This window comes from Kribbella turkmenica, assembly GCF_004348725.1.
Lineage (GTDB): Bacteria > Actinomycetota > Actinomycetes > Propionibacteriales > Kribbellaceae > Kribbella > Kribbella turkmenica.
Genome location: NZ_SMKR01000029.1, coordinates 1 through 52897 on the forward strand (window position 1 = coordinate 1; position 52897 = coordinate 52897).

The window sequence follows — 52897 nt, forward strand, 5'->3', positions numbered from 1 at the left end:
CCACCGAAACGCGAGAAGGCCGTCAGTCCTCCGCACCGCGGAACAACGGTCAATCCCCCGCAGCGCGGGGAGGGGGCAGTCGTCTGGGGTGCGAGGAGGCGGTCGGTCCTCCGAGAAGAGGCGGATCCTCGAGCTCAACGAGTCGTTGTCGATGCTGCTGGAGTCGCTGCGGTTCACCCTCGACGACAAGCGTTGAGCAGATCCGCGAACGCCGGGCTACGGTGGCGGGACGTCGCGCGTTCGAGGGAGCTGTTGATGAACCTGGTCGAGGAAGCCACCGCCGTCGCACCCGGACTGGTCGAGCTGCGGCGGGAGCTGCACCGGATCCCCGAGGTGGGGCTCGACTTGCCGAAGACCCAGGCGCTCGTCCTGGACGCGCTGGCCGGACTGCCGTTGAAGATCACCACCGGCAAGGAGCTGACGTCGGTGGTCGGCGTACTGCGTGGTGGACAGCCGGGGCCGACGGTGTTGCTCCGTGGTGACATGGATGCGTTGCCGGTGGTCGAGGAGACCGAGCTCGAGTACGCGGCCACCAACGGGAACATGCATGCCTGCGGCCACGATCTGCACACGGCCGGGCTGGTCGGTGCGGCCCGGTTGCTGAGCGCACATCGCGAGGAACTGCGGGGCAACGTGCTCTTCATGTTCCAGCCCGGCGAGGAAGGCCTGGGCGGCGCGGGCTACATGCTCCGCGAGGGTCTGTTGCAGGCGACGGGTGACAAGCCGATCGCGGCGTACGCGATCCACGTCTGGTCGATGGCCGCGAAGGGACTGTTCCAGACCCGGCCCGGAACGGTGATGGCAGGCTCGAACCAGCTGCACGTCACGGTGCATGGCAGGGGCGGGCACGGCTCGTCGCCGCACATGACGGTCGACCCCGTGCCGGTGGTCGCCGAGCTGGTGCTGGCGTTGCAGACGTATGCGACCCGCAGGGTGAATGTCTTCGACCCGGTCGTGATCACGGTGACCCAACTCCAGGCCGGCATCGCGGTCAACGTCATCCCGAACACCGCGCGGCTCGGCGCGACAGTGCGCACTCTGTCGAACGGCACCTTCGACCAACTGTCAGGCGACCTGCCGGCGCTGGCGCAGGGGATCGCGGCCGCGCACGGTTGCACGGTTGACGCGACCTTCACCAAGCAGTATCCGGTGACGATCAACGACCCGGCACGTACGGCGGGGACCACGGCCCGACTGGGTGAGTTGTTCGGCGCGGACCGGGTGCCGCCCTTGAACGACCCGCTCATGGGGTCCGAGGACTTCTCCATGGTGCTGGCCGAGGTGCCCGGGACGTTCGTGATGCTCGGTGCGCGTCCGGACGACGTCGGCGAGGACGGTCCGTCGAACCACTCGAGCGTGGTGCGCTTCGACGACGCCGTACTGAGCGATCAGGCCGCTGCACTCGCCCACCTGGCCGCCCAGCACCTGATGTGACAGGGCTGCGGCTGGCCGGCCCGGCAGAGGCCGCCGGCCGCAGGGATCAGGACGGCGCGACGACCAGGCTGTGCGCCCCGCGGCCGCCGTAGGTGGAGTAGCCCGTCAGCGCGGGCTCGCGGTAGAACAGCCGGCTGTCGGCGTCCAGCCAGGCGGTCTCGTCGGTGGCCATCCAGGCGGTTCGGAGCGCCGGGCCGCCGAACACGACAGCACCGGAGCAGGCGAGCGGACCGGCGCGGCGGAAGGTGCTGTGCAACGGAATCTCCTCACAGGTCCCCCCACCAGGAGGCCCGGGGCCGTCGATCTCGGTGGGAACGACGGCCCCGGGCAGTTCAGGTGTGTCAGCTGACGCGGACCGTGTAGCCGCCGCGACTGCCGTAGGTGGAGTAGCCGGTGTTCAGCGGATTGCCGTAGCCGGTGTTCTCGACCCGCAGGTAGTACCGGCCGGCGGTGACCTGACGACTGAGGCTCGCGCTCAGACCGGTCGGGGTGGCCGAGTTCGACTGGCCGGCGGCCGGGTCGGCAGTGGCCAGGACCGTGCCGGCGGAGTTCAGCAGCTGGAGCTTGATGTCCAGGTCGGCGCCGGACAGGGCCGCGTTGGCGGCAAAGGTGAAGGTGCCGGCCGACAGGTCGATCCGGAACATGTCGACGTCGGAGTCACTGGCGTAGACACCGCTCACGCTGGTGCCGAGGGAGAGCGCGGTGGCGTTGCTCGTGGTGTTGCCGTGTTCGTCGGCCCGCAGCGTCAGACCGTTCTGGCCGGCCACCGCGAAGTCGTCTTCTTTGTTGTTGGCACCGGAGTACTCGCCCTTGCTCCACTGGCTGATCGCCTTGGAGTAGCCGACGCCCATGATCGGCGCCCAGGCGCCGTGACCCTGGTAGTACCCGACGGACCCCGTACCGTCGTGGCTGAGGCCGATGTTGTGACCGGCCTCGTGCGACGCGGCCTCGGCGATGTTCTTCGCGCCGGTCCCGACACCCTTGGTGAAGACCAGGGCGGGCTGGTAGTACGAGTGGTTGCTGGTGTTGTCGTACACACCGACGTACGCGACGCCGCCGCAGCCACAGCCGGACTGGTACCAGGTGGTCGGGTCGATCAGGACTCGCGTGCCGTACTGCTGGTCGGACGCCCCGGACCGGGTGATCGCGGCCGCGGCCGGCTCTTGAGTGGTGACGTCCACGTCGAACGGCGCGTAGTCCTCGGCCACCCGGGCCCAGACGTCACGGACCACGTCCTGCTCGGCGGTGCTCCACGTGCTCGGGTTGCCGTTCGTGTCGTACGGCGTGACGTTCACGGTGGCCGGTTTGCCGTTGGTGTTCCACGCCGTACCGGTGATCGTGTGGCCGGTGAAGTCCAGGTAGATGACCCGGTTGGATCCCGGCTTGCTGTGCAGCTCGAACGCCGGTCCGGTAGCGGCGGCGACCGCATCCTTGGCCCACCGCGGGGACGGCGCCGCGACCTGCTTCGTGCCGGAGACCGGCTCGCGGTAGAAGAGCTTGCCGTCCTTGTCCAGCCAGCTGGTCTCGTCCGTGGCCAGGATCTGCTGCAGCTTTGCGGCGGGGATGCCGTTGCGCTCGGACAGCTCGGCGAGTCGGGACTGGACGCGGCCGAGCGCGCTCTTACCCTGGAGCTCCTGACCGAGGAGCTGGTCGATCGGGGTGGGGACGGGTTGCTGGGCGTCGGCCTGGTTGCCGGCCACGACGGCCAGCGCACCGAAAATGACGGCACCGGCGCCGGCAAGGGCACCGGTGCGGCGGATACGGGTGTGCATTAGGGGGTCCTCCTCAGGGACTCCTACGCCTCACTTGTGATGTGCCTCACGTGCGGTGGGCGGTTCCGCACTGTGCGTAGCCTGCCCGATGGTTGCCCGGGTGGGAATAGCTTTCCGCCGAATTAACAGTCGTCTGCGCCGCGACCACCGACCCGTCGGCGGGACATGATGGGGCCGACGCGACGAGGGGAGAACCGATGCGGTTCATGATGATGTTCATGGCCAGCGACAAGTCCGAGGCCGGGGAGAATCCGAGCGAGAAGAGCCTGGACGAGATGACCCGGGTGATGGCCGAGATGGCCGAGAAGGGCGTCCTGCTCGCGGGCGAGGGACTGCTGCCGAGCTCGGCCGGTTTCCGGCTGGAGCTGTCCGGGGGCAAGCAGCGCGTCGTCGACGGCCCGTTCGCCGAGAGCAAGGAACTGATCGCCGGGTTCTGCCTGATCGAGGTCGCCTCCCGCGAGGAGGCGATGGAGTGGGGCTGGCGCTGCCTGGCCGCCGACGACGGCAACACCGGCCGGCTGGAGATCCGGCAGGTCGCGACCGAGGACGACTTCGGCGACGAGTTCACGGCCGAGGCGCGGGCCCGCGAGGCGGCGACCGCCAAGCTGCTGGCCGACCGTCAGAGCACCAGCACCTGACGGATCGACGTACCGCCGGCGAGCCGGTCGAACGCCTCGTTGAGATCGTCCAGCCCGACGGTGGAGGTCAGCAGTCGGTCGACCGGCAGGCGACCGGCCCGGTACAGCGCGATGTAGCGCGGGATGTCCCGGCTGGGGACCGACGAGCCGAGGTACGAGCCCTTCACCGTGCGCTCCTCGGCGACCAGGCTGACCGCGGGCACGCTGAACGTCTGCGCGGGATGCGGCAGGCCGACGGTCACGGTGGTGCCGCCGCGGCGGGTGGCGGCGTACGCCTGCTCCAGCACCTTCGCACTGCCGACGGTCTCGAAGGCGTAGTCGGCCCCGCCTGAGGTCGCTGCTCTGATCTCCTCCACCGCCTCGCTGCCGGCGTCGACGGTGTGGGTGGCTCCCAGGGCCCGAGCCAGTTCGAGCTTCTCCGGGACGAGGTCGACCGCGATGACTGGATGCGCTCCGACCAGGACAGCACCGAGGAGCGCGGACAGCCCGACACCGCCGAGGCCGAAGATCACCGCGCTCCGCCCGGCCCGGACCTGGGCTGTGTTCACCACCGCGCCGACGCCGGTCAGCACCGCACACCCGAACAACGCCGCGATCTCCGGCGGCAGCTCCCGGTCGATCCTGACCGCCGACCGTGCGGACACCACCGCGTGGTCGGCGAACCCCGACACGCCGAGATGGTGATGCACCCCGTCAAGCCGTCGTACGCCGTTCAGCAACGTGCCGGCGGTGTTGGCGGCGGCGCCCGGCTCACACAGAGCGGCCCGGCCCTCGGCACACGGGCCGCACTCCCCGCACGCCGGCACGAAGGCGAACGCCACCGTGTCGCCGGGCGCGAACCCGGGCGCTTCCGAAGTGACGACCTCGCCGGTGGCCTCGTGCCCGAGCAGCATCGGCATCACGCGCGGACGGGAGCCGTCGACCACGGACAGGTCGGAGTGACACAGCCCCGCGGCCCGGATCCGGACCAGCAGCTCGCCCGGTCCGGGCGGCGCCAGCTCGATCTCCTCGATCCGCAGCGGACGCGATTCGGCGTACGGGGCGGGCAGGCCCGTCTCCCGCAGTACGGCGCCACGCACGATCATCCGGTGATCCCTTCGAGTGCCTCGCGGATCCGGTCCGGGACCGGTACCGGGCGGCGGTCCTCCCGGCCGACGAACACGTGCACGAACCGGCCGGTCGCGGCGGGCTGGTCCGAGCCCTCGCGGAACAGGCCGATCTCGTAGCGGACGCTCGAGCTCCCCACCCGGCCGGCCCGCAGCCCCGCGTCGACGGTGCCCGGGAACTCCAGCGACTGCTCGAACGTGCACTGCGAGTCGACGCAGAGCCCGATCACTTCGCCGCGGTAAATGTCCAGCCCGCCGACCCGGATCAGGAAGTCGTTGATCACGGTGTCGAAGAAGCTGTAGTACTCCACGTTGTTCACGTGCCCGTAGACGTCGTTGTCCTTCCACCGCAGTGTGATCCCCAGGAAGTGCGGGAAGGAGCTCCTGTCCATCGGCCCACCATAAGGTGATCGGCATGAGATTCGTCCTGATCCCGGGCGCGGGGTGCACGTCGTGGCACTGGCATCCGGTCACCGGCGAACTGGTCCGCCGCGGCCACGACGTGATCGCGGTCGACCTGCCGTGCGACGACCCGTCGGCGGGGCTTCCGGAGTACGTCGACGCCGTGCTGAGCGCCGTACCCGACGGCGGCGAGGTCGTGGTGGTGGCGCACTCGATGGGTGGGTTCACCGGTGCGATGGTGTGTCAGCGGCTGCCGGTCCGGGAGTTCGTGCTGGTCGCGGGCATGGTGCCGGCGGCCGGGGAGCGGATCGAGGACTGGTGGGCGAACACCGGCTACGACTGGGTCGAGGACGGCACCGACACGTTCTTCCACGATCTGCCGGAAGACGTCGCGACCGAGGCCCGGAGGCACCTGTGGGAGCAGGAGGACAGGCCGATGGCCGAACCGTGCGCGATCGATCGGTGGCCGGACGTCCCGACCCGGGCGGTGATCGGGCTGGACGACAAACTGTTCCCGGCAGCCTTCATGCGCCGGATGACACGTGAACGGCTGGGCTTCGCGCCCGACGAGCTGCCGGGCGCACACTTCCCGATGCTCGGTCACCCGAAGGTCCCGGCCAGCTATCTGACGAGCTGACACCCGGGGCGCCGCATCGCTTACCCGAGTATCGGCGTCCCGGCCTCGACATCCCCCAACCTACGGTGCCGTAACCTACGGTGCCGTAGGGTGGGTGGAATCGCCGACGAAGGAGATTCTGGTGACCGACAAGCTGGTGACGAATCTGCTGCACGAACTGGAGCCTGTGGTCGAGCGGAATCTCGAACGACACCTCGCCATCACCCAGGACTGGAATCCGCACGACTACGTGCCGTGGAGCGAGGGCCGCGACTTCGCCTTCCTCGGCGGTGACGACTGGTCGCCGGAGCAGTCCCGGCTCGACCCGGTGGCCAAGGTCGCGATGATCACCAACCTGCTGACCGAGGACAACCTGCCCTCGTACCACCGGGAGATCGCGACCCAGTTCGGACTCGGCGGCGCGTGGGGTACCTGGGTCGGCCGTTGGACCGCCGAGGAGGGCAGGCACGGGATCGCCCTGCGTGACTACCTCGTCGTGACTCGCGGTGTCGACCCGGTCGAGTTGGAGACCGCCAGGATGGCTCACATGACGGCCGGCCACGAGGTCGACAAGAACATGCTGGAAGCGATCGCCTACGTCAGCTTCCAGGAACTGGCCACGCGAGTCTCACACCGCAACACCGGGAAGGCGACCGGCTGCCCGATCGCGGACCAGTTGCTGGCCCGGATCGCCACCGACGAGAACCTGCACATGATCTTCTACCGGAACCTGGTCGCCGCGGCCTTCGAGACGGCGCCGAACGAGACCATGCGAGCGGTCACCAACGAGGTGACGAGCTTCTCGATGCCGGGCGCCACGATGGAGGGCTTCGCCCGCAACTCGGTGACGATCGCCAAGGCCGGCATCTACGACCTGCGCCTGCACCACGACGAGGTGGTCGCGCCGATCCTGCGGATGTGGAAGGTCTTCGACCGCGAGGATCTCTCCGGCGACGGCGCCCGGGCACGCGACGAGCTTGCCGGGTTCATGACCGGACTCGACACCCAGGCAACCCGCTTCGTCGAGCAACGCGACCGCTTGCGAGCCCGCCAGGCCGCCCGCACGACCGCCTGACGACGTCAACCCCCTACTCAGGTCCTGACGGTTAGGCTGCGGACGTGCGGTTCATCCGGGATCTGGCGACGCTGCTGCGGCGGGGAGATTTCCGGCGGTTGTTCGCGGTCCGGCTGACGTCGCAGTTCGGCGACGGGGTGTTCCAGGTCGCGCTGGCGTCGTACGTGCTGTTCTCCCCGGAGCGGGCGCCGGACGCGGCCGCGATCGCGGGGTTGTTCGCGGTGGCACTGCTGCCGTACTCCGTCCTCGGCCCGTTCACCGGCGTCCTGCTGGACCGGTGGTCACGGCGGCAGATCCTGTTCGGGGCCAACCTCACCCGGGCGGCGCTGGTCGTCGGAATCGGCGCGATCGTTGCGATCGGCAACGCGGGAGTGCCGTTCTACCTCGCCGTACTGCTGACCCTCGGAGTCAACCGGTTCCTGCTGTCGGGCCTGTCCGCGGGCCTCCCGCACGTGGTCGACCGCGACGAGCTGGTGATGGCGAACGCGGTCACGCCGACCTCGGGTACGGCGTCCTTCCTCGTCGGCGGCGGAATCGGTGCCGGGGTCAAGCTGATCGTCGACTCCGACCTGGCCGTCCTCGGGCTCACGGTCCTCGTGTACACCGCCGCGGCCCTGCTCGCCCTCCGGCTCGGTCGACACCGACTCGGCCCCGACCTGAACGGTGAGGAGCCCGGCTTCCTCGAGGCGATCCGGACGATCGCGAAGGGCCTGGCCGACGGCGGCCGCCACTTGCGGGAGCGCAGGCAGGCCGCCCTCGGACTCGCCGCGATCGGCTCGCTGCGGTTCTTCTTCGGGCTCGTCACGGTCGCGATGATCCTGCTGTACCGGAACTACCTCTACGGCCCCGACCGTCTGGACGATGCCTTCGGCGCGCTCGCCGTCGCGACCGGCGCGGTCGGCGCGGGCCTGTTCCTGGCCGCGCTCGTGACCCCGTGGGCGACCCGAGTGATGACATTGCGGCAGTGGATCACGGCGTTGTTCGTCGCGGCCGCGGCGGTGACCGCGATGCCCGGCGGGCTCTACACGCAGCCCGCGCTGATCGCGGCCGGGTTTCTTACCGGCTTCTGCGCGCAGGGCGTGAAGATCAGCGTCGACACCCTCGTTCAGACGGGTGTCGACGACGTCTACCGCGGCCGGGTGTTCTCCCTCTACGACATGATCTTCAACGTCGGGCAGGTCTCCGCGGCCGCGCTCGGCGCGGTGGTCCTGCCCGACGACGGGAAGTCGTACCCGGTGCTGGCCTTCATCGTGCTCGGCTTCCTCCTCACCGCGGTCGTGTACGCGCGGCTCAGCCGGGACGGGTCAGGTACCGCGGAGCGCGGTGATGGGCTGAATGGCGGAGGCTTTCCACGCGGGGTACGTGCCGGCGACCAGGCCGATGAACGCACCCAGCAGGGGTGACCCGAACGCGAGCCGGTTGTCCAGGATCGGGGTCCAGTCCCGCACCCACGACACTCCCACGGTGAGCAGTACGCCGACCGCCGTGCCGAGCAGACCGCCGAGGAACCCGACGATCACGCTCTCCACCAGGAACTGGATCGCGACATGTCTTCGGGCCGCGCCGAGCGCCCGGCGGAGGCCGATCTCGGAGATGCGTTCGAGCACCGACAGCAGGGTCACGTTCGCGATGCCGAGGCCGCCGACGAGCAGGGCGACCGCACCGAGGAGGAGGAACAGCGCGTTCAGGTCGGACTCGACCCCCTTGCGGACGGCGCCCTGCTTCGGCGGGGCGTCGACGTTCAGGGTGCTCGGGTCGTTCGGCTGGATCGCGATCGGGGCCTGACCGGCGATCAGCTGGGCCGCGCCGACCTGGGTGCGGATCTCGACGGCGTCCGGTGACTCCAGGTCGTACGCCGTCTTCGCCGTACCGTTCGGCATGATCACCGCGTCGTTCAGCTCGGCCCGGCCGGAGACGGAGTCGAGGATGCCGATCACCGTGTACGGCTCGTCGCCGATGAACACCGCGGGCTGGGAGTCGACCCGGTTGACGCCGAGCCGGCTCGCCGCGTGCTTGCCGAGGACAACCACCTTGTCGGCGCGCCGGTCGTGGCCGGCGTCGAAGAACCGGCCGGTCCGCAGTACCGCGCGCACCGCGTCGAACAGCCCGGCCGAGCCCGCCATCACCTTCAGCGCGTGCCCGTCCTTCTGGCCGTCCAGCGCCGCGACACTGCGGACCAGGTCGTCGCCGACGTCCAGCGTGCTCACGGTGCCGGCGGCGTCGACGCCGTTCAGCCGCTGGATCCGGTCGGGCGCGTCCCAGGGGAGCTGGGTCGCCGCCTCGCCTTCCTGACCACCCTTCTCCTCCGGCTGGACGACGACCCGCGTCGCCGCCGCCAGGTCGAACCGCTGGGTGATCTGCCCCGACGCCGTCTGCCCGAGCCCCACCGTCGCCACCAGCGCGGCGATTCCGAGCACGGTCCCCAGCGTGGTCAGGATCAGCCGCGTCGGACGAGCCGCCACACCAGCCAGCGCCTCGTCCAGCAGGTCTCGTGCTGCCGGTCTGCTTCTGAGGCGCCGGCGGGCGCGGCGTGAGGTGGACGGCCCGCCGGCGGGATCCGGGGGGCCTGCTTCGGTCACCACTGGAGGGTTCCGTCGACGATGCGGACCTGGCGCTGGGCCCGGCTGCTCACGTGGTCGTCGTGGGTGATGACGGCCAGCGTCATCCCCTCGTGGTGCAACTCGTCGAACACTTCGAGGATCGCCTCCGCGTTGGCACTGTCCAGGTTGCCGGTCGGTTCGTCCGCGAGCAGCAGGCTCGGCTCGGCGACCAGCGCCCGCGCGATCGCGACCCGTTGCCGCTCACCGCCGGAGAGCGTGGTCGGCGCGAAGTCCATCCGGTGCGCGAGCCCCACCCGCTGCAACGCCACCCGTGCCCGCGCCATCCGCTCACGCCGCGGCACTCCGACGTACACCATCGAGAGCGCGACGTTCTCCAGAACGGTCCGGTGGTCGAGCAGGTGGAACGACTGGAACACGAACCCGATCCGCTCACCCCGCAGTACGGCGCGACGCCGCTCGCGCAGACTCATCGTGTCCACCCCGTCGAGCCGGTAGACCCCGCCGGTCGGGTTGTCCAGCAGCCCGAGCAGATGCAGCAGCGTGGACTTCCCCGAGCCCGACGGCCCGACGATCGAGAGGTACTCCCCCTGCCCGATGGTCAGGTCGACCTCCCGGATCGCCTGTACTTCGGGCGGCCCGGGAAAGAACCGCCGTACGCCGATCATCTCCACCACCGGAGCCGGCAGGGCAACGGCGGTCTCGCTCATCCACGTTTCGCTTCGCTCGCTCATGTCCCGACCACCACCTGGTCGCCCTCGGACAGCTTGGCGTCGCCGCTCGGCGTGACCTGGGCGAATCCGTCGGCCGACAGCCCGACCGTGACCGGGATCAGCTCGACCTTGCCGTCCCGCAGGACCTCGACCCGCGAGCCACCGTCCGGTCCGGACGACAATGCGGCCACCGGTACGGCGAGCACCTTGCCGGCCGTGCTCTTGACCGGGATCGTCACCCGGACATTCGCGTCGCGGAACAGCGCGAGTTGCTTCGCCGTCAGCGTGTTCGGGGCGACCACGACGTCGTACTGGTCGCCGTTCCGGGTGATCCGGCGGACCTTGCCGGCCACCGCGGTCCCCTCACCGAGGTCGAGGGTCGCGGCCATGCCGGCCTTCAGTCGCTCGGCTGTCTGCGCGTCGACCTTCACCGTGACGACGAGTGCGGCCCCGCTGGCGGACATGACCACGCCGTTCACGGTCCCGCCGCGCTCGACCTTCACGTCGTCGACCCGGCGCGGAAGCGTCTTCACGTAGACGACCTCCGACACCGGCAGCGGCGTACCGGCCTTGAACTCGGCCTCGTACAGCGCTTCCTGCGCGTCGGCCAGGTTCTCCTCGGCGTCGTCGACGGCGCCCTGCTGCACGGAGGTGTCCTTCGCCTTCGCGTCCTTGGCCTGCTTCAACTGGGCCTTCGCCTGCCGGAGAGCGTTCTTCATCTGGTCGACGGTCTTGTCCGCCTGGTCGACGGCCTGGCGGAGTGGCTCCGACGGCTCCGGCGCGTCGTACCCGGCCTTCTCGTAGAGCCGCTCGACCGCCCGCGAGGTGTCGGTGTCGTACTCGTCGTCGACCTCGCCCGGGTCCAGGCCGAGCCGGTCCAGCGTCTGCTCGAGCTGGAGTACGTCGGGCCCCTGGCTGCCCGGCGACAGCGTCCGATACATCGGCAGTACGCCGGCCAGCCCGATGACCGGCCGACCGGTGATCTCGAGCAGCGCCTTGCCCTCGGTGATGGTCGAGCCGACCGTCGGGACCTTGCCCGTCACGATCGCCGGCGTGTTCAGGCCGCTGGTCTCCACCCGGAGGTTCACCGCGCCGTCGAACGAGGCGTCGCCCCGGCCGACGACCTTGCTGGACAGTGCCTTCTTCTCCACCGGCACGGTGATCTGGGACGCCTTCGGGGCCGCGGTCTTCGCGGCCGCGTCCTCCGGCGAGGTGATCCGGGTGCCGGCGGCCACGCCCACTCCGAGCGAGACCGCGGCGACCGCGGAGACGCCGACCAGCACCCGGCGGCGGGACCTGGGCGAAGCGGTCACCGGTTCGCCATTCCGTCGCGGTACGCCTCGAGCTCGGCCTTGTGCTGCTCGACGAACTCCTTCTCCTGCTCCCACTGCACCGTCTTGTACGGCTCGTCGTACACCTTGGCCCGGCACTTCTGGTCGGCCACCGCCAGATCGATCTCGAACTTCCGCAGCTCGGCCAGCTTGGCCGCGTCGACCTTGTCGAACGACGGCGGGCCCTTCACGGTCTTGCCCGGGCCGCTGCTGTTCGGCTGGTTCCCGGTCAGCTCGTCGAGCTTCTGGCTGACCTTCTCCCGCGGCTCGTCGATCTTCTTGTAGCCGGCCTGGCCGGCCTCGGCCAGGCAGTCGGCCCACGCGGTGGTCGCGTCGACCACCCGCTGGTCGTCCTCGATCCGCTTCGCGAGCGCCTCGATGTCCTTGAACAGGTTGTCGTACTTCTTGAACTCGGCCTCGCGGTCCTCGCCCTTGCCGTAGACCTCCTGGACGGCCTTGCCCCGGCAGCCGAGGTCCATCTGGCCGCTGTTCTTCGGGCCCGTCCCCTCCTTGGGGGCGATCACCACCGCGCCGTTCGCGGTCGCGTTCGGTCCGTTGAGGGCCTTGTCGTACGCCTTCTGCGCGGCCGGCGAGAGCGCGTTGCGGATCTTCGTGTTCGGGTTGTCGCCGTCGTCGGCGCCGGCCTTGGACCAGTCGATCGTGCTGATGCCGTAGCCGTACTGCTCGGCGAACTTGTCCGGCGGCAGGTTGAAGGCCTCGTCGAACTTGCCCTTCGGCTGCGACTCCGGCGGGACCGGGACGTACTCGAACCCGGCGGCCTTCATGCAGGCCGCGGTCCCGTCCTCGACCTTGCGCTGCTTGGCGAGCTCCTCCTCCGACGACCCGTCCCCGCCGCCGACCCGGACCGCCATCCGCATCCCGCCACCGGACGAGTTGACGAACCCCTCACCCATGTACTCCGCGAGCGGGCTCTTGTCACTTTTCTGATCACCGGCCGCCGCGTCCGGGTCATTCGAGTTTCCACAGCCGGCCAGCGCGAGCACGGCGACGACGGCGAGTGCTGTTCGTGAGGTTCTCATGGCTGTGGAGCGTGCCGCCGGAGCGGTGAAGAACCTGTGAAGGAGCCGTTTGCACCCGATGCTCTCAGCCGATCTTCATCGGATTCTCAAGATCTTCGGCGACATTGATCGGTATGCCAGCCCGGATTCTTGTCGCGGAAGACGATCTGAAGCAGGCGGAGCTGATCCGGCGGTATCTCGAGCGGGAGGGCCATCTGACCGTCGTCGTGCACGACGGGCGGGCCGCGATCGACGAGGCCCGCCGGCGCAGCCCGGACCTGCTGGTGCTCGACGTGATGATGCCCAAGGTCGACGGCCTGGACGTGTGCCGGGTGCTGCGGGCCGATGGTGAGGTGCCGATCATCATGCTGACCGCCCGGTCCACCGAGGACGACCTGCTGCTCGGCCTCGACCTGGGCGCGGACGACTACCTGACCAAGCCGTACAACCCGCGGGAGCTGGTCGCCCGGGTCCGGACCGTGCTGCGGCGTACCCGCAGCCGGGCCGAGGGCCAGGTGTACCGGGTCGGCGAGCTGGAGATCGACCCGATCCGGCACGAGGTCCGGCTGGCCGGCCGCCTGGTCGAGGTGACGCCGGCGGAGTTCAAGATCCTGGCCTGCCTGGCGGCCTCCCCCGGGCGGGCGTTCTCCCGGCAGCAGCTGCTCGAGCACGCGTTCGGGTTCGACCACTACGTGTTCGACCGGACGATCGACGTCCACGTGATGAACCTCCGGAAGAAGATCGAGCCGTCCCCGGGCACGCCGGCGTACCTGAAGACCGTGTACGGCGTGGGCTACAAGCTCGCCGACGCGACCACGGTGGTGGCCTCCGATGCGCCGTAGCGTGCTCGTCCGGTTCCTCGGACTGTCCCTCGCGGTCGCGCTCGGTGCGGTGATCGCGACCGCGGTGATCGCGACCTACAGCACCTCGGAGCAGTTGCAAGGCGAGATCGACGCGAACACGGGCCAACTGCAGGTCGACGGCCGGATCTACGCCGCGCTGGCGGAGTACGCCGCGGATCACCCGACCTGGAGTGAAGTCGACAAACTGGTCAACGAGCTGGCCGACGACCTGGGCCGCCGGGTCGCGCTGACCGAGCCGGACGGCAGCGTCATCGCCGACTCGGCCCGGGTGTTCGGCGCCGGCCCCGAACTCCCGTCGGTACCGGCGGCGACGATCGACGCGAGCAGCGATGGGATGGGGAAATTCGCCGGGTCCGTCAGCGTGGTCTCCGGTCGCAAGGCAGCAGCTGCCGGGAAGGCGAACGATCCCGTGATGACGGCCGCGGTGGCACCGCCGTACCCGAACTACCTCGAGTGGGGCTTCACCGACGAGGAGCTCGAGGAGCGGCAGCGACTGGCCGAGAAGGCGGCCACGTGCTACCGCGCGCAGGGCAAGGTCGCCACCGTGTCCAGCGGCGGCCGGAACACCCCCCAGGTCGTGGTGGAGAACGGCAAGACCGTCAACGGCACAACGGTGATGGAGATCTCCAAGCCGATCCTGGACAAGTGCACGCCGCCCGAGCTGAGAGCGCCGAGCGCCAAGGCGAAGGTCGTGAACGACGACGAGATCCGGCGCGCGACCGCCTGCCTCGACGCCGCCGGGGAGAAGTACGGCATCACCGAGGTCGACGGGCTGAAGTATGTCGAACCGCCGAAGGACGAGCTGATGAGCGAGACGCTCGCCCGCTGCACGTCCGAGGCGCGGTCGCAGGCGCTGGCGCCGTACGTCGCTCCGGCGGCCAAGCTCTACCTGGGTGAGAAGAGCACGTTCAACGTGTTCTCCGGTGAGGGCATGCTGCGGACCGCGGCCACAGCGCTCGGGGTGCTGCTGATCGCGGCGCTGGTAATGGTGTTCGCCGGGCGGCGCCTGGTCCGGCCGATCGTCGCACTGACCGGGGCGGCGCAGCGGATGCGGAACGGCGACCACGCGGCCCGGGTGCCGGTGACCGGCAAGGACGAGGTGTCCCGGCTCGGGCACGCGTTCAATGCGATGGCGGAGTCGATCCAGCGGCACGACCACCAGCGGAAGGCGATGGTGAGCGACGTCGCGCACGAGTTGCGGACCCCACTGGCCAACATCAAGGGGTACCTGGTCGCGTCCGAGGACGGCGTCGTACCGCTGGATCGTGAACTTGTGAGTTCGCTGCTGGAGGAGACGGGGCTGCTGGAGCACCTCGTCGCCGACCTGCAGGACCTGGCGCTGGCCGACGCCGGCATGCTCCGGATGCATCCGGCGCCGCGCGATCTGTCCGAGCTGGCGCAGCAGGTGGTGTCCGCGCACCGGCCGGCGGCTGAGTCGGCCGGGGTTTCCCTGACGGCCGAGGTCCACGGGCCGGCAACGGCGTCCGTCGACAGCGCCCGGATCCGCCAGGCGCTCGGCAACCTGGTGTCGAACGCGATCCGCTTCACGCCGTCCGGTGGTCGTGTGGTTCTCGGCGTACGAGGGATTGCCGACGGCTACAACCTGACCGTCACGGACAACGGCACCGGCATCGCCGACGAGCATCTCCCGCATCTGTTCGACCGCTTCTACCGCGCCGAGCAGTCCCGCAGCCGGACGACGGGCGGCAGCGGACTCGGCCTGGCCATCACCAAGCATCTGGCCGAGGCCCACGGCGGCCGGATCACGGTCAGCAGCCGGCTCGGTTCCGGGTCCGCCTTCACGATCTGGATCCCGGCTGGCTAACCTCGCGGTTGTGGCTGCCCGGAAGGCGCGCGTCGCCGACGTGCACGAGATCGCACGGTCGATGCCGCACGTCACCGTCTGGGAGCGGGACGACGGGACGAACCGGCCTGTCTACCAGGTCGGCGGGAAGTCGTTCGTGTTCTTCCGGACCGCGCGGCCGGACGCCTTCGACCCGGACACCGGCGAGCGGTACGACGACGTGATCATGATCTGGGTCGAGTCCGAGGAGGAGAAGCTCGCGCTGGTGTCGGACGAGTCGAACCCGTTCTTCACCACCCCGCACTTCGACGGCCACCCGTCGGTCCTCGTCCGCGCCAGCGAGCTCGGCGGCCTCAGCAGGCAGGAGCTCACCGAAATCATCCAGGACGCCTGGCTCTCCCGCGCCTCGAACCGCCGCGCCACGACATGGCTCGAGGAACACCGCCTCGGCTGACCTTCCGCTGTCACACTGAGCGCTGTGAGCTACCCACCGCCCGGTCCGCAGGATCAGCGTCCGCAGGACCGGACCCACGGCTACGTCCCGGGCTCGGCCGCGCCCGACTACGGCCGGCCGCCCCGGAAGAACCGCGCCGGGCTGATCATCACCCTGCTGCTGGTCCTACTGGTCGCCGTCCTCGGCGTCGGCGGCGTCGTCGCCTATCGCCTGATCTCGGACAAGACCTCGTCGGCCCCTGACCCCTTCCGCACGTCGGCCGCACCGGCGTCGACCCCCGACCCGACGGTCCCGCCGTCGCAGCCGCCCAAGACCTCTCGACCGTCGGCCACCAAGCGACCTGTCACGCCCCGGCCGGTCGCCACTCCACCCGTTACCGGGTCACGCCCGAACGCCACCGAGCACGCCCGCCGCTTCGTTGCCCAGCTCAACGCGAACAACCCCACCGCGGCGGCCGCCCTCGCCTGCCAGAGCTCGAGACAACTGATCCGCACCCTCATGCGAACCCACCTTCAGCCGCCGACCAGCCTCACCACCGGCACCCCGATCGGTCAGCAGACCACCTTCGTGATCCCGCTCTCCGGCACCACCAGAGGCGCCACCGTCTCAGGCGTCGTCATCATCCACGACCTCGACGCCGAGCCACTCTGCGTCCGAGTCTTCAACCTCACCCCCCGCTGAGCCGCGCACGAGCGGATCTGCTCATCCACCCCGGCGTTCTGTGATCGCGTGCCCCCAGTCCCTCCGCATGCGCCCACCACCGATGCCGACCGGACAGGCCGACCGCCGCCTCAGGCGGGCCCGAGGGCGCGGGCGGTGTCGTGGAGGTCCGACCCGGTCGGGAGGGTGGCGATGATGGGGGTGTCCAGGCCGTTGTCGAGGTAGCGGTTGATGTGGGCGCGGCACTCGGACGGCGTGCCGTGGACGATGAGGTCGTCGATGACTTCGGTCGGTACGGCGGCCATCGCGGCGTTGCGATCGCCGGCGGCCCAGGCTTCGCGCAGTTCCTTCATCGCCTCGCCGCGCCCCAGCCAGTCGTGGAAGGCGGCGTACCCGGGGACCGTCAGGTACGTCGCGATCAGGAAGCGGCCGATGTTGCGGGCCATCTCCGCGTCCTCGGTGACGCAGACGAAGATCCGGGCCGCCAGTTCCCTGTCCGGTCCGAGCTCGGCGCGGACCTGCCGGACGTCGTCCGCCGAGAGCCAGTTCGTGATCGCGCCGTCGGCCTCCCGGGCCGCGAGCCGCAGCATCTGCGGCCGGAGTGCGGCGAGCATGATCGCCGGCGGCACGTCCGGTGGCTTCTCCAGCCGGAACCGCCGGATGGTGAAGCTGTCGAACTCGCCGTCAACCCTCTCCCCGGCGAACGCCTGCCGGAGGAACCGCAGGACGTCCCGGGTCCGGGCCAGCGGCGGGTCGTACGCGATCCCGTTCCACCCGGTCACGATCGTCTCCGACGACGCCCCGATCCCGAGCACGAACCGTCCCGGCGCGAGGTCCGCCAGCGTCGCCGCACTCATCGCCAACGCAGCGGGCCCCCGCGTGTGCACCGGTACGACGGCCGTCCCCAACCGGAGCCGCTCGTCCCACTCGGACGCGAGCACCAACGGGCTGAACGCGTCCGTGCCGGCCACCTCCGCCGACCACAGATCCGTGTACCCCAACGCGGCCAACTCGGCGATCAGCGCCCGGTGCTCGCGCAGCGGCACCCCGGTCAGCGGAACGGTCAGTCCCCACCGCATCAGATCATCCTCTTCAGCAACGGCAGCGGCGCGAACTTCATCACCCGCGCCAGCGGCACCCACGGCCACGGCGGCACGTACGCCGTCGCCTTCTCGGCCTCGATCGCGGCGACGATCGCCCGTACGCCGGGAACGGTGTCCACGATCAGCGGCGTGTTCGCGACGTGGTCGTTCATCTCGGACCGGATGTAGCCGGGATAGATCGTGCTGACCTTGATCGGCGTGCCGAGCAACTCCAGCCGCAGTCCTTCGGCCAGCGACGCCAGCCCCGCCTTCGTCGCGGCGTACGTGGTCACCGTCCTCGGCAGGCCGCGGAGCGCGGAGACGGAGGCGATGAAGGCCAGGTGGCCGGCGTTCCGGGCGCGGAACAGTCCGAGCGCGGCCTCGGCCTGGGCGAGCGCGCCGACGAAGTTCGTCATCGCGGTCTGCAGGTTGGCGTCGAACCGTCCGGTTCCGAGCGGCGCGCCCTTGCCGAGACCGGCGTTCACCACGATCCGGTCCAGCGTCAGCTCGGCGTCGGCCTTCCGGAACACCTCGAAGACCTGCTCGTGGTCGTTCACGTCGAGGGTGTGGACGACCACCGTCAGCCCCGGATGCCGTTCGGTCAGCTCGGCGCGCAACGCCTCCAGCCGGTCCTTCCGCCGCGCGGTCAGCACCAGGCTGCGGCCCTTCGCGGCGAACTGCCGGGCCATCTCCTCACCCAGCCCGGAGCTCGCTCCGGTGATCAGGACGTTGCGTCGCATCACTGTTCCTATCTATAGGAGAGCAATTCGGTGCCGTCGAGGTGGGCGTGCTCGTTGTAGCTCACCACGGTCAGGTCGCTGCGACCCGACACGACCTTGGTGATCGCCGTGTTGATCGTGACCGGGTTCAGACTCGGCCACAGGTCGTCGCCACCGGACAGCAGCCGGCTCACGACCGCCGCGATCGGTCCGCCGGACGTGAACACGACCGCGGTCTCACCTTTTCCGAGTCGCTCCGCGGTACGCCGTATTGCCGCCTCCGAGCGTTCACAGAAGTCCGCGAAGCTCTCGGTGTAGCCGTCGCCACCCCGGACCCATCGCTCGGTCGCAGCCGTGAACATCTCCTGGAAGTACGCCGGTTTGTGGGCGACGATGATCTCCTCGTGGTCGAACTCGTCGAAGCCCCGGTCGATCTCGGGCGCGAACCCCGCGAGCGCCGCGGTCTGCGCGTGCCGCCGCATCGAGCCGGACACCACCACCGCCGGCGAGACTCCGCGAGCGACCAGAGTCTTGCCGAGCAGGGCCGCCTGCCGCTCGCCCATCGGCGACAGCCGGTCGTAGTCACTCTTGCCGAACGACGCCTGCGCGTGCCGGATCAGGTAGACGGTCGGCATTCAGCCCCTCATGATCCGGCGACAGCGCCGCTCGAGCAGGTTGACCGGGAGCCAGAGGCTCTTGAACCGCGGATTCCGGGTCTGCTTGTGGTGGTAGCGGTAGTAGATCTGCTGCGCGATCACGGCCAGCCGGAACAGCCCGAACACCTCGTAGAAGGCCCAGTTCTCCGGTGTCAGTCCGGAGCGGTCCGCGTAGTACCGCACGATCTCGTCGCGCGACGGCATGCCGGGCGCGTCCGACGGCTGCAGCCGGAAGCGGCGGAACGCCCAGTCGTCGTCGGCCTGCACCCAGTACGCGAGCGCACTGCCGAGATCCAGCCACGGGTCGCCGAGCGTCGCGAGTTCCCAGTCGAGAACGCCGACCACCGTCAACGGGTCGTCCGGCGCGAGCACGATGTTGTCGAGCCGGAAGTCGTTGTGGATCACGCAGGTGCCGCTGTCCGCCGGCTGGTTGGCGGCGAGCCAGGCCATCACGCGCTCGTAGCTGGGCACGTTCCAGGTCTTGGCCTTGCGGTAGCGGGCCGTCCACCCGGTGACCTGGCGTTCGACGTACCCGTCGCCGCGGCCGAGATCGGTGAGACCGGCCTGGCCGGCGTCCACCTGGTGGAGGTCGACCAGGATGTCGATCATCGTGAAGCAGAGCTGCCGGGTCTGCTCCGGCGTCAGCTCCACGCCGAGCTCCTGCCGGCGCGGGATGGTGCCCTCGACCCGCTCCATCACGTAGAACTCGGAGCCGATCACCTCGGTGTCATTGCAGTGGGCAACCATCTCGGGCACGTACGGGAACACCGGTTTCAGGGCTGCCTGGATGCGGTACTCCCGGGCCATGTCGTGCGCGCCCTTCGCCTTCGTCCCGGCCGGCGGACGTCGCAGGATCAGGTCGTGGCCGTCGTACCGCAGGAGGTAGGTCAGGTTCGAGGCGCCGCCGGAGAACTGCCTGACCTCCGGAAGCCCGGCCGGGAGCTCGGTGTGCTGCCGCAGCCAGCCGTCCATCGCCGGCACGTCGAAGGCGTCCTCGTCCCGGACCGCCCGAGCGCCATCACTCATCACCGGAGTCGGCCCGCCCCCGGGCCCGGGCGGCGATCTTGCGCATCTGGCGGTCGTAGAGCGGCCGGGCGAACCGCTTGGTCCGCCAGGCCATCAGCGCCGGCCGGTCCGGAATGATCAGGAACTGCTTCTTCTTGATCCCGGCGATCACCCCGGCGGCGATCTCCTCGGCCGACCGCGGCGACTTCTCGATCAGCTGCCGCGCGGTCGCACCCATCGCCGTGTCCGCGCCCCGGATCGAGTCGGCCAGGTTGGTCCGGAAGAACGACGGGCAGACCACCGACACGGTGACGTCGTACGGGTGCAGTTCGTGCGACAGCGTCTCCGAGAGCGCGACGACGCCGGCCTTGACCGTGTTGTACGAGCTCATCATCGGCGGATGGACGAGCCCGGCCGCGGACGCGGTGTTGACGATGTGACCGGACCGTTGTCGCTTGAACACCGGCGTGAAGGCCCGGCAGCCGCGGACGACCCCCATCAGGTTGATGTCGACGACCCGGTCCCACTCGTCCAGCGACTCGATGTCGATCCGGCCGCCGGTCGCGATCCCGGCATTGTTGAGCAGGATGTCGAGACCGCCCCAGTGCTGCTCACACCACTCGACCGCCTTGGCCCAGTCTCCCGGGCTGCGGACATCGAGCTCCAGGTACGACGCCCCGTCCTCCGGTCCGTCGACCGACACGTCGGAACTGAGCACCTGGTGGCCTTCGGCAACAAACTGGGAGACCAGAGCGGCGCCGAGTCCGCTGGCGCCGCCGGTGACGAGGACTCGGCTCACTTCGCCTCCCGGTACTGCGCCAGATACGGAGCCAACTCGAGCTTCGCGACCACGTTGCGGTGGACCTCGTCGGGCCCGTCCGCCAACCGCAGTGCCCGCGCACTCGTCCACGCCGCCGCGAGCGGGAAGTCGTCGGACAGCCCGCCGCCGCCGTGCAGCTGAATGGCCATGTCGATCACGTCCTGCGCCATCCGCGGGACGGCGACCTTGATCTGGCTCACCTCGCTCAACGCACCGGCGAGCCCCTTGGTGTCCAGCAGGTACGCCGTCTGCAGCACGAGCAACCGTGCCTGGTTGATCGCGATCCGGGCGTCCGCGATCCGTTCGCGGTTGCCGCCGAGATCGACCAGCGGCTTGCCGAACGCCGTCCGGCTGGTGCCACGCCGGAGGGTGAGCTCGAGCGCCTTCTCGGCCAGCCCGATCAGCCGCATGCAGTGGTGCACCCGGCCCGGACCGAGGCGGCCCTGCGCGATCTCGAACGCGCGGCCGAGCCCGACCAGGATGTTGCTCGCCGGCACCCGGACGTCGGTGAACGACACCTCGCCGTGGCCGTGCGGCTCGTCGTACTGGTGCATCGTGGGCAGCAGGCGCTCCACCTTGACCCCGGGGGTGCTGCGGGGCACGAGCACCATCGTGTGCCGCGCGTACCGGTGGGCCCCGGGGTCGGTGCGGCCCATGAAGACGAGCAGCTCGCAGTCCGGGTGGCCGATGCCCGTGCTCCACCACTTGCGGCCGTTGATGACGACGTCGTCGCCGTCGAGGATCGCGGTCGCGGACATGTTGGTCGCGTCCGAGGAGGCGACGTCCGGCTCGGTCATGCAGAACGCGGACCGGATCGCGCCGTCCAGCAACGGCTCGAGCCATTGCTTCTTCTGCTCGGGCGTCCCGTACCGGAGCAGGACCTCCATGTTGCCGGTGTCGGGCGCGTTGCAGTTGAAGACGTACGGCGCCAGGAACGACCGCCCGGTGACCTCGGCGATCGGGGCGTAGTCGACGTTCGGCAGGCCTTCGCCGTACTGCTCGTTGCCCGGCTCGGCGACCGGGAGGAACAGGTTCCAGAGTCCTTGCTCGCGGGCTTTCGCCTGCAGCTCCTTGAACACCGGCTGCGGGAGCCACGGGTCGGCGGCGGTCCTGGTCGCGGCGTGCAACTCCGCCTCGACCGGTTCGATCTCGGTCCGGATGAACTCCGCGACCCGGCCGACGAGCTCGTTCGCCCGGGCCGAATGTTCGAACTCCATCAGGCTCCCCTCGGTCTTCTTGACCGTAGCGCAGCGTCTAAGCAATGCTCAATAGCGTGAGTCAGCGCTGGACCGCGGAGGATCGCCGCAAGCAACTGGTCCGGATCGGCCTGATGATGCTGCGCACGCAACCGATCCACGAGCTGTCGATCGACGCGGTCGCGGGCCAGGCCGGGATCTCGCGCGGGCTGCTGTTCCACTACTTCCCGAGCAAGCGGGACTACTACGTCGCGGTCATCTCGGCCGCCGGACGCCGGCTGCTGCGGGTCACCAAGCCGGACGAGTCGCTGCCGCCGCCCGAGCAGCTCCGGCAGATGCTGCTGGCTTTCGTTGCCTTCGTCACCCGTCGGCGGGACGCCTACATCTCTTTCGTCCGCGGCGCCGCCGGCGGCGACAACTACGTCGTCGAGGTGTACGCCGAGACCCGCACGGGCCTCACCGACCGGGTGCTCGACGTGATCGGCTCTCCCCACGCGAACACCGCCGAACGCATGACGGTGCACGCGTGGTTCGCGTATGTCGAGGACCTGGCCATCGAGTGGTCCGGCCTGCCGGAGGAGGACCGCCCCACCACCGACGAAGAACTGGTCGATCACGCGATCGCGGCGCTCGAAGCGCTCCGGAAGTTGTGACCCCGGACCACATCCACCCCTCCCAAGCACCTCGCACCGCCTCAGCCACGCGGGTGCGAGGTGCTCATGTGCCTGACGCTGCCGGGCCGGTGGACTCTCGGACGACCAACTCGGTCGCGAGCTCCACGTGCAGGGCTTCCAGGGCGTGGCGGTCGAGGAGGCGGGTGAGGAGGCTGACGGCCATCCGGCCCATCTCCTGCAGGGGCTGGCGAACGGTGGTCAGCTGAGGGGTCGTCGCCCGGCTGAGGTCGATGTCGTCGAAACCGGCGATCGACACCTCACCAGGAATCGAGAGACCGCGCTCGGCGGCCGCCTGGACCGCGCCGACGGCGGCCTTGTCGTTGAAGGCGACCAGGGCCGTCGGCCGCGGATCGAGGTCGAGCAACTTGGTCGCGGCGCGGTATCCGTGCGCCGTGGTCGGCTCGACGTGCCGGACCAGCACGGGCTCCGGAAGGATGCCGACGTCCGCGAGAGCGGCCGCATGACCGCTCAACCGCGCATCGGCCGCGAGCCACTCGCGTGGACCCGCGATCACCCCGATCCGGGTGTGGCCGAGTGACGTCAGGTGCGCGGTGACCTGCCGGGCGCCCGAGTGATGGGCGGCCGAGACCGACGCGATGTCGCGCGGCAGCGTGGTCCTCGGATCGACCACGACGAACGGGAACCGCCGGCTGCTCAGCCGGACCAGGTCCGCACCCGGCTCCGGCGGCAGGATCAGGATCGCGCCGCCGACCCCGCGCTGAGCCGGCAGCCGCGACAACACCGGGTCACCAGCGGAGGCCTGCCCTGCGTTCAGGATCACCTGGCGCCCGTGCCGGTCGAGCGTCTCCGCGATCGACGACACGATCAGGCCGAAGTAGTCCGTCAGCACGTACGGGCACCGGACGTACACCGCTCCGTCGACGGGCTTCGGCGTACCACCGCGAGGACTCGGCGCACGCAGCCCGAGCTCCTCGACGGCCCGCTCCACCAGTCGCCGGGTCTCCGGGGCCACTCTCCCCTGCTGGTTGAGCACCCGGGACACGGTGGCGATCGAAACTCCGGTCGCCGCCGCGACATCGCGAACGGTTGCGCGATCCCTAGGCATTTGTTACATCACCGTGTTTCACGCTCAGCACTCTACGCCGCCGCTCCCAGATCTTGACAGCGCCCGCGCCCGAGCGTTTCCTGTGGCCGTTTGTTTCATTCGAGGAGTGCGATGAGAACACAGGCAGTCGGAGTCGCCCTGGCACTGGCCGTGACCTCACTCACCAGTCCTGCCCAGGCCCATCCGCCAACGTCCACGGCCCGGGTCTGGGTCACCACCCCCGATCGCGCCGAGCTGCTGCACGAGCGTGCCCCGGTCAGCTTCCGGCGCGGCGCGAGCGACCTGACGACGATCACGGTCGACCCGCGGACGTCGTACCAGAGCATCGACGGCTTCGGTGCCTCGATCACGGACTCGTCCGCGAACGTGCTCTACCGGCTCAGTCCGGCCGAGCGGGAGAAGACGATGCGGGCGCTGTTCGACCCGAAGCAGGGCATCGGCGTCAGCTTCCTCCGTCAGCCGGTCGGCTCGTCGGACTTCACCGCCGAGACCGAGCACTACACGTACGACGACGTACCGCCCGGCCGGACCGACTTCGGGCTGACGCACTTCAGCATCGCGCACGACGAGCAGCAGATCCTCCCGTTGCTGCGGCGGGCCAAGCAGCTCAACCCGGCGCTCAAGGTGATGGCGACGCCGTGGAGCCCGCCGGCCTGGATGAAGACCGGCGACTCGCTGGTCGGCGGCCGGCTCAAGGACGACCCGGCCGTGTACGACGCCTACGCGCGCTACCTCGTGAAGTTCGTCCAGGCGTACACGAGAGCCGGCGTACCGGTCGACTTCCTCTCGATCCAGAACGAGCCGCAGAACCGCACGCCGAGCGCCTACCCGGGCACGGACCTGCCGGTCCGCCAGGCGGCCGCGGTGATCGAGCGCCTCGGCCCGCTGCTGCGCAAGGCGAGCCCGCGGACGAAGATCCTCGGCTACGACCACAACTGGACCACGCACCCCGGCGACATCGCCTCCACGCCGCCCGGCGAGGACCCGGAGACCGACTACCCGTACAAGCTCCTGCAGTCCCCGGCCGCGCGCTGGATCGCGGGTACGGCGTACCACTGTTACTCCGGCGACCCGTCGAAGCAGACCGACCTGCACAAGGCGTTTCCGTCGAAGGGCATCTGGTTCACCGAGTGCTCCGGCTCGCACGGCCCGGACGACACGCCGCCGCAGATCTTCCGCGGCACGCTCACCTGGCACGCCCGCACCCTGATGATCGGCACCACCCGCAACTGGGCGAAGTCGGTCGTCAACTGGAACATCGCGCTCGACTCGACCGGCGGCCCGCACCTCGGCGGCTGCGACACCTGCACCGGCTTGGTCGCGCTCCACCCGGACGGAACGGTCAGCAAGGACGCCGAGTACTTCACCATCGGCCACCTGTCGAAGTTCGTGAAGCCGGGTGCGGTCCGGATCGGGAGTACGTCGTACGGCACCACCGGGTGGAACGGCCACCTGATGTCCGTCGCCTTTCGCAACCCCGACGGTTCGACGGCGCTGCTGGTCCACAACGAGAACGACGACCCGCGCTCGTTCGCGGTCGCCGTCGGCGATCGCTCGTTCGAGTACGACCTGCCCGGTGGTGCGATCGCGACCTTCACCTGGGACCGCAACGGCTCGGCACCGCGGCCGGTCCCACTGGACGGCGCTACCGCGACCGCTTCGGTGAACGCAGCCGAGGCCGGGCTGGCGATCGACGCCGACGGATCGACGGTCTGGCAGAGCAAGCAGGCCCAAGCACCCGGTCAGTGGCTCCAGGTCGATCTCGGATCGGCACGCCACTTCCGCCAGGTCGCGCTCGACAGCGGCGGCCACCTCGGCGACTACGCCGCCGGCTGGCAAGTTGCCACGAGCAACGACGGCGTGCACTGGTCTGATGCGGTGACCGGCCGGTCCACCGGGCAGCTCACCACCGTTGACCTCCACCCAACCAGGGCGAGGTACCTACGGGTGACGTCCACCGCCACCAGCAACCACTGGTGGAGCCTCGCAGACCTACGCCTCTACCACTGACCCGAACCACAATCCGGAAACTGCCGCGAGCCGCCCGAACTTCGTAGCTGGTAGCCACCGGGCGGCCAGGGAGGAGACGGCGTCGCCCCGGCGCCGGCTACCTCGAACACGCCATGACCTGTGCTGCAGCATGTCGATCATCCTCGAATGCGCGCTGCGGGCCCCGCGGCTTCGGCTCTGGTGAACTTGCGGCTCGGTTGCGGTGATTCGGTGTCGTTCAAATGTGGGCGGTGATGCGGTGGCGCCTGGTGAAGTCGGCCGTGAGGCGGCCGAGCGTTGCGGGGTCTCGGAGTGGCAGTAGGTGATCGGTGCCGGGGATCGTGGTCGTCTCGGTGTCAGCGGCCAGCATCGTGGCGATGTGGGCGATGATCGCATGGACGATTGACGGGCTGTCGCCTCCCTGCACGAACAGCACGGGCTGGGCGATCCTGGACGCGATGGCTCGGTCGAACGTCCAGTGCTGAACCGCGGGGACCTCCTCGCGGAAGAAGAAGCCACAGTCCCGCTCCGCGCGCTGGATGCCCTCCGGCCCGAGGGCAGCAAGCAACACGTCGCGGTAGTCCTGGGCACACACCTGACGCATGAAGGTGTCAAACAGAGCGACCAGATCGGCACCCGCCCGCGCCATGGCCGCCATGGCCTGGTAGGACTCGCGGATGCCGGCGGCCTCGTTCGGCGGGGCGAGGGCGGGCGCGATGGCCGGCTCGACGAGCACGAGGCTTTGCACCAGTTCAGGGCGTTCGACCGCGAGTTGTAGGCCGATCAAGGAGCCCGAGGAGTGCCCGAGAACGTGGGCCCGCTGAATCTGGAGGCTGTCGAGGATAGCTGCGCAATGCCGGGCATGGTCGGCGATGGTCAGGTGCCGGCCCGGCTTCGGCGCCGTGGTGTCGTATCCGACCCGACGCGTTTGCAGGACGCGGAAGTCCTTGAGCGTGGCGTCGTGGGCGAGCGGAGTGAACCATGCATCGAACACCCCGGCATGGACCAGCAGCAGCGGCTCGCCGTCGCCTCGCTCGAAGAACTCCACCGTCTCCTCGCCGACGTCCAGTCGGCGCCGGACCGCGTTGCCGTTCGTCACTTCGTCGCCCCCTCAATTGGTACCACTAAGACTAAATTGAACTTAGTGCTACTGTAGCGTTATGGCACGTGCCGTCAACCCCACCGCTCGCAAGTACCGCTCCACTGTCCGCACCGAACAGGCCCAGCTCACCCGCCGACGGATCCTGGACGCCGCGCACCGGCTGTTCGTGGCGAACGGCTATGCCGGCACGACGGTCAACGCGGTAGCCGCCGAAGCCGGAGTCGTGGCCGAAACGATCTACTCCACCTTGGGCGGCAAACGGGGACTCCTAGAAGGCGTCATCGACGCCACGATCGTCGCGTACCTGGCTCCCCTCCACGACCCAGACCACGATCGATCGAGTCGATGGGCCGAGATCGACCGCCTCGACGGTGCCCGCGAACGGCTACGCGTCTGGGCAGAGTTCGTCTGCCAGATCCTCGCCCACACCAGCCCAGTTCACGCCCTGATCCGAGGCGCCGCCGACAGCGAACCCTTCGCGGTGAAGCTGCGTGAACGACTCCTGCGGGAACGTCTTGCCGACATCGCCATGTCGATCGAGAGGTACGTGTCCGACGCCCTGCGCCCCGGGCTCACTGTCAACCAAGCCAGTGAACGTGCCTGCGCCCTGGCCAGCCCTGAGATGCATCACCTCCTCACCGTCGAGCTCGGCTGGACAGCGCGGCAGCACCAGGAGTGGCTATGCGACCTCCTCGAAGTCGAACTGCTCGGACCCGAATAGGTCCTGCTCCAAACAGTTGCCTACAGCCGGCTCGGATCAACGAGGCTCGTTCCCATCTGCCCGCTGGCACCACTACCAGGGGTATCGGTACGAAACCTGACAGCAGGCCGCCATAGGGACTGTAAGAAGTTCGGTGTAACTCCCGATCACGGGAGTAGATCTGACGACCGAGATGATGTCTGGCGTCGCGAGCGCTGGGGACCCGAATCCTGAGCTGGATCTGGATGCCTGGATGAGCAGTTGGTCGATCAGTCGGTGGACCGGGCCCGGGCCGGTGGGCTGCTGCTGACCGGCGAGGGCGGGTTCTGCAGGCGCCTCCTGGTTTATGCCCCGGAACTAGCGCGACTCAAAGAGATCAGGTGGTTCTGTGGGTTCCTCACGGGCGGTGGCACTCCGCGAGAGATCTGTGAAACAGCAGCGTCATGCTTGGTTGTTACCGTCTGGCGGCATGACGGTGGAACTGATCGAGGGCATGGAACTGTGTGCGGCTCCCGGCACCGACCCTGCGGTGGTGGCGCTGACGACCGCACAGCAGGCCGAGCTCGCCGCGATGTACGGCGAGGCCCAGCCGTTGGTCGCCCTCCACCCGGACATCTCGTTCACCCTGCTCCTGCTCGACGGCACCCCGGTCGGCTGCGTCGGCCTGCAGCCGGTCGCCTCTGAGCTCGGCGAGGTCAAGCGCATGTACGTCGACCCGTCCGCCCGCGGCTGGGGTCTGTCCCGGATTCTTCTCGACGCGGTCGAGTCTCACGCCCGCTCCATCGGCCTCACCCGCCTCCGCCTCGAAACCGGGCCGGAACAACGAGCCGCCTTGGCCCTCTACACGAACCACGGCTACCTGCCGACCCCGCCGTACCCGCCCTTCGAGAACGAGCCGGCCTCCCTCTGCTTCGCCAAGGACCTACAGCTGTAGTGACATGAGGGTTGTTGACGGCGCTGCGGCTTGAGCGTGTGCAGACCTCCGGCTGGGTGCGACGTGCTGACGCCACTCCCCCCGCTCGGAGGGCTCGTCTCCACCGCAGTGCCCGGGTGAACGTGTACGGCCACAGGTTGCTGATCGAGCGTGTGCGGCCAGGTGGCCGACGCCGTCGCTGCGGTCCCTCGTGAGCCAGATGCGGTACCTGTTCGGTCGACCCTGGCCGCGGCGCACGGCGAACCAGGCCGGCCGAGCTGATGCGCCTCGAGGCCGAGATTTGACGTGAGTTCTGGTTGACATCAAAGAATGATTTTGCGTTAATCGTGGTCGACATGAAATCGACGCGCACTTACACGATGCGGGCACGGGCCGAGTCGACCGAGGCGACCCGGCGCCGGATCATCGAGTCGGTCGTCGCCCTTTCCGAGGAGCGGCTCAGCTTGGAGATCGTTCTCGCCGACGTCGCGGATCGGGCCGGGGTCAGCGTGCAGACGGTACTGCGCCACTTCGGGAGCAAGGAGACTCTCTTTGCCGCCACACTCGAGTACCGTCGTGCTCAAGTACGGGAAGAGTGGGTCGCGCCGGCGGGCGACGTCGCCGCCGCCGTCAGGACGATCACGGACTTCTGCGAACGCACCGGCGACTGGATGCTGGCGATCATGTCGCGCGAACACGTCGACGACGCCGCCGCCAAGGTCGTCGCCGGTGGGCGAGAGCTCCACAGGAAGTGGGTGACCGAGACGTTCGCACCCGAGATCGCCGGCTGTGCCGACCCGGACGCGCTCGTAGATCTGCTCGTCGTCGCCACCGACCTCTACACCTGGAAGCTCCTGCGACGCGATGCAGGACGTGATCAGGCCACCACAGCGGAGCGGATGCTCCACCTCGTGCGGGCGGTGCTGTCCACCTCCTGAGAAAGGAACCGCCATGGCCCGGATTCTGATCGTCACCTGGGACGGCGGCGGCAACGTTCCTCCGATGCTTGGCATCGGCGCCGAACTGCGGGACCGCGGGCACGACGTCCGTGTGCTGGGCCACCCGCAACAACGCGCGACCGTGGAGGAGTACGGGCTCGCGTTCGCGCCCTACGTGCACGCGCTTCCGTGGACGCCGGAGCGGATCGGCTCGGGGCTGGCGTTCCTCACGTCCTCCCTGAAGCTGTTCACCGACCCACGACCCGCAGAGGACGTGCGGGCAGTCCTGCGCCACCGCCCTGCCGACCTGCTCCTGGTTGACTGTATGAGCCTCGCCGCGCTGCGCGCCACAGCGCGCTCGAACCTGCCGACAGTGGTGCTCGTGCACGTCTTCCACAGCTTCCTGACCTCGGGCTGGGCGCGCGGCCCGATCGGTGCCGTCGCGACCCTGCGCGGCATGCGACCCGGTCCCCTCTGGACTGCCGCCGATCGCGTGCTGGTCGCATCCGACCGCGAGCTCGACCCCACCGGGGCCGGACCGCTACCGACGAACGTCCGCTACACCGGCGTCGTGCAAGACCGAAACATCCGGCAGGCCGCGTCGCCGAGCCCCGCAGTGCTTGTCAGCATGAGCACGATGGACTGCCCGGGGCAGGCTGGGACTCTCCAGGCCGTCTTCGATGCGCTGGCCGACCTGTCGGTCCGTGCCGTCGCCACGACAGGCGGCGCCGTCGACCCCGCCGCACTCACCGTCCCTGCGAACGTCGACGTGCACCGGTACCTGCCGCATGACGAGGTCATGCCGAAGGTATCGCTTGTCGTCGGACACGGCGGGCACTCCACGACGATGCGCGCCCTCGCGCACGGACTCCCGCTGCTGGTGCTTCCCCTGTTTCCCAAGGGAGACCAGCCAGCGGTCGCCGCTGCTGTGACGAACGCGGGCGCCGGTCTGATGCTGCCGCCGACGGCGCCGCCCGCGCGGATACGGGAAGCCATCCACACGCTGCTCTCCAACGGCCCGCACCGCGCTGCCGCAAGATCCATCGGCACCCGGCTCCGTACGCAAGACGGGGCCAGCGCCGCCGTGACCGAGATCGAGGCCGTGCTCAACGCTCGGCCCGAGGAGCTCCGAACAGGTCGGGCCCACGAGGAACCGTCGTCCGGCGAGGACAGCTCTGCCCCGACTTGACGCAGAAACCCTGGCCGACCTCTGGGCGCCCAAGCACGATCCACCCGCCGCTACCGGCCCCATACCAACGGCAAAGCAGAACGCTTCAGCCGCACACTCCTGGACGAAATGGGCCTACGCCCAACCCTTCTCCACCAACCAAGCACCCGCCGGCGCCCTACCCGGCTGGCTCCACACCTACAACCATTGCCGAAACCACACCTCACTCGGCGGAAAGCCACCCATCACCCGCGTCAACAGCCCTACTGGCCAATAGAGCTAGCGGGCGACGGCGTACAGGTCGTCCAGGCCGATCGTCAGGACGGCCGGGTCGAGGTCCGGCTCGAAGCCGACGCCGCTGTAGCAGGCAAGGATCGTCTCGGAGGTGTCGTAGTCCCGCGCCAGCAACCGCCGCGCCCGCTCGAGCCGCTCTACGTGGCGCCGGCCCATCACCTCACCCCACTTCGCCTCCCCCAGCGACAAGATCTTCCGCCGACGCCCGGGCGGGCCCGCAGCCAGCACCACCACGTCGATCTCGATCTGAGTCCGTCGACTGTGATCGGACACCACACCTGCTCCGATCTCACCGGGAAGCTCTCCATACAGTTCCGGCGGCGCCCACAGCGCGAAGTCCCGGCACACCTGCTCGAAGTGCGGGCCGACGATCTGGGACGCGAACTGCGCTCGGGACGATGCCCAGACCGACTTGCCGCGGCCGCTCTCGACCGGGCCCCACTGCGCCCGCATGACGACCTGGTAGAACCTCACGAGCGGCTCCGCCACGTGGTAGGTCGGTCGCCCCGACCGGAAGACGTCCTGTCGCCGATGCAGCAGACCACTGTCCTCGAGCACCGTCAGGTGATGCCCGATGTCGGTCACCTTGCGTCCGACGTAGTTCGCAATGCGCCCGCGTGTACTGTTGCCGATGGCAACCGCTGCGAGGACCGAGTGGTAGAGCGCACTGTCGCGGACATCCAGGTCCTCCCCGAGCAGGTACCGCGCTTCCCGGAGCAGCGGGCGACCCGGATTGAGCACCGTCCGCAGCACCCAGTCGTCGAAGTCGTCGACGGACCGCGGGCTCTCGTTGTCCACGAAGCGCCGGTACGCCGGAGTGCCGCCCACGACGGCGTGCACGAGAAAGGCCAGCCGCGGGTCGTCGATCCCCCAGAAGTCCCTTGCCAGCCAGTACTCGAACGGCCGCAGGACGAGTTCGAGGTTGGCCCGCCCGCGCAGCGGTGCATCGCCGGCCAGCAGACGCCCCATGACCGACATCGCCGAACCGCACAGGAGAAGGTTGATGCCCCGGTGCGCGGACGCCGCCCGATCGATCTCTCGCTGGACGATCGACGGGAGCGCGGGGGAGACCCGGCTCAGGTACGGAAACTCGTCGATGATGAAGGGCCCGCGACCGGGATCGGCGGCGAAGAGCGCCTGGATGGCCTGGTCCCAGTTGTCGAACCTCACCGCCGCAGGCGCGCCGAAATGATCGCCGAACGCCGCTGCGAAGAGGGCCAGTGACTCGGTCTCGGTCGCCTCGGTAGCGCCGAAGTACAGCCCGCCGGTGCGTTCGGCCAGCGCCTCGAGGAGGTACGTCTTGCCCAGCCGGCGGCGGCCGCTGACGACCCCGAGCCTCGGGTAGTCCACCGTCAACTCGGCGAAGCGGGCCAGGTGGTCCCACTCGAAGTCGCGGGCGAAGATGCCCTCCGGCTTGCCCATGTTGTAGAACTATACTTCTAATAAATACACTTCTACAAGTTGTGGCTACGCTTTGGGCAGGTCGAGAACCAGGGTGGTGCCTTCGGGGCGGAAGCCGAGTTTGGTGAGGTACGGGGCCGAGTCGCGCATGCGGGGTGGGGCCAGGACCTGGTGGAAGCCGTGATCGGTGAAGACGTCGCTGCGGCGGTAGACGAACTCGCCGGGGGTGAAGTCGCGGTACTTCGGCAGCACGTAGTCGAGGTCGATCTGGGCGCGGCCGTCGCCGGCGTCGTGGGCGAGGACGACACCGACGGTGCGGTCGCCGTGCTGGACCAGGAACGCGTACGGACTGCCGGTCGCGGTGAAGCCGGGGTTGAACCGGCTGATGTCCTTCTCGTGCCGCGCGAGCACGTGCCCGAGGTAGGCGTCGTCCCCGTTGACCTCGAGGACGGCGTACTCCGCCTGGTCGTGCCGGTGCCGGAGCAGCCGCCAGAGATGGATCACGTTGATGACGGCCAGGACGGCGTTCATCCCGACCATCGGCCAGACCGCGATCGCCGCGTTGAAACCGACCAGGATCACGCAGCCGACGAGGTTCAGCAGGCGCAGCCGGAGGATCCGGGTCTGCAGCAGTGACAGTACGACGAGTGCGGAACCGCCCCACCCGATGATGCTCAAGACGTCCACAGCGCGAGCGTAGAGCAGGTCAGACTTGGGCGGTGATCGAATCGCTTCTGCTGAACGGCGTACCCCTGCACACCGCCGACCCCGGGTTGCTCAGAGCAATGAGCTACGGGCACTTCACCTCGATGCAGGTCCGGGACGGCATGGTCGACGGTCTCGACCTGCACCTCGACCGCCTGGACCGCGGCTCCCGCGAGGTCTTCGGCCAGGGCGTCTCCGCCGACCGTGTACGCGCCGACCTCCGGGCCGCGCTCGACCACGCCGGCTCCGGCGACCTGTCGATCCGGGTCGACGTCGTCGTCACCACCGACCTGCAACTGCTCGTGCGCGTGGGCCCGCCGATCGAGCCCACCACGCGACCCCAGCGCCTGCTCGCCTTCCAGCACCAGCGGGCCGTCCCGCACCTCAAGCACACCGGCACCTTCGACCTCGTGTACTACGCCCGCCAGGCCGAGCAGCACGGGTACGACGACGCCATCTTCCACACCGCCGCCGGTGAGGTCTCCGAAGCGTCGATCTGGAACATCTGCTTCGCCGACGGCACGACGATCGTGTTTCCGGACGCCCCGGTCCTGCGAGGTATCCGCCAGCAGGTCCTCCAGCGCGGCCTCGACACGTACCCGACGACCCGGATCACGCTTGCCGATCTCCCGGCGTACGACGCCGCTTACCTGACGAACTCGATCGATCCCGCGCTCCCGGTCGGCTCGATCACGACGGACGCCGGCACCACGACGTACGACGCGCATCCGCCGTCGGCCGACGTGATCGCGAGGGCTTACGCGGCCGTGGAACCGCAGGCGATCTAGGTGCGGGCGGACCACCAGCGGAGGAGCTCCTCGCGGGCCCGGGCCTCGCCCAGCGGCCCCTGGTCGAGCCGGAGGTCCATCAGGAACTTGTACGCCTGCCCCACCTCGCGGCCCTGCGGGATGCCGAGGATCTCCATGATCTGGTTCCCGTCGAGGTCGGGACGCAGGGCGTCGAGCTCCTCCTGCTCCTGGAGCCGCGCGATCCGGGCCTCGAGATCGTCGTACGCCGCCCGGAGCGCCTCGGCCTTCCGCTTGTTCCGGGTGGTGCAGTCGGCCCGGGTCAGCACGTGCAGCCGCTCGAGCTGGTCGCCGGCGTCGCGGACATAGCGCCGTACGGCGGAATCGGTCCACTCACCGGTGCCGTAGCCGTGGAACCGCAGGTGCAGCTCGACCAGCTTGCCGACCTGGTCGATCTGCTCGTTGCTGAACCGGAGCGCCCGCATCCGTTTCCGGGCCAGTTTCGCGCCGACCACGTCGTGGTGGTGGAACGTCACCTTGCCGGCGCCCTCGAACCGCCGGGTCTTCGGTTTCCCGATGTCGTGGATCAGCGCGGCGAACCGAACGACGAAATCCGGCGTCGGAACAGACAGCCGCGATTCCAGATCGATGGCCTGATCGAGGACGGTGAGGGAGTGCTGGTAGACGTCCTTGTGCCGGTGGTGCTCGTCCAGCTCCAGCCGGAGCGCGGGCAGTTCGGGCAGGACGTGGTCGGCCAGCCCGGTCGAGACCAGCAGGTCCAGGCCGATCCGCGGGTGGTCCGAACTGACCAGCTTGACGAGCTCGTCGCGGACCCGCTCGGCCGACACGATCGTGATCCGCTCGGCCATCGCGGTCATCGCGGCCACGACCGCGGGGGCCGGCGTGAAGCCCAGCTGCGCGGCGAACCGGCCCGCCCGCATCATCCGCAGCGGGTCGTCGGAGAACGAGGCCTCCGGGGTGCCGGGGGTCCGGATCGTGCGGGCGGCGACGTCCTCCATCCCGCCGTACGGGTCGACGAAGGTGCGGCCCGGCAGCCGGATCGCCATCGCGTTCATCGCGAAGTCGCGCCGGGCCAGGTCGCCCTCGAGGCTGTCGCCGTACGCCACGTCCGGCTTGCGCGAGGTGGGATCGTAGGACTCCGACCTGTACGTCGTGATCTCCAGGACCCACTCACCCTTGCGACAACCGATCGTGCCGAAGGCCTTGCCGATGTCCCACACGTGGTCCGCCCAGCCGGACAGCAACCGTTCGATCACGTCGGGGTGCGCTGAGGTGGCGAAGTCCAGGTCCGTGCTCCCCCGTCCGAGGAGAATGTCCCGGACGGGCCCCCCGACCAGCGCGATCTCGTGCCCGGCACCGGCGAACCGGGCACCGAGCTCGTCGACCACCGGAGCGATCTGCAGCAGGGTCTGGACCGCCCGCCGCTGCACGGCGGACAACGATCCGGCGGAGGCTGACTGGTCGGCGAAAGGTGACACGGGAAACTAGGTTACGGTGACGGCGTGTTGAGACGGCGACTGAGGCTCTCCGCTGCGGCGGTCGTGGGCCTGCTGATCGCTGCGTCGGCAGCGGTTCTCGGGACGGAGCCGACGTCCGCGGCTCCGGTGGAGGACCCGGTCGTCGACGTCACCATCGACTCCTTCACCCCGGTCGCGCCGAAGCCCGGCGAACTGGTGCAGATCAAAGGCCGGGTCACGAACACCACCGACCTGACCTTCCGGGACCCGCAGGCGCTGGCGTGCATCGACCGGCAGCGGTTGAGCACCGGCGCGGACATCGCCGCCGTCTCCGCCGAGCAGGACGTCCCGATGAACGACCGGGTCAGCTGCCAGCGGCTGACCCGGTTCGAGACGTTCCAGCAGTTCGGGGCCCCACTGGCGCCGAAGGCAACGGTTCAGTTCACGCTGACGGTGCCCTGGGCCGAGTGGCAGATCAGCAAGGCCACCGGGGTGTACGTCGTCGGCGTCGTGTTCCGCGGCCAGCCGGAGGAGAACAACCCGGGGCGCATCACCGCCGGCCGCGTCCGCACCCTGATGCCGGTGATCGGCAGCGAACCGCTCACCCGCAAGGTGAACACCGCCCTCGTCGTCCCGCTCCGCCACCGGCCCACCCAACTGGGCGGCCGGACCTTCGCGAACGACTCCCTGGCGCAGTCGATGGCACCGAACGGCCCGCTCGGCCGGCTGCTCGCGCTCGGCCGGACCCGCAAGGTCACCTGGCTGGTCGATCCGGCGATGCTCGACGAGGCCCGCCGGATCAAGGACGGGAAGGACGGGTACGTCGTCGTCGGCGACGGCGGCCAGACCCCCGGCACGGGGCAGAAGGTCGTCACCGACTGGCTGAACGAGTTCGACAAGAGCCGCGACCAGGGCAACCAGGTCGTCCTGCTGCCGTATGGCGACCCCGACGTCGCCGGCCTGATCGACGCCGGCGGCCCGGTGAGCAAACTCGTCGGCGACGCCCGGGCCACCAGCGAGGAGTACCTTCTGGCGCCCGGTTCGTCCGTCCCGGGCACCTTCACCAACGGCCTCTGGCTGGAGAACGGCGCGGCCCGGAGCCGCTACCTCGCCGCGGCCTCGTCCGGTTTCCGCGGTTCGACCGCCGCTGACCTGAACCTGGTCGGCAGCTCGTCCTGGTCGCCCGCCGAGCGGCCGGCCCTGAACTCGTCGCCGGTCTACAACGTGCTCACCCCCGAGGGCCCGAAGCCCGAGGTGCGCACGGTGATCGCGAACTCGGCCCTGACCACCGGCGGTCCGGACCTGGACACCGCCGAGAATCCGCTGCAGGTCCGCCAGCGGTTCGCCGCCGAGACCGCCCTGCTGGCCGCGGGCGGGAGTAGGCCGGTGTCGGTGGTCGCGCTGCCGCCGCGAGGCTGGGACACCGAGGGGAACGCGACCGCGGCGATCGCCGGCGACTTGTCGCTGCCGTGGATCACGCCCACCGACGTCGGTCAGATCGTCGCGTCGGCCAGGCAGCCACAGACCACCAGGGCACCCAACGCCGGCCGGGCGAACCCGGCGCTCACCGCCGCGCAGGTCGACGCCGTCAAGCGGCTCGACGACGCCACCCAGACCTTCCGGAACCTGCTCACCGTGTCGGAGAACCTGGACGAGAACATCGAGCGCGCGCTGCTCCGATCGGCGTCCAACAGCTGGCGTGGCTACGCCGACGAGGCCCAGCGGTTCACCGCGATCGAGACCGGCTCGGTCAACCAGCAGCTCGGCAAGGTGCGGCTGGTCAACTCGAACGTCGAGGAGGGCCGGCAGGGCGTGATCAAGGTGAACCTGGCCGGCAGCAAGGGCACCTTCCCGCTGACCGTCTCGAACGAGCTGAACGAGTCCATCCGGGTCGGCATCCAGGTCACCCCGGCGAACCGCACCGACCTGCGGATCAAACCGCTGCAGACGAAGGTGCTGCCGCCGCGCGGCAAGGCGACGTACCTGATCGAGGCGAGTGCCGAGCAGAACGGCCTGATCAGGGCGAACGCCCAGGTGATCACCGCCTCGGGCCGTCCGGTCGGCCGGTCCCAGGAGCTGGTGATCGAGGCCGCGCAGTACGGCAGTGTGGGCTGGATCCTGGTCGGCGCCGCCTGCGCCCTGCTCTTCGGTACGTCGTTCGTCCGGATCTACCGGCGGATCCGGACCGAGCGCCGCAGCCCGGCGCCGGCCGAGCCGGTCACCGACCCGCTGCACCCGGCACCGATCGATCCCGGGCCCGACGCCTCGACGGACGTGTCCCTGAAAGAAGGAGTCGGTTCGAAGGATGGCTGACCGCACCCTGCGCTCCGCGGCGGTGATGGCAGCCGGAACGGTGCTGTCACGCCTGCTCGGATTCGTCCGGATCGCACTGCTCGCGGCCGCCATCGGCACCGCGCTGCGCGGCGACATCTTCACCGCCGCGAACACGATCCCGAACAGTCTGTACATCCTGCTGGCCGGCGGCGTGTTCAACACGGTGCTGGTGCCGCAGCTCGTCCGGGCGATCAAGAACCACGACGACGGCGGCCAGGACTTCACCAACCGGGTGCTCACCTTCGGCTTCGTCGTCCTCGCGGTGGTGACCGTGGCCTGCGTGCTGCTGGCGCCGGCGATCGCCGAGCTGTACCTGCCGAAGGAGCTGCAGGACCCGTCGCGGGCCGCCGAGAAGGCGTCCATGGTGATGTTCGTGCGGCTCTGCCTGCCACAGATCTTCTTCTACGGCGCGTTCGTACTCGTCGGCCAGGTGCTGAACGCCCGGCGCCGGTTCGGCCCGATGATGTGGGCGCCGATCGCGAACAACATCGTCGCCTGCGCGTCGATCGTGGTGTTCCTGCTGGTCTACCGGACCGGCGACGATCCGCCGACCTACAGCCACGGCGAAGAGTTGCTGCTCGGCCTCGGGCACACGATCGGCATCGCCGTCCAGCTGCTGGTGCTGCTGCCCTATCTGACGGCGAGTGGGCACTCGTACCGGCCGAAGTTCGGGCTGCGTGGCACCGGGCTGGGTCACACCGCCCGGCTCGGCATCTGGACCATGCTGTTCGTCGCCGTGAACCAGGTGACGCTGGTCGTCGTCACGCAGCTCGCGATCGCCGGAAGCGCCTCGGCGGACCCGGGCGCGAAGGCCGGTTTGTTCGCGTACAGCACGGCGATGCTGATCATCCTGGTCCCGCACGGCATCGTCACCGTGTCGCTGGCGACGGCGGCGTTGCCGCAGATGTCGTCGCTCGCGGCCGACGGCGACATGACCGAGGTGGGCCGGCTGTCGGCCCGGTCGACCCGGCAGGCGCTGGCGATCGTCGTCCCGGCGGCCGCCGCGATGATCGCGTTCGCCTACCCGATCGTCACGGTGATCGCCGGCTACGGCTCCGGCAGGAACAACCTGACGCTGATGTCCTACACACTGGTGACGCTGGCGCTGGGGATCGTGCCGTTCACCGTTCAGTACTTCCAGCTGCGGACGTTCTACGCGTTCGAGGACACCCGGACACCGTTCTTCCTGCAGTGCGTGATCGCCGCGACCAACATCGCCGCGGCCGTGATCGGGGTCCGGGTGCTGCTGGACGAGGAGCACCTGCGGTTCAGCGGTGTCGTGCTCGGGGCGGCGTACGCGCTGGCTTACCTGGTCGCCGTACTGCTCTCTCGTCCGGTCCTGCGGCGGAAGGTCCCGCGGGTGCACGGCGCGGGGATCGGGCTGCCGCTGCTCGCGATGGTGATCGCCGCGGTGGTCGCCGCCGGGGCCGGCCGGGCCGCCCTCTGGCTGCTGGACCGGGCCGTGGACTGGTCCGGACCGCTCGGCGCCATCCTCCAGCTCGCGGTCGCCGCCGTGGTGATGCTGCCCGTGTACGCCGGGATCGCCCGGGTGCTCCGCATCCACGAGGTCAACGACGTGGTGTCCCTGGTCACATCGAAGTTGCCGGGCCGCCGCTGAACCGGTCCGCTTGTGCACTCGTGAGAACCCCTGTAGCTGACGAGGGCACTAGCATGGGGCCTGCGATCCGGACCCCGCCGACCGGTCCGGAACGCCAGACGCAGGCCGACCAGTGCATCGAGGAGGGCGAGAGACACCGTGTCGAACCAGACCGTCAGTCCTGGTGCCCTGCTCGCCGGCCGCTACCGGATCGCCGAGTTGCTGGCGGAGATCGACGGTGCGCGGGTGTGGCGAGCAGTGGACGAGGTGCTCAGCCGGGCCGTCGTCGTGGATGTCCTGCCGGTCGGCGACCCGCGGACCAACCTGCTCTTCGACGCCGCCCGGCGGGCCGCCGCGGCCGCCGACCCCCGCTTCCTCCGCGTGCTCGACTGCGACATGCACGACGGCGTCACGTACTGCGTGCGCGAATGGGCCGGCGGCCGTCCGCTCGAGCGGATGCTCGGCAGCGGCCCGCTCACCGGGCAGCAGGCCGGCTGGCTGGCCCGCGAGGTCTCCGAAGCGCTGGAGAACCTGCACCGCACCGGCCACGCCCACGGCTCGATCAGCCCGGCCACCGTCGTGGTCACCGACGCCGGCGCCATCAAGGTCGTCGGTCTCGCCACCGAGGCGGCGCTGCGCTCAACCGGCCCGGGTTCGCCCGAGCAGGACGTCCGCGCCCTCGGCGAGCTACTGTACGCGTCCCTCACCGGTCGCTGGCCCGGTCCGGCGCCCGCCTGGGGCCTGCAGCCGGCTCCGGTGGAGCACGGCCGGCTCCTGAGCCCGCGCCAGGTGCGCGCCGGTGTACCGCGCTCACTCGACGACATCAGCGACCGGCTCCTGAGCAACCCGCCGCGCCACCACGCACCGCCGATCACGAGCGCGGCCGGTCTGTCCGCCGCGCTGTCCGGAGTCGTCGGCAGCTCGCACGAGCCGCCGAGCCAGATGGACGAGACCGTCGCGATCGCCCGGCAGAACGGCAGCATCGACGACGCCACCCAGGTCGTCCCGCCGACTCCGCCCGCGGTGGACCCGACGCCCTCGGCGTACCAGTCCAACGGCCAGGACCAGCAGCGCGCGGCGTACGCGACCGCGCCGCAGACCCGGCCGGTCCGTCGGCAGGCCCCGCCGCCGTCGAACGGCAACGGCCACCGGCGCCGGGCCGACGAGCCGAAGCCGAAGGGCTCGTGGGGCGGCCGGATCCTCATCCTGCTCGCCGTACTGGCCCTGTTGTCGGTGGTCGCGATGGCCCAGTTCCTGCTCAAGGGCGGCCTGAACAACGAGCAGGGCACCGGGTCGGAGGACGGCGGCACCACCACCGCGCCGCAGACCAGCGGCCCGCCGTCGGCGACCGGCTCCGCGGTCACCATCGCGGGCGCCAAGGACTTCGACCCGAAGCCGGACGGCAACGGCGAGGAGCACCCCGACGAGGTACCGAACACCTACGACGGCAAGGCGAGCACGACCTGGACGACGATGTCGTACAGCCGGGCGAACCTGGGCGGGCAGAAGCCCGGCGTCGGCATCGTCTACGACCTCGGCGAACCGACCGCCGTGTCGAAGGTGTCGGTCGCGCTCGTGCGGGACGGGACCAGCGTGGAACTGATGGTGCCGAAGGGCGACACGAGCAAGTCGCCGGCCGCCTCGAGCGGCTGGACCGCGGTCGCCACCGAGGAGGACCAGCCCGAAGGAACGACGGTGCTCACGCCGTCGCAGCCGACCGAGACGCGCTACGTCATGGTCTGGCTGACCAAGCTGCCCAAGGACGACAAGGGCGGCAAGTTCCGGGGAGAGATCTCGGAGGTCACAATCCAGAGATGACCTCGTCGGAAATCGCCCGGATCGGCGCGGCAGGGCCGGTGGACCGGCAGGAGGGGCATGCTGGGCCGGTGAGCTACGACCAGATGGACGACCACGAGCTGCTCCGGCTGCATGTGGCAGGCAACCCGGACACGTTCGGGTTCCTGGTCAAACGCCACCGGGACCGGATGTGGGCGGTCGCCATCCGCACGCTGGGTGAGCCCGAGGAGGCCGCCGACGCGCTGCAGGAGGCGTTCATCTCGGCGTTCCGCCGGGCGGACTCGTTCCGTGGCGACGCCAAGGTGACCACCTGGCTGCACCGGATCGTGGTGAACGCCTGCCTGGACCGGATCCGCCGCCGCCAGGTCCGGGCCGCCGACCCGCTGCCGGAGGACGAGGACCGCGCGGCCGAGCTGGCCGGGCCGTCCGAGGACGACCCGGCCGAGGTCCGCGAGCGCCGGCTCGACGTGCTGAACGCCCTCAAGCAGATCAACTCCGACCAGCGCAGCGCGCTCGTCCTGGTCGACATGGAGGGCTACTCGATCGAGGAAGCCGCCGCCATCCTTGGCTGCGCGCCGGGTACTGTGAAGAGCCGCTGCGCCCGCGGCCGGGCCCGGCTGCTGCCGCTGTTGCGGCACTGGCAGACGACCAGGGGCGGTTCGGAGAAGTCCGGCGTACCGGAGAAAGCCGCCGCCGAAGTGGTGGGAACCGAATGAGCGGGTACCCCGTCGAAGCGGAGTCGCCTACCTGCGACCTGACCTTCATGCCTCGACCCGGAGTTCTCCGATGATCACTCTGCGCCCGATTCTGTGCTTGATTCCGGGCACCTCCCGTGAGGGGGCGAGTTCCCGATGACCGATCCCGGTCTGCCGACCAGCGAGCACCTCGAGCACCTGGACACGGACACGATCGCCGACCTGATCGAGAACCTGCTGCCCGCGCAGGAGGCCCACCGGGCTCGTGAGCATGTGAAGGCCTGTCCCGACTGCCAGCTGACGTACGACGCGCTCGTGCAACTGTCCGAGGACCTCGCCGAGGAGGGCCGGGAGGACATCCCGATGCCGGCCGACATCGCCGAGCACCTCGACCAGGTGATCGTGTCGGAGTCCGTGCTGCGCGCGTCGACCGTGGGTGTGCACTCACTGGTCCAGATCCGCGAGGAGCCGCACCGCCACCTGCCGAAGATCCTGACCGCCGCCGCGGCGGTCGTGGTGGTCGCGGGCATCGGCGTCGGGGTGGTGATCGCCACCAAGGACCAGGCCGCCGACAGTGCCGCCGGGATCGGTCCGTCCGTGCTGCCGAGCGGCGTACCGTCGCTGACGGCCAGGGACGTCGGCCCGGACGCGCAGCAGTGGCTCGAGAGCACCAACGGTCCCCTGCTCAACGGCTCGGCGACCGAGCAGGTCTGCGCCCGCAACTTCGCGTCCGGTCGGCCGAACCCTCAGGTTCGGTTGGTGCAGCCGGCCAGGGTCGACGGGAAGCGGGCGCTGCTGATCGGCCTGCAGGGCGGCTCACCCCGCGACATTCAGATCTTCGCGGTCACGGGCTGTGACGATCCGGGCGGCGTCGCCAACCCCTTCTACGACACGACGGTGACGTTGCGCAATCGCTGAGACACCGCCGGACTGCGACGGCCGGGCGATGGGTACGGTGTTGACACATTCCCCAACCCACCACCTCGGCCAGGGGGAATGGTCGGCCTCTAGGATCCGTTGAGTACGACGTACCAATGGCTCGACGACACGAGGAACGCCTGCATGAGCGACTCCGCAGTCCGCAACGTCATCATCGTCGGTTCCGGTCCGGCCGGTTACACGGCGGCCGTCTACGCCGCCCGCGCCCGGCTCGAGCCGCTGGTGTTCGAGGGCTCCGTCACGGCCGGCGGCGCACTGATGAACACCACCGAGGTGGAGAACTACCCGGGCTTCAGCGAGGGCATCATGGGCCCGGCGCTGATGGACGAGATGCGCAGCCAGGCCGAGCGCTTCGGCGCCGGGCTGGTGCCGGACGACATCGTCGCCATGGACCTGACCGGCGAGATCAAGTCGGTCACCGACTCCGCCGGCACCGAGCACCGCGCGAAGGCCGTCATCCTGGCGATGGGCTCCGGCTATCGCAAGCTCGGCCTGCCCGACGAGGACCGGATGTCCGGCCACGGCGTGTCCTGGTGTGCGACCTGTGACGGGTTCTTCTTCCGCGACCAGGAGATCGCGGTGGTCGGCGGCGGCGACTCGGCCGTCGAGGAGGCCACCTTCCTGACCCGGTTCGCGAAGAAGGTCACCCTGGTGCACCGCCGCGACGAGCTGCGCGCCTCCAAGATCATGGCCGACCGGGCGTTCGCGAACGACAAGATCGAATTCGCGTGGAACTCCGAGGTCGCCGAGATCCAGGGCACGGACAAGCTGACCGGCGTCCTCCTCCGCGACACCGTCACCGGCGAGACCCGGGAGCTGCCGACCACCGGCCTGTTCATCGCGATCGGGCACGACCCGCGCTCGGAGCTGGTGAAGGGTCAGGTGCGCCTGGACGAGGAGGGCTACGTCCTGGTCCGCGAGGGCACCACCGAGACCAACCTGCCCGGCGTCTTCGCCGCCGGCGATCTGGTGGACCACACCTACCGGCAGGCGATCACCGCCGCCGGCACCGGCTGTGCGGCCGCCCTGGACGCCGAGCGCTTCCTGGCCACCCTGGAGCACGAGGCGACCGCGGCCGCGGCAGCGGCCACCGAGCCAGTCACCGTCTGAACCTCACAACCACTGAAGGAGTTACGCCCGTGGGCGAGAAGATGAACGCCGTCACCGACGCCGAGTTCGAGCAGACCGTGCTGAAGAGCGACAAGCCGGTGCTGGTGGACTTCTGGGCCGAGTGGTGTGGACCGTGCCGCCAGGTCTCCCCGATCCTGGAGGAGCTGAACCAGGACCACGGGGACAAGATCACCTTCCTCAAGATGAACGTGGACGAGAACCCGGTCACCCCGAGCAACTACCGCGTCACCGGTATCCCTACCATCAACGTCTACGTGAACGGTGAACTGGCCAAATCCATCGTCGGCGCCAAGCCGAAGGCGGCGCTGCTGAAGGAGCTGGCCGACTTCACCTCCTGACGTCTGGATCACCGTCCGCCACACGGCAAGGAGCAGTTGATGGCTGGGACCCCTTCGAGCGGCCCGCACGGCGTGTACCGGATCGGCGACACCGGTGAGGCAGTCGCCGAGATCATCGGCAAACTCCAGCGGCTCGGCCTGCTGGACGGCGGTCACGACGTCTACGACGAGGCGACCGCACACGCAGTCCGGGGGTTCCAGCAGGAACGCGGGCTGATGATCGACGGGATCGTCGGCCCGCAGACGTACCGGGCGATCGACGACGCGCGTTGGCGGCTGGGCGACCGGCTGCTGACGTACGTCGTCTCGCACCCGTTGACCGGTGACGACGTGCTGGCGCTGCAGGCGAAGCTGCAGGAGCTCGGTTTCGCGGTGGCCCGGATCGACGGCATCTTCGGCCCGGACACCCAGCGCGCGGTGACCGAGTTCCAGCGCAACATGGGCCTGCCGGCGGACGGGACGTGCGGTCCGTCGACGTTCAAGGCGTTGCAGCGGATCAAGCCGATGGCGACCGGCGGCCGGCCGGACGCCCTGCGCGCGTCCGAGGCGGTCCGGGCCGCGGGTCCGCGGCTGTCCGGCAAGACCGTGGTGATCGACCCGGGCCACGGCGGTTTCGACTACGGCTGGGAGGGCTTCGGCCTGCGCGAGTCCGACGTCGCGTACGACCTGGCCGCCCGGATCGAGGGCCGGCTCGGCGCGACCGGCGTACGGGCGTACTTGTCGCGCGGGCGTGACCAGGGTCCGGACGAGTTGGCCCGGGCCGCGTTCGCGAACGAGACCGACGCGAATCTCTGCGTGTCCCTGCACACGGACGGGTCGATGAACCCGGAGGCGCAGGGTGTCGCCACGTACTACTACGGCAACGACCTGCACGGCGCCTCGTCCAGCGTCGGCGAGCAGTTCGCCGGCCTGGTGCAGCGCGAGATCGTCGCCCGCACGGACCTGTTGAACTGCCGGACCCATGCCAAGACCTGGGATCTGCTGCGGCGGACGAAGATGCCCGCGGTCCGGCTGGAGATCGGGTACGTCACCAATCCGCACGACTCCGCCCGGCTGGCCGATCCGGCGTTCCGGGACGTGGTCGCCGAGGCGATCGTGGTCGCCATCCAGCGTGTCTACCTCCCGCCGGACCAGGACGCGGCCACCGGGATGCTCCGGTTCGGCCAGCTCACGGTCTAGTAACTCGGTCACGAACTGCGGCGGCCACGACCTCGCGCCGGCCTGGAGAGCCACGACCTGTTCTGGATCTCCACCAGCACGAAGGTGTACCGGTTCAGCAAGTCGGCCGGACAGTCGTCGCCACGTTCGACCTGCCGAAGGTCAAGAACGTCAGCAGCATGCCGAACGGACAGCAGGTCCGGACCACCCCGAAGAGCGGGTGCCGGACCAGCTGGTGCACCGACACGGTCGACTTCGCCGTACCGGCCGCGACGCGGACCTTGCCGGGTGCCGAGATCTCCAAGGCCCGCGTCTGGAGCTCTCGCTACGAGTAGTCCTTCTCGAGAGCGATGTGCGGGAGCGCGCGGTCGAGGCCGCGTGGGAGCCACCAGGCACGGTCGCCGAAGAGCCGCATCACCGCGGGCACGATGACGCAACGGATCAGCACGGCGTCCAGCAGGACAGCGGTCGCCAGGCCGAGACCGAACTGCTTGAGCATCCGGTCCGGGCTGAGCAGGAACGCCCCGAACACCACGATCATGATCGCGGCTGCCGCGGTGATCACGCTGCCGGTGTTCGCCAGCCCTTCCCGCACAGCTTCCTTCGCGTCCTTGGTACGCCGCCACTCCTCATGGATCCGGGAGACCAGGAACACCTCGTAGTCCATCGACAACCCGAACACGATCGCGAAGATCATCACCGGGACGAACGCCTCGATCGGACCGGGCTGCGCACCGAACCAGCCCTGCTGGAAAACCAGCGTGATGACTCCCAGCGAGGCGCCGATGCTGAGCAGGTTCAGCACGGCGGCCTTCAACGGGACCAGGATCGACCGGAACACCGCCATCAGCAGCAGCGCGGACAGCCCGACCACGACCAGCACGAAGATCGGCAGCCGGTTGCTGACCGCGGACGAGAAGTCATCCGCCGCCGCGGTCGCGCCGCCGACCAGGTAATCGGCCCTGGTCCGCGTCTCGAGAGCGGGCAGCGTGTCGTCCCGCAGCCGCTCGACGAGCTCACTGGTCGCCGCGTCCTGCGGTGCCGACTTCGGGAACGCCAGTACGGTGGCGACCTTGCCGTCGGGGGTCAGTTGCGGCGGCGTCACGGCGGCGATGTTCGGATCACGCCGCAGAGCCTCGCCGAGTGCCTGCGCCGCGGCCCGGTCCCCTTCGGAGACGACCACCAGCGGACCGTTGAAACCCGGCCCGAAGGCCTGCGCCAGCAGGTCGTACGCCTTTCGGCTGGTCTTCGCCGGGTCGTCCGTCCCCGCGTCCGCAAAACCCAGCCGCATGTCCAACGCCGGCAACGACAACGCGATCAGCGCGGCCGTTCCGAGCACCAGCGGCACCCACGGCCCGCGCTGCACCACGGCCGCGAGCTTCCGCCAGCCGTCGCCAGGGGTACGCCGCTTCTTCGCCGCATGCTTGCGGACACTCTCCTCGATCCGCTTCCCGAACAGCGTGAGCAGGGCCGGCAACAGGCTGACCGCGGCGAGCATCGTGATCAGTACGGTCAGCGTGACGCCGAGCGCGACGCCCCGCAGCGAACCGAGTCCGAGCGCCAGCAGGCCCAGCAGAGCGATCACCACGGTGCAGCCGGCGAACATCACCGAGCGACCCGCGGTGTCGAGGGCAACCACCGAGGCGGCCGCGCGATCGGTGCCGTCCTTCAGCAACTCGTGCCGGTAGCGGGAGAAGATCAGCAGCGCGTAGTCGATACCGACCCCGAGACCGACGAGCATCATCACCGGCGCGGTGTAGTCCGGAACCGTGAACACGTGCGATCCCAGCACCAGCAGGCCGAGCGTCCCGCCGACCGCGAACACGGCGGTCAGCAGCGGAAGTGTTGCCGCGAGCAACGATCCGAACAGGAACACCAGGATCACCAGCGCGGCGAGCATGCCCGCACCCTCGGCCGCGCCACCCTCGCTCTCGGCCGCGGACCGCGCCAGGTCACCACCCACCTCCACCTGGAGTCCGGTCGTGCCGAACTCCTGCGCCCGGTCGATGATCGTCCGGACGTCCTCGATCGGCATGTCCTCGACCGTCGTGTCCAGTCCGACGGTGGAGAACGCCGTACGCCCGTCCTCGGAGAGCGAACCGGGAGCCGTGAAGGGATCCGCAACCGAGGCGACGTGCGGGAGTCCCTCGACGGCGGCCAGCATCGAGGCGACCCGCTGCTTCTGCGCCTGCAGGCCGCCGTCCGCGTGCAGGACGAGTTGAACCGAGGCGGTGTCACCTTGCGGCTGGTGCTCACGGAAGATGTCGGTCACCCGCTGCGAGTCGGTCCCGGGCAGCGAGTTGTCGTTGCGGTAGTTGTCGCCGATCAGGGTCGAGGCCGCGGTGACGGCGACCAGCGCGGCCACCCAGAGCAGCACCGCGACGCCGGCGTGCCGCATCGACCAGCCGGCCACCCGGTGCAGCAGCCCAGGTCGTCCACCCTCCTTCCCGGGCGGTCGGCGTACTGGAGTGTCCACGGTCATGGCTTGCGCCTCCTTCGATAAGTAGATTCGCTACATGTTGCCTCTCGACATTAACAGAGATATCAGTAGACTGGCTACATGAAGGCGGATGCGCTGCGTGGACACCTCGACCCGATGATCCTGGCCGTCGTCGAGCACGAGCCGCTGCACGGCTACGCGATCATGGAGGCGTTGCTGACACGCAGCGGCGGCGAGCTCGACCTGCCGACCGGCACGCTGTACCCGGCGCTGCGGCGGCTCGAGCGCGCCGGCTACCTGGCCAGCGAGTGGAGCACGGTCGGCGGGCGCAAGCGCCGTACCTATCAGCTCACGTCGGCCGGGCAGAAGATGCTTGCCTCAGGCAAGCAGGAGTGGCTGACCTTCCGCGCCGTGGTGGAAGGGGTGCTACGCCCGGGCCAGGCGTAGGCACCGCCTGGCCTGCAGTCCGACGACGAGCAACGGCAGGACGACGAACCCCGAGACGATCGAGTAGCCGAGCAGCATGCCCGCATGGGTGCCGGTCGACGCCATCCCGACGCTGATCAGGCTGATGATCGTGGAACTGACGATCGCGAACACAGCGGTGACGCGGCTGACGTGCTCCCGGACGACCGGGTGCCGCAGGCCCACGCCGGCGGCGATCACGGCCAGCGCCGCACCGGCCATGGTCAGCATTCCGATGCCCCGGACCGTCGACTGCAGGAGGTCGTTCAGCGGGTTGCCCGCGTCCGGGTCCTGATTCCAGCTCCAGGCGTCCTCCTGCCAGACGATCGGCTGGACGATCAGCACCAGGAACAGCATCACCGCGGTCCGGCGGCCCTGACTGACGGCGAGCTCGGCGCGGTAGCCGGGCACGACTTCGGCGAGTTCGCCGAAGTCGGCGACCGCTGCCCGCTCGGCGGCGGGCCGGTCGAGACCGCCGGCCTCGAAGGCCTCGGTGGCGTCGGTCAGGTGGTCCCGCGCCTCGGCGAGCAGGTCGGCCTTACGCCGGCGCGGGCCGGGCAGTGCGCGGCTCAGGCCGGTCAGGTACTCGTCGACTGTGCTGGACACAGCTTCCAGTATCGGGACCGGCGGTCCGGATCACGTCCGGGGTCCCACTGAGTCTCCCCTGACATCGTCCTGAGCCGCCGCCCCGCGGCGACGCCGCCGCAGGACGAAGAAGCCGACGTACCCGATCACCACCAGCGCGAAGCCGACCTTCTCCGCGGTCGGCGTCGCGCCCTCCGGCCAGATCGTGCCGTCCAGGTAGTGGTTGATGTAGCCGGCCTCGTAGACGCTCTCACCGCCCCTGCGGAGGAAGAACTTCTCGGTTCCGGTGAACGGGCAGTCGTAGTCGATGACCACGATCGCCAGGTTCCAGATCACGATGCCGAAATGGACCCAGATCAGCTTGCGCCACTTCCAGGCCAGGAAGGCGCCGAACACGAAGAACAGCAGGAAGGCGGCGTGCAGGACGAACATCGCGTCCGCGAGCAGGCGCCAGATCATGACGGCGTACGGCTCAGCGCGTCCCGGACCGTCACCGGCGCGGGTGGGGTGTGTTCGGGCCGGATCGCGCCCATCAGTCGCTCCACTGCCGCCTCCATCTCGCTGCGCCAGGTGACCGCGGACCGGAGATCGAGCCGCAGCCGCGGGTTCCGCGGGTGGTCCCGGACGACGCCGAAGCCGACCGCCCGCAGGAATTCGGTCGGCCAGACACACCCCGGCCCGTCCCAGCGCGAGTCGCCGAACGCCTCGACCGCGCGGAACCCCCGCTTGAGCACGTCCTTCGCGACCGCCTGGACGAGGATCTTGCCCAGCCCGAGCCCCAGGTAACGCGGCAGGACCCGCCCGGTCGCCAGGACGACGGCGTCCGGACTGACCGGTGCGGTCGGGAACGCCTGGATCCGGGGCAGGTACGCCGCGGGCGCGTACACCGCGAACCCGGCCGGCTCGTCGTCGACGTACAGGACGACACCCGCGCTGCCCCAGTCGAGCAGCAACTGGGACAACCAGGCCTCCTTCTCCAGCCCGGTGTCACCGGTGCGGTCGGCCTGCCTGGCGGCGACCGGGTCCAGCTCCCAGAACACGCAGTTTCGGCACGGCGCCGGGAGCTCGTCGAGGTTGGCGAGCGTCAGCGGTTCCAGCCGTCGGGCCATCAGCGGAGGTCTCGGGTCCGCCGGCTACGAAGTGTCGTGTTCATCACGGTCAGTGTCGCCCAGGGTGCCGTCGCGTCGCTCATCGTGCCGCCGGTGCGGGCGCCGGTGCCGGCTTCCGCGCGTCCGGGGTCTCGGCCGCCTCCGGGGCGACGTACCGCTGCTGCACCTTCGCGGCGGGTTGCCGCCGGAACAACTCGCCGGCGAACCCGGCCAGCACACCCAGCAGCAGTCCACCGAGCGTCCAGCCGGCTACCTTGCCCACGCTCATCCGATCCGCCTTCCGCGTCCACCTCTCAGGCCGCACCTTGCCGTCCGGCCGTCTCAGCAGCCAGATCACGGCATGGTCGAACCTGCCCCTATAAGGCATGGTAGTGAGAGGTCGCGCCGTTCCACAGCCCAGGCACGCTTGGGTTCCCCGGCGTAACCTGGTGACTTCCCCCTCGATCACCTGTTGGAGTGGCTTCGTGAGTGCTGACCTGCCCGATGTCCGGCAGACCCGTCTCGACAACTACGTCGACCGGTACGCAGCACGGACGAAGGGAATGACGGCCTCCGAGATCCGGGCGTTGTTCGCGGTCGCCAGCCGCCCCGAGGTGGTCTCGCTCGCCGGCGGCATGCCGAACATCGCCGGCCTGCCGCTCGACGTGGTCGGCAGCGCGGTCCGTGACCTGGTGACCGACAGCGGTCCGACGGCGATGCAGTACGGGTCCGGCCAGGGCGATCCGGTCCTGCGGGACCAGATCTGCGACGTGATGCGGCTCGAGGGGATCGATGCCCACCCGGACGACGTGGTCGTCACGGTCGGCAGCCAGCAGGCGGTGGACCTGGTGACCCGGGTGTTCTGCGACCCAGGCGACGTGGTGATCTGCGAGGCTCCGTCGTACGTGGGTGCGCTGGGTGTGTTCCGGGCGTACCAATGTGAGGTCGTGCACGTCGCGATGGACGACGACGGCGTCGTACCGGAGGCGCTGGAGCAGGCGATCGCGGCGGTGCGCGCGGCCGGTAAGCGGATCAAGTTCTTCTACACGATCCCGAACTTCCACAACCCGGCCGGCGTCTCGCTGTCGGCCGAGCGGCGGCAGCGAGTGCTGGAGATCTGCCAGCGGGCGGACCTGCTGGTGCTGGAGGACAATCCGTACGGGCTGCTCGGGTTCGACGGCGATCCGTACCGCGCCTTGCGGGCCGACGACCGTGAGGGCGTGATCTACCTCGGGTCGTTCTCGAAGACGTTCGCGCCGGGGTTCCGGGTCGGGTGGGCGGTCGCGCCGCACGCCGTCCGCGAGAAGCTCGTGCTGGCGCAGGAGTCGGCGACGCTGTGCCCGCCGGTGTTCAGCCAGCTGGCGATCTCGTCGTACCTGAGCCGGCACGACTGGCTCGGGCAGGTGAAGCAGTTCCGGGAGATGTACCGCGAACGCCGGGACGCGATGTTGTCGGCGCTCACCGAGAAGATGCCTGCAGCAACGACCTGGACCAGGCCGGGCGGCGGGTTCTACGTCTGGCTCACCCTGCCGGACGGTCTGGACGCGAAGGCGATGCTGCCGCGGGCGGTCACCGCACGGGTGGCCTACGTGCCCGGAACCGCCTTTTTCACCGACGGTTTCGGCTCGCAGTGCATGCGGCTGTCGTACTGCCATCCGACCCCGTCGCGGATCATCGAAGGGGTCGGCCGGCTGGCCGCGGTGATCAATGAGGAGCTCGAGCTGCGGCAGACGTTCGGACCGCTGACACCGGGGCCGGGCCGCGACTACGACGCTCCGGGACCGGAGCTGAGCTGAGCCTCGGCAGACCTTCTGCGCAAAGGTTGCGCAATGGATCCGCAGGCGGCCGGAGGTCCTTGACGCGGTAGCGGTACCGTTCCAGTGGGCCTCGGGACCGGCGACCGAGCCGGAGTCGCCCACGAGTGATCGGGATTTTTGTGATGAGTGATCTGGGTCGAGTGCTGGTACTGGCCGGCGGACTGTCACACGAGCGGGACGTCTCGCTCCGGTCCGGCCGGCGGGTCGCCGACGCCCTGCGCAGCGTCGGCGTGGAAGTCGAGCAGCGCGACGTCGACGGCAACCTGGTCGAACGGCTCCGCGACGATCCGCCGGACGCGGTCTTCCCCGTCCTGCACGGCGTCACCGGCGAGGACGGCGCGCTCCGCCAGGTCCTCGACCTGTACGGCGTGCCGTACGTCGGCGCCGCCGCGGCCGCCTGCCGGACGGCCTTCGACAAGCCGGTCGCGTCAACGATGGTGTCCGCCGCCGGGCTGCGAACGCCCGCGTCGGTGGTGCTCGGGCACGACACGTTCCGCGAGCTCGGTGCCACCGCGCTGATGGAGGCGGTGATCGCCCAGGTCGGCCTGCCGTTGGTGGTGAAGCCCGCCCGCGGCGGTTCGGCCCTGGGTGCGTCGATCGTCCGGTCGATCGACGAGCTGCCGACGGCAATGGTGAACTGCTACGCCTACGGGCCGGTCGCGCTGATCGAGCAGTACATCGACGGGACCGAGGTCGCGGTGACGGTCGTCGACACCGGCGACGGGCCACGGGCGCTGCCGGCGGTGGAGATCCGGCCGGATTCGGGGTTCTACGACTACGAGGCACGGTACACGGCCGGCGCCACGCAGTTCGTCGTACCGGCTCGGGTTGGCGCAAAGGTCGCGTCCGCTTGTGCCGAAGCGGCTGTGACCGCCCACGAGGCACTCGGACTGCGGGATCTGTCGCGGTCGGACCTCGTGATCGACGCCGCGGGTGTCCCGTGGTTCCTCGAGGTGAACGTTGCGCCGGGGATGACCGAGACGTCGCTGGTACCGCTGGCCGCCGAGGCCGCCGGGATCGAGCTGGGTGTCCTCTGCCGGGACCTGCTGGCTGCCGCCGCGGCTCGTTGAGGTCTTGATGTCCGCAGGGGAGGCTCGGCCGTTCTGGCGGGTCGCGCTGGAGCCGCGGTGGCTGGGGTTGCTGGCCCTGGCACTCGGCCTCGCCGCCCTGATGTCGGTGATGGGCGTGTGGCAACTGGAGGTGTACCAGTCCAAGACGGCGGCCGCGACCGCCAAGCGGGCTGAGGGCGCGCCTGTGGCTCTGCAGTCCCTGTTCTCGATCGACGAGGGCCTCCCGGCCAAGGCGGTCGGCCGGCGCGTCACAGTCAGTGGCACGTGGGGACCGGCCGGCGATCAACTTTTCATCACCGACCGCCGCCACGGAGAAACCGACGGCCTGTGGGTCGTCACCCCACTC

53 protein-coding genes and 1 pseudogene are annotated in these 52897 nt (G+C 69.7%); 30 read left to right on the plus strand and 24 right to left on the minus strand.

All coding sequences use genetic code 11. The annotated features are described in order from the left end of the window. Positions 1-255: 255 nt before the first annotated feature. Positions 256-1434, plus strand: a complete 1179-nt coding sequence (locus E1218_RS09075; protein WP_132318234.1) for a M20 metallopeptidase family protein — start codon at positions 256-258, stop codon at positions 1432-1434. Between the two features lie 46 nt (positions 1435-1480). On the opposite strand, the gene E1218_RS09080 is transcribed toward E1218_RS09075, so the two are convergent. Together E1218_RS09080 and E1218_RS09085 are read right to left on the minus strand one after the other, a co-directional pair. Continuing rightward, on the minus strand, positions 1481-1690 hold the full coding sequence (locus E1218_RS09080) for a hypothetical protein (protein WP_132318236.1): 210 nt from the start codon (positions 1688-1690) through the stop codon (positions 1481-1483). 85 nt (positions 1691-1775) lie between these two features. After that, positions 1776-3206 carry a zinc-dependent metalloprotease family protein gene (locus E1218_RS09085; RefSeq protein ID WP_132318238.1) on the minus strand — a complete coding sequence of 477 codons (1431 nt, stop codon included), beginning with the start codon at positions 3204-3206 and terminating at the stop codon, positions 1776-1778. Between the two features lie 197 nt (positions 3207-3403). On the opposite strand from E1218_RS09085, the gene E1218_RS09090 reads away from it, so the two are divergent. Continuing rightward, positions 3404-3844 carry a YciI family protein gene (locus tag E1218_RS09090; RefSeq protein ID WP_132318240.1) on the plus strand — a complete coding sequence of 147 codons (441 nt, stop codon included), beginning with the start codon at positions 3404-3406 and terminating at the stop codon, positions 3842-3844. Here the strand turns inward: E1218_RS09090 and E1218_RS09095 are convergent. Both E1218_RS09095 and E1218_RS09100 read right to left on the minus strand, forming a co-directional pair. Beyond that, the gene (locus E1218_RS09095) at positions 3826-4929 is read right to left on the minus strand and encodes a zinc-dependent alcohol dehydrogenase family protein (protein ID WP_132318242.1); all 1104 of its coding nucleotides are present in this window, start codon (positions 4927-4929) and stop codon (positions 3826-3828) included. The genes E1218_RS09090 and E1218_RS09095 overlap by 19 nt on opposite strands. Next, complete coding sequence (locus tag E1218_RS09100; protein ID WP_132318244.1) at positions 4926-5342, minus strand: acyl-CoA thioesterase; 417 nt, start codon at positions 5340-5342, stop codon at positions 4926-4928. The genes E1218_RS09095 and E1218_RS09100 overlap by 4 nt, the downstream gene beginning before the upstream one ends. Before the next feature lie 23 nt (positions 5343-5365). Here E1218_RS09100 and E1218_RS09105 point away from each other — a divergent pair, with 23 nt between their 5' ends. The 3 genes from E1218_RS09105 (at position 5366) to E1218_RS09115 (ending at position 8446) form a co-directional block, all read left to right on the plus strand. Then, positions 5366-5989 carry an alpha/beta fold hydrolase gene (locus tag E1218_RS09105; RefSeq protein ID WP_132318246.1) on the plus strand — a complete coding sequence of 208 codons (624 nt, stop codon included), beginning with the start codon at positions 5366-5368 and terminating at the stop codon, positions 5987-5989. A gap of 121 nt (positions 5990-6110) precedes the next feature. Further along, positions 6111-7043, plus strand: a complete 933-nt coding sequence (locus E1218_RS09110) for an acyl-ACP desaturase (RefSeq protein WP_132318248.1) — start codon at positions 6111-6113, stop codon at positions 7041-7043. A gap of 44 nt (positions 7044-7087) precedes the next feature. Continuing rightward, positions 7088-8446, plus strand: a complete 1359-nt coding sequence (locus tag E1218_RS09115) for an MFS transporter (protein ID WP_132318250.1) — start codon at positions 7088-7090, stop codon at positions 8444-8446. Here E1218_RS09115 and E1218_RS09120 read toward each other — a convergent pair. From E1218_RS09120 to E1218_RS09135, 4 genes are read right to left on the minus strand one after another with little or no spacing between them, the layout of a single operon-like run. Continuing rightward, positions 8348-9622 (minus strand): ABC transporter permease, encoded by a 1275-nt coding sequence (locus tag E1218_RS09120; protein ID WP_165949197.1) that lies wholly within the window; start codon positions 9620-9622, stop codon positions 8348-8350. The two genes, E1218_RS09115 and E1218_RS09120, sit on opposite strands and share 99 nt — an antisense overlap. Continuing rightward, positions 9619-10311 carry an ABC transporter ATP-binding protein gene (locus tag E1218_RS09125; RefSeq protein WP_132318254.1) on the minus strand — a complete coding sequence of 231 codons (693 nt, stop codon included), beginning with the start codon at positions 10309-10311 and terminating at the stop codon, positions 9619-9621. The genes E1218_RS09120 and E1218_RS09125 overlap by 4 nt, the downstream gene beginning before the upstream one ends. Positions 10312-10331: 20 nt before the next feature. Further along, positions 10332-11627, minus strand: a complete 1296-nt coding sequence (locus tag E1218_RS09130; RefSeq protein WP_132318256.1) for a peptidoglycan-binding protein — start codon at positions 11625-11627, stop codon at positions 10332-10334. Further along, on the minus strand, positions 11624-12685 hold the full coding sequence (locus tag E1218_RS09135; RefSeq protein WP_132318258.1) for a hypothetical protein: 1062 nt from the start codon (positions 12683-12685) through the stop codon (positions 11624-11626). Before E1218_RS09135 ends, E1218_RS09130 begins: the two co-directional genes overlap by 4 nt. A 113-nt stretch (positions 12686-12798) precedes the next feature. Between E1218_RS09135 and E1218_RS09140 the strand changes: the two genes are divergently transcribed. The 4 genes from E1218_RS09140 to E1218_RS09155 are packed head-to-tail and all read left to right on the plus strand — an operon-like array spanning position 12799 to position 16466. Further along, positions 12799-13506 (plus strand): response regulator transcription factor, encoded by a 708-nt coding sequence (locus E1218_RS09140; protein WP_132318260.1) that lies wholly within the window; start codon positions 12799-12801, stop codon positions 13504-13506. Then, the gene (locus tag E1218_RS09145) at positions 13496-15352 is read left to right on the plus strand and encodes a sensor histidine kinase (RefSeq protein ID WP_132318262.1); all 1857 of its coding nucleotides are present in this window, start codon (positions 13496-13498) and stop codon (positions 15350-15352) included. The genes E1218_RS09140 and E1218_RS09145 overlap by 11 nt, the downstream gene beginning before the upstream one ends. A 10-nt stretch (positions 15353-15362) precedes the next feature. After that, positions 15363-15785, plus strand: coding sequence for an MmcQ/YjbR family DNA-binding protein (locus tag E1218_RS09150; RefSeq protein ID WP_233712110.1), 423 nt, complete (start codon positions 15363-15365; stop codon positions 15783-15785). Positions 15786-15809: 24 nt separating this feature from the next. After that, positions 15810-16466, plus strand: a complete 657-nt coding sequence (locus tag E1218_RS09155) for a hypothetical protein (RefSeq protein ID WP_132318264.1) — start codon at positions 15810-15812, stop codon at positions 16464-16466. A gap of 110 nt (positions 16467-16576) precedes the next feature. On the opposite strand, the gene E1218_RS09160 is transcribed toward E1218_RS09155, so the two are convergent. The 6 genes from E1218_RS09160 to E1218_RS09185 are packed head-to-tail and all read right to left on the minus strand — an operon-like array spanning position 16577 to position 21944. Next, positions 16577-17524 carry an LLM class F420-dependent oxidoreductase gene (locus tag E1218_RS09160; protein WP_132318266.1) on the minus strand — a complete coding sequence of 316 codons (948 nt, stop codon included), beginning with the start codon at positions 17522-17524 and terminating at the stop codon, positions 16577-16579. Beyond that, the gene (locus E1218_RS09165) at positions 17524-18267 is read right to left on the minus strand and encodes an SDR family oxidoreductase (protein ID WP_132318268.1); all 744 of its coding nucleotides are present in this window, start codon (positions 18265-18267) and stop codon (positions 17524-17526) included. The genes E1218_RS09160 and E1218_RS09165 overlap by 1 nt, the downstream gene beginning before the upstream one ends. A gap of 8 nt (positions 18268-18275) precedes the next feature. Then, the gene (locus E1218_RS09170) at positions 18276-18881 is read right to left on the minus strand and encodes a histidine phosphatase family protein (protein ID WP_132318270.1); all 606 of its coding nucleotides are present in this window, start codon (positions 18879-18881) and stop codon (positions 18276-18278) included. Continuing rightward, positions 18882-19928: a phosphotransferase family protein gene (locus tag E1218_RS09175; protein WP_132318272.1), complete on the minus strand. Its 1047-nt coding sequence runs from the start codon at positions 19926-19928 to the stop codon at positions 18882-18884. Continuing rightward, the gene (locus E1218_RS09180) at positions 19921-20706 is read right to left on the minus strand and encodes an SDR family NAD(P)-dependent oxidoreductase (RefSeq protein ID WP_132318274.1); all 786 of its coding nucleotides are present in this window, start codon (positions 20704-20706) and stop codon (positions 19921-19923) included. Before E1218_RS09180 ends, E1218_RS09175 begins: the two co-directional genes overlap by 8 nt. After that, positions 20703-21944 carry an acyl-CoA dehydrogenase family protein gene (locus E1218_RS09185; RefSeq protein ID WP_132318276.1) on the minus strand — a complete coding sequence of 414 codons (1242 nt, stop codon included), beginning with the start codon at positions 21942-21944 and terminating at the stop codon, positions 20703-20705. Before E1218_RS09185 ends, E1218_RS09180 begins: the two co-directional genes overlap by 4 nt. A 44-nt stretch (positions 21945-21988) precedes the next feature. On the opposite strand from E1218_RS09185, the gene E1218_RS09190 reads away from it, so the two are divergent. Beyond that, positions 21989-22576, plus strand: coding sequence for a TetR/AcrR family transcriptional regulator (locus tag E1218_RS09190; protein WP_165949198.1), 588 nt, complete (start codon positions 21989-21991; stop codon positions 22574-22576). A 64-nt stretch (positions 22577-22640) separates the two neighbouring features. On the opposite strand, the gene E1218_RS09195 is transcribed toward E1218_RS09190, so the two are convergent. Beyond that, positions 22641-23663, minus strand: a complete 1023-nt coding sequence (locus E1218_RS09195) for a LacI family DNA-binding transcriptional regulator (protein ID WP_132318278.1) — start codon at positions 23661-23663, stop codon at positions 22641-22643. Positions 23664-23774: 111 nt separating this feature from the next. Between E1218_RS09195 and E1218_RS09200 the strand changes: the two genes are divergently transcribed. After that, positions 23775-25673 carry a discoidin domain-containing protein gene (locus E1218_RS09200; protein ID WP_132318280.1) on the plus strand — a complete coding sequence of 633 codons (1899 nt, stop codon included), beginning with the start codon at positions 23775-23777 and terminating at the stop codon, positions 25671-25673. Positions 25674-25890: 217 nt separating this feature from the next. Here the strand turns inward: E1218_RS09200 and E1218_RS09205 are convergent, their stop codons facing one another. After that, a complete protein-coding gene (locus tag E1218_RS09205; RefSeq protein WP_132318282.1) occupies positions 25891-26751 on the minus strand; it encodes an alpha/beta fold hydrolase in 861 nt (286 codons plus the stop codon). Between the two features lie 61 nt (positions 26752-26812). Between E1218_RS09205 and E1218_RS09210 the strand changes: the two genes are divergently transcribed. From E1218_RS09210 to E1218_RS37130, 5 genes and pseudogenes are all read left to right on the plus strand, one after another. Then, entirely contained in the window at positions 26813-27475 is a 663-nt protein-coding gene (locus E1218_RS09210; RefSeq protein ID WP_132318284.1) for a TetR/AcrR family transcriptional regulator, read from the plus strand. A 448-nt stretch (positions 27476-27923) separates the two neighbouring features. Continuing rightward, positions 27924-28388: a GNAT family N-acetyltransferase gene (locus E1218_RS09215; protein ID WP_132318286.1), complete on the plus strand. Its 465-nt coding sequence runs from the start codon at positions 27924-27926 to the stop codon at positions 28386-28388. Positions 28389-28684: 296 nt separating this feature from the next. Further along, on the plus strand, positions 28685-29305 hold the full coding sequence (locus E1218_RS09220; protein WP_132318288.1) for a TetR/AcrR family transcriptional regulator: 621 nt from the start codon (positions 28685-28687) through the stop codon (positions 29303-29305). Between the two features lie 13 nt (positions 29306-29318). Continuing rightward, complete coding sequence (locus E1218_RS09225) at positions 29319-30494, plus strand: glycosyltransferase (protein ID WP_165949199.1); 1176 nt, start codon at positions 29319-29321, stop codon at positions 30492-30494. A gap of 21 nt (positions 30495-30515) precedes the next feature. Continuing rightward, positions 30516-30750 (plus strand): annotated as a pseudogene (locus E1218_RS37130) (integrase core domain-containing protein); the annotation flags it as partial. Positions 30751-30752: 2 nt separating this feature from the next. On the opposite strand, the gene E1218_RS09235 reads toward E1218_RS37130, so the two are convergent. Beyond that, the gene (locus E1218_RS09235; protein WP_132318292.1) at positions 30753-32189 is read right to left on the minus strand and encodes an ATP-binding protein; all 1437 of its coding nucleotides are present in this window, start codon (positions 32187-32189) and stop codon (positions 30753-30755) included. Positions 32190-32234: 45 nt separating this feature from the next. Continuing rightward, positions 32235-32855, minus strand: a complete 621-nt coding sequence (locus E1218_RS09240; protein ID WP_132318294.1) for a hypothetical protein — start codon at positions 32853-32855, stop codon at positions 32235-32237. A gap of 32 nt (positions 32856-32887) precedes the next feature. Between E1218_RS09240 and E1218_RS09245 the strand changes: the two genes are divergently transcribed. Further along, positions 32888-33661 carry an aminotransferase class IV gene (locus E1218_RS09245; protein ID WP_132318296.1) on the plus strand — a complete coding sequence of 258 codons (774 nt, stop codon included), beginning with the start codon at positions 32888-32890 and terminating at the stop codon, positions 33659-33661. On the opposite strand, the gene E1218_RS09250 is transcribed toward E1218_RS09245, so the two are convergent. Then, on the minus strand, positions 33658-35079 hold the full coding sequence (locus E1218_RS09250; RefSeq protein ID WP_132318332.1) for a CCA tRNA nucleotidyltransferase: 1422 nt from the start codon (positions 35077-35079) through the stop codon (positions 33658-33660). The genes E1218_RS09245 and E1218_RS09250 overlap by 4 nt on opposite strands. 63 nt (positions 35080-35142) lie before the next feature. On the opposite strand from E1218_RS09250, the gene E1218_RS09255 reads away from it, so the two are divergent. The 9 genes from E1218_RS09255 to E1218_RS35955 all read left to right on the plus strand — a co-directional run bounded on the left by E1218_RS09255 (position 35143) and on the right by E1218_RS35955 (position 45421). Next, positions 35143-37410, plus strand: coding sequence for a DUF6049 family protein (locus E1218_RS09255; protein ID WP_132318298.1), 2268 nt, complete (start codon positions 35143-35145; stop codon positions 37408-37410). Beyond that, positions 37403-39049, plus strand: coding sequence for a murein biosynthesis integral membrane protein MurJ (gene murJ, locus E1218_RS09260; RefSeq protein WP_132318300.1), 1647 nt, complete (start codon positions 37403-37405; stop codon positions 39047-39049). The genes E1218_RS09255 and murJ overlap by 8 nt, the downstream gene beginning before the upstream one ends. A gap of 138 nt (positions 39050-39187) precedes the next feature. After that, positions 39188-40846 (plus strand): protein kinase family protein, encoded by a 1659-nt coding sequence (locus E1218_RS09265; protein WP_132318302.1) that lies wholly within the window; start codon positions 39188-39190, stop codon positions 40844-40846. Further along, positions 40843-41541 (plus strand): RNA polymerase sigma factor SigM, encoded by a 699-nt coding sequence (gene sigM / locus E1218_RS09270; RefSeq protein ID WP_233712111.1) that lies wholly within the window; start codon positions 40843-40845, stop codon positions 41539-41541. The genes E1218_RS09265 and sigM overlap by 4 nt, the downstream gene beginning before the upstream one ends. A 135-nt stretch (positions 41542-41676) precedes the next feature. Then, positions 41677-42438 (plus strand): anti-sigma factor family protein, encoded by a 762-nt coding sequence (locus E1218_RS09275; protein WP_132318304.1) that lies wholly within the window; start codon positions 41677-41679, stop codon positions 42436-42438. Between the two features lie 144 nt (positions 42439-42582). After that, entirely contained in the window at positions 42583-43569 is a 987-nt protein-coding gene (trxB, locus tag E1218_RS09280) for a thioredoxin-disulfide reductase (protein WP_132318306.1), read from the plus strand. 41 nt (positions 43570-43610) lie between these two features. Further along, positions 43611-43928 carry a thioredoxin gene (trxA, locus tag E1218_RS09285; protein ID WP_202865873.1) on the plus strand — a complete coding sequence of 106 codons (318 nt, stop codon included), beginning with the start codon at positions 43611-43613 and terminating at the stop codon, positions 43926-43928. A 39-nt stretch (positions 43929-43967) separates the two neighbouring features. Then, entirely contained in the window at positions 43968-45107 is a 1140-nt protein-coding gene (locus E1218_RS09290; RefSeq protein WP_132318310.1) for an N-acetylmuramoyl-L-alanine amidase, read from the plus strand. Between the two features lie 158 nt (positions 45108-45265). After that, positions 45266-45421: a hypothetical protein gene (locus E1218_RS35955; RefSeq protein ID WP_165949200.1), complete on the plus strand. Its 156-nt coding sequence runs from the start codon at positions 45266-45268 to the stop codon at positions 45419-45421. Here the strand turns inward: E1218_RS35955 and E1218_RS09295 are convergent. Further along, positions 45412-47568 carry an MMPL family transporter gene (locus tag E1218_RS09295; RefSeq protein WP_132318312.1) on the minus strand — a complete coding sequence of 719 codons (2157 nt, stop codon included), beginning with the start codon at positions 47566-47568 and terminating at the stop codon, positions 45412-45414. The two genes, E1218_RS35955 and E1218_RS09295, sit on opposite strands and share 10 nt — an antisense overlap. 78 nt (positions 47569-47646) lie before the next feature. On the opposite strand from E1218_RS09295, the gene E1218_RS09300 reads away from it, so the two are divergent. Beyond that, positions 47647-47973: a PadR family transcriptional regulator gene (locus E1218_RS09300; protein ID WP_132318314.1), complete on the plus strand. Its 327-nt coding sequence runs from the start codon at positions 47647-47649 to the stop codon at positions 47971-47973. On the opposite strand, the gene E1218_RS09305 is transcribed toward E1218_RS09300, so the two are convergent. The 4 genes from E1218_RS09305 to E1218_RS09320 form a co-directional block, all read right to left on the minus strand. Beyond that, positions 47953-48597: a permease prefix domain 1-containing protein gene (locus E1218_RS09305; RefSeq protein ID WP_132318316.1), complete on the minus strand. Its 645-nt coding sequence runs from the start codon at positions 48595-48597 to the stop codon at positions 47953-47955. The genes E1218_RS09300 and E1218_RS09305 overlap by 21 nt on opposite strands. 30 nt (positions 48598-48627) lie before the next feature. Next, entirely contained in the window at positions 48628-49035 is a 408-nt protein-coding gene (locus E1218_RS09310) for a DUF2784 domain-containing protein (RefSeq protein ID WP_132318318.1), read from the minus strand. Beyond that, positions 49032-49685 (minus strand): GNAT family N-acetyltransferase, encoded by a 654-nt coding sequence (locus E1218_RS09315; protein WP_132318320.1) that lies wholly within the window; start codon positions 49683-49685, stop codon positions 49032-49034. Before E1218_RS09315 ends, E1218_RS09310 begins: the two co-directional genes overlap by 4 nt. A 79-nt stretch (positions 49686-49764) precedes the next feature. After that, positions 49765-49953, minus strand: coding sequence for a hypothetical protein (locus tag E1218_RS09320; RefSeq protein ID WP_132318322.1), 189 nt, complete (start codon positions 49951-49953; stop codon positions 49765-49767). Between the two features lie 196 nt (positions 49954-50149). On the opposite strand from E1218_RS09320, the gene E1218_RS09325 reads away from it, so the two are divergent. From E1218_RS09325 to E1218_RS09335, 3 genes are all read left to right on the plus strand, one after another. Further along, complete coding sequence (locus E1218_RS09325) at positions 50150-51460, plus strand: aminotransferase-like domain-containing protein (protein ID WP_132318324.1); 1311 nt, start codon at positions 50150-50152, stop codon at positions 51458-51460. A 143-nt stretch (positions 51461-51603) separates the two neighbouring features. After that, complete coding sequence (locus tag E1218_RS09330) at positions 51604-52551, plus strand: D-alanine--D-alanine ligase family protein (RefSeq protein WP_132318326.1); 948 nt, start codon at positions 51604-51606, stop codon at positions 52549-52551. A 7-nt stretch (positions 52552-52558) separates the two neighbouring features. Then, positions 52559-52897, plus strand: a 339-nt coding sequence (locus tag E1218_RS09335) for an SURF1 family protein (protein WP_165949201.1), incomplete at its 3' end; no start/stop codon positions are given.

Excerpts from the sequence above, each read along its gene's own strand:
- trxA (WP_202865873.1), top strand. The coding sequence starts at position 43,611 with ATGAACGCCGTCACCGACGCCGAGTTCGAGCAGACCGTGCTGAAGAGC.
- E1218_RS09145 (WP_132318262.1), top strand. The coding sequence starts at position 13,496 with ATGCGCCGTAGCGTGCTCGTCCGGTTCCTCGGACTGTCCCTCGCGGTC.
- E1218_RS09085 (WP_132318238.1), bottom strand. The coding sequence starts at position 3,206 with ATGCACACCCGTATCCGCCGCACCGGTGCCCTTGCCGGCGCCGGTGCC.
- E1218_RS09090 (WP_132318240.1), top strand. The coding sequence starts at position 3,404 with ATGCGGTTCATGATGATGTTCATGGCCAGCGACAAGTCCGAGGCCGGG.
- E1218_RS09295 (WP_132318312.1), bottom strand. The coding sequence starts at position 47,568 with ATGACCGTGGACACTCCAGTACGCCGACCGCCCGGGAAGGAGGGTGGA.
- E1218_RS09330 (WP_132318326.1), top strand. The coding sequence starts at position 51,604 with ATGAGTGATCTGGGTCGAGTGCTGGTACTGGCCGGCGGACTGTCACAC.
- E1218_RS09105 (WP_132318246.1), top strand. The coding sequence starts at position 5,366 with ATGAGATTCGTCCTGATCCCGGGCGCGGGGTGCACGTCGTGGCACTGG.
- E1218_RS09075 (WP_132318234.1), top strand. The coding sequence starts at position 256 with ATGAACCTGGTCGAGGAAGCCACCGCCGTCGCACCCGGACTGGTCGAG.
- E1218_RS09100 (WP_132318244.1), bottom strand. The coding sequence starts at position 5,342 with ATGGACAGGAGCTCCTTCCCGCACTTCCTGGGGATCACACTGCGGTGG.
- sigM (WP_233712111.1), top strand. The coding sequence starts at position 40,843 with ATGACCTCGTCGGAAATCGCCCGGATCGGCGCGGCAGGGCCGGTGGAC.
- E1218_RS09200 (WP_132318280.1), top strand. The coding sequence starts at position 23,775 with ATGAGAACACAGGCAGTCGGAGTCGCCCTGGCACTGGCCGTGACCTCA.
- murJ (WP_132318300.1), top strand. The coding sequence starts at position 37,403 with ATGGCTGACCGCACCCTGCGCTCCGCGGCGGTGATGGCAGCCGGAACG.
- E1218_RS09310 (WP_132318318.1), bottom strand. The coding sequence starts at position 49,035 with ATGATCTGGCGCCTGCTCGCGGACGCGATGTTCGTCCTGCACGCCGCC.
- E1218_RS09170 (WP_132318270.1), bottom strand. The coding sequence starts at position 18,881 with ATGCCGACCGTCTACCTGATCCGGCACGCGCAGGCGTCGTTCGGCAAG.
- E1218_RS09210 (WP_132318284.1), top strand. The coding sequence starts at position 26,813 with ATGGCACGTGCCGTCAACCCCACCGCTCGCAAGTACCGCTCCACTGTC.
- E1218_RS09125 (WP_132318254.1), bottom strand. The coding sequence starts at position 10,311 with ATGAGCGAGACCGCCGTTGCCCTGCCGGCTCCGGTGGTGGAGATGATC.
- E1218_RS09215 (WP_132318286.1), top strand. The coding sequence starts at position 27,924 with ATGACGGTGGAACTGATCGAGGGCATGGAACTGTGTGCGGCTCCCGGC.
- E1218_RS09165 (WP_132318268.1), bottom strand. The coding sequence starts at position 18,267 with ATGCGACGCAACGTCCTGATCACCGGAGCGAGCTCCGGGCTGGGTGAG.
- E1218_RS09135 (WP_132318258.1), bottom strand. The coding sequence starts at position 12,685 with ATGAGAACCTCACGAACAGCACTCGCCGTCGTCGCCGTGCTCGCGCTG.
- E1218_RS09190 (WP_165949198.1), top strand. The coding sequence starts at position 21,989 with ATGCTCAATAGCGTGAGTCAGCGCTGGACCGCGGAGGATCGCCGCAAG.
- E1218_RS09320 (WP_132318322.1), bottom strand. The coding sequence starts at position 49,953 with ATGAGCGTGGGCAAGGTAGCCGGCTGGACGCTCGGTGGACTGCTGCTG.
- E1218_RS09160 (WP_132318266.1), bottom strand. The coding sequence starts at position 17,524 with ATGCGGTGGGGACTGACCGTTCCGCTGACCGGGGTGCCGCTGCGCGAG.
- E1218_RS09140 (WP_132318260.1), top strand. The coding sequence starts at position 12,799 with ATGCCAGCCCGGATTCTTGTCGCGGAAGACGATCTGAAGCAGGCGGAG.
- E1218_RS35955 (WP_165949200.1), top strand. The coding sequence starts at position 45,266 with ATGCCGAACGGACAGCAGGTCCGGACCACCCCGAAGAGCGGGTGCCGG.
- E1218_RS09185 (WP_132318276.1), bottom strand. The coding sequence starts at position 21,944 with ATGGAGTTCGAACATTCGGCCCGGGCGAACGAGCTCGTCGGCCGGGTC.
- E1218_RS09225 (WP_165949199.1), top strand. The coding sequence starts at position 29,319 with ATGGCCCGGATTCTGATCGTCACCTGGGACGGCGGCGGCAACGTTCCT.
- E1218_RS09315 (WP_132318320.1), bottom strand. The coding sequence starts at position 49,685 with ATGGCCCGACGGCTGGAACCGCTGACGCTCGCCAACCTCGACGAGCTC.
- E1218_RS09095 (WP_132318242.1), bottom strand. The coding sequence starts at position 4,929 with ATGATCGTGCGTGGCGCCGTACTGCGGGAGACGGGCCTGCCCGCCCCG.
- trxB (WP_132318306.1), top strand. The coding sequence starts at position 42,583 with ATGAGCGACTCCGCAGTCCGCAACGTCATCATCGTCGGTTCCGGTCCG.
- E1218_RS09300 (WP_132318314.1), top strand. The coding sequence starts at position 47,647 with ATGAAGGCGGATGCGCTGCGTGGACACCTCGACCCGATGATCCTGGCC.
- E1218_RS09290 (WP_132318310.1), top strand. The coding sequence starts at position 43,968 with ATGGCTGGGACCCCTTCGAGCGGCCCGCACGGCGTGTACCGGATCGGC.
- E1218_RS09275 (WP_132318304.1), top strand. The coding sequence starts at position 41,677 with ATGACCGATCCCGGTCTGCCGACCAGCGAGCACCTCGAGCACCTGGAC.
- E1218_RS09235 (WP_132318292.1), bottom strand. The coding sequence starts at position 32,189 with ATGGGCAAGCCGGAGGGCATCTTCGCCCGCGACTTCGAGTGGGACCAC.
- E1218_RS09195 (WP_132318278.1), bottom strand. The coding sequence starts at position 23,663 with ATGCCTAGGGATCGCGCAACCGTTCGCGATGTCGCGGCGGCGACCGGA.
- E1218_RS09175 (WP_132318272.1), bottom strand. The coding sequence starts at position 19,928 with ATGAGTGATGGCGCTCGGGCGGTCCGGGACGAGGACGCCTTCGACGTG.